50 protein-coding genes, 1 other RNA gene and 1 pseudogene (2 of these 52 only partly in view) are annotated in these 57,671 nt (G+C 67.8%); 23 read left to right on the plus strand and 29 right to left on the minus strand.

The genetic code is table 11. From position 1 onward, the window contains the following. Nucleotides 1-757, minus strand: partial view of an ATP-dependent RNA helicase HrpA gene (gene hrpA, locus EGK76_RS11910; protein WP_123832874.1) — the start only. Its footprint begins 3,158 nt before the window's first position; only the first 757 of its 3,915 coding nucleotides appear in the window; it begins with the start codon at nucleotides 755-757; its stop codon lies off the left edge, out of view. Between the two features lie 146 nt (nucleotides 758-903). On the opposite strand from hrpA, the gene EGK76_RS11915 reads away from it, so the two are divergent. Further along, entirely contained in the window at nucleotides 904-1,464 is a 561-nt protein-coding gene (locus EGK76_RS11915; RefSeq protein WP_096297304.1) for a Dps family protein, read from the plus strand. Nucleotides 1,465-1,665: 201 nt separating this feature from the next. On the opposite strand, the gene EGK76_RS11920 is transcribed toward EGK76_RS11915, so the two are convergent. From EGK76_RS11920 to EGK76_RS11970, 11 genes and pseudogenes are all read right to left on the minus strand, one after another. Continuing rightward, nucleotides 1,666-3,360, minus strand: a complete 1,695-nt coding sequence (locus tag EGK76_RS11920) for a BatD family protein (RefSeq protein WP_123832768.1) — start codon at nucleotides 3,358-3,360, stop codon at nucleotides 1,666-1,668. After that, nucleotides 3,357-5,117 (minus strand): VWA domain-containing protein, encoded by a 1,761-nt coding sequence (locus EGK76_RS11925; RefSeq protein ID WP_123832769.1) that lies wholly within the window; start codon nucleotides 5,115-5,117, stop codon nucleotides 3,357-3,359. The genes EGK76_RS11920 and EGK76_RS11925 overlap by 4 nt, the downstream gene beginning before the upstream one ends. Next, nucleotides 5,114-6,064, minus strand: a complete 951-nt coding sequence (locus EGK76_RS11930; protein ID WP_096300338.1) for a VWA domain-containing protein — start codon at nucleotides 6,062-6,064, stop codon at nucleotides 5,114-5,116. Before EGK76_RS11930 ends, EGK76_RS11925 begins: the two co-directional genes overlap by 4 nt. A 68-nt stretch (nucleotides 6,065-6,132) precedes the next feature. Further along, on the minus strand, nucleotides 6,133-6,591 hold the full coding sequence (locus tag EGK76_RS11935) for a DUF4381 family protein (RefSeq protein ID WP_123832770.1): 459 nt from the start codon (nucleotides 6,589-6,591) through the stop codon (nucleotides 6,133-6,135). 7 nt (nucleotides 6,592-6,598) lie between these two features. Then, complete coding sequence (locus tag EGK76_RS11940) at nucleotides 6,599-7,495, minus strand: DUF58 domain-containing protein (protein ID WP_123832771.1); 897 nt, start codon at nucleotides 7,493-7,495, stop codon at nucleotides 6,599-6,601. After that, a complete protein-coding gene (locus tag EGK76_RS11945; protein WP_233580287.1) occupies nucleotides 7,492-8,481 on the minus strand; it encodes an AAA family ATPase in 990 nt (329 codons plus the stop codon). The genes EGK76_RS11940 and EGK76_RS11945 overlap by 4 nt, the downstream gene beginning before the upstream one ends. 139 nt (nucleotides 8,482-8,620) lie before the next feature. Further along, nucleotides 8,621-10,564: a type IV pilus secretin PilQ gene (gene pilQ, locus EGK76_RS11950; protein ID WP_123832772.1), complete on the minus strand. Its 1,944-nt coding sequence runs from the start codon at nucleotides 10,562-10,564 to the stop codon at nucleotides 8,621-8,623. 14 nt (nucleotides 10,565-10,578) lie between these two features. Then, complete coding sequence (locus EGK76_RS11955; RefSeq protein ID WP_096297297.1) at nucleotides 10,579-11,121, minus strand: pilus assembly protein PilP; 543 nt, start codon at nucleotides 11,119-11,121, stop codon at nucleotides 10,579-10,581. Beyond that, nucleotides 11,121-11,825 (minus strand): type 4a pilus biogenesis protein PilO, encoded by a 705-nt coding sequence (gene pilO / locus EGK76_RS11960; protein WP_123832773.1) that lies wholly within the window; start codon nucleotides 11,823-11,825, stop codon nucleotides 11,121-11,123. The genes EGK76_RS11955 and pilO overlap by 1 nt, the downstream gene beginning before the upstream one ends. Before the next feature lie 107 nt (nucleotides 11,826-11,932). Beyond that, nucleotides 11,933-12,472: pseudogene (locus tag EGK76_RS11965) on the minus strand (PilN domain-containing protein); the annotation flags it as partial. Next, on the minus strand, nucleotides 12,472-13,530 hold the full coding sequence (locus tag EGK76_RS11970) for a pilus assembly protein PilM (protein WP_096297294.1): 1,059 nt from the start codon (nucleotides 13,528-13,530) through the stop codon (nucleotides 12,472-12,474). The gene EGK76_RS11970 and the pseudogene EGK76_RS11965, both read right to left, overlap by 1 nt. 199 nt (nucleotides 13,531-13,729) lie before the next feature. Here EGK76_RS11970 and EGK76_RS11975 point away from each other — a divergent pair, with 199 nt between their 5' ends. Beyond that, entirely contained in the window at nucleotides 13,730-16,279 is a 2,550-nt protein-coding gene (locus EGK76_RS11975; protein WP_123832774.1) for a penicillin-binding protein 1A, read from the plus strand. A 143-nt stretch (nucleotides 16,280-16,422) separates the two neighbouring features. Continuing rightward, entirely contained in the window at nucleotides 16,423-17,064 is a 642-nt protein-coding gene (locus EGK76_RS11980; RefSeq protein WP_123832775.1) for a hypothetical protein, read from the plus strand. Between the two features lie 40 nt (nucleotides 17,065-17,104). Here EGK76_RS11980 and EGK76_RS11985 read toward each other — a convergent pair whose 3' ends face one another. The 10 genes from EGK76_RS11985 to EGK76_RS12030 form a co-directional block, all read right to left on the minus strand. Further along, entirely contained in the window at nucleotides 17,105-17,488 is a 384-nt protein-coding gene (locus EGK76_RS11985; RefSeq protein ID WP_123832776.1) for a hypothetical protein, read from the minus strand. Between the two features lie 289 nt (nucleotides 17,489-17,777). Beyond that, on the minus strand, nucleotides 17,778-19,079 hold the full coding sequence (locus tag EGK76_RS11990; protein ID WP_096297290.1) for a citrate synthase: 1,302 nt from the start codon (nucleotides 19,077-19,079) through the stop codon (nucleotides 17,778-17,780). A 257-nt stretch (nucleotides 19,080-19,336) separates the two neighbouring features. Next, nucleotides 19,337-19,588, minus strand: a complete 252-nt coding sequence (locus tag EGK76_RS11995; protein ID WP_096297289.1) for a type B 50S ribosomal protein L31 — start codon at nucleotides 19,586-19,588, stop codon at nucleotides 19,337-19,339. 82 nt (nucleotides 19,589-19,670) lie between these two features. Next, on the minus strand, nucleotides 19,671-20,597 hold the full coding sequence (locus tag EGK76_RS12000; protein WP_123832777.1) for a nucleoside hydrolase: 927 nt from the start codon (nucleotides 20,595-20,597) through the stop codon (nucleotides 19,671-19,673). 319 nt (nucleotides 20,598-20,916) lie between these two features. Then, nucleotides 20,917-23,019, minus strand: coding sequence for an ATP-dependent DNA helicase RecG (gene recG, locus EGK76_RS12005; protein WP_096297287.1), 2,103 nt, complete (start codon nucleotides 23,017-23,019; stop codon nucleotides 20,917-20,919). A gap of 19 nt (nucleotides 23,020-23,038) precedes the next feature. Further along, nucleotides 23,039-23,422 carry a RidA family protein gene (locus tag EGK76_RS12010; protein WP_123832778.1) on the minus strand — a complete coding sequence of 128 codons (384 nt, stop codon included), beginning with the start codon at nucleotides 23,420-23,422 and terminating at the stop codon, nucleotides 23,039-23,041. A gap of 61 nt (nucleotides 23,423-23,483) precedes the next feature. Then, the gene (locus EGK76_RS12015) at nucleotides 23,484-25,655 is read right to left on the minus strand and encodes a bifunctional (p)ppGpp synthetase/guanosine-3',5'-bis(diphosphate) 3'-pyrophosphohydrolase (protein WP_123832779.1); all 2,172 of its coding nucleotides are present in this window, start codon (nucleotides 25,653-25,655) and stop codon (nucleotides 23,484-23,486) included. A gap of 144 nt (nucleotides 25,656-25,799) precedes the next feature. After that, nucleotides 25,800-26,102, minus strand: coding sequence for a DNA-directed RNA polymerase subunit omega (gene rpoZ / locus EGK76_RS12020; protein ID WP_096297284.1), 303 nt, complete (start codon nucleotides 26,100-26,102; stop codon nucleotides 25,800-25,802). A gap of 113 nt (nucleotides 26,103-26,215) precedes the next feature. After that, nucleotides 26,216-26,851, minus strand: coding sequence for a guanylate kinase (gmk, locus tag EGK76_RS12025; RefSeq protein WP_096300336.1), 636 nt, complete (start codon nucleotides 26,849-26,851; stop codon nucleotides 26,216-26,218). 110 nt (nucleotides 26,852-26,961) lie between these two features. Then, nucleotides 26,962-27,822: a YicC/YloC family endoribonuclease gene (locus EGK76_RS12030; protein ID WP_096297283.1), complete on the minus strand. Its 861-nt coding sequence runs from the start codon at nucleotides 27,820-27,822 to the stop codon at nucleotides 26,962-26,964. A gap of 108 nt (nucleotides 27,823-27,930) precedes the next feature. On the opposite strand from EGK76_RS12030, the gene rph reads away from it, so the two are divergent. The 6 genes from rph (at nucleotide 27,931) to pepQ (ending at nucleotide 34,866) form a co-directional block, all read left to right on the plus strand. Continuing rightward, nucleotides 27,931-28,659, plus strand: a complete 729-nt coding sequence (gene rph / locus EGK76_RS12035) for a ribonuclease PH (RefSeq protein ID WP_096297282.1) — start codon at nucleotides 27,931-27,933, stop codon at nucleotides 28,657-28,659. Between the two features lie 142 nt (nucleotides 28,660-28,801). Then, complete coding sequence (gene rdgB / locus EGK76_RS12040) at nucleotides 28,802-29,419, plus strand: RdgB/HAM1 family non-canonical purine NTP pyrophosphatase (protein ID WP_123832780.1); 618 nt, start codon at nucleotides 28,802-28,804, stop codon at nucleotides 29,417-29,419. 66 nt (nucleotides 29,420-29,485) lie between these two features. Further along, nucleotides 29,486-30,646: a radical SAM family heme chaperone HemW gene (hemW, locus tag EGK76_RS12045; protein ID WP_123832781.1), complete on the plus strand. Its 1,161-nt coding sequence runs from the start codon at nucleotides 29,486-29,488 to the stop codon at nucleotides 30,644-30,646. A 149-nt stretch (nucleotides 30,647-30,795) separates the two neighbouring features. Further along, the gene (locus EGK76_RS12050) at nucleotides 30,796-33,072 is read left to right on the plus strand and encodes a DUF1631 family protein (RefSeq protein ID WP_123832782.1); all 2,277 of its coding nucleotides are present in this window, start codon (nucleotides 30,796-30,798) and stop codon (nucleotides 33,070-33,072) included. After that, a complete protein-coding gene (locus EGK76_RS12055) occupies nucleotides 33,072-33,413 on the plus strand; it encodes a PilZ domain-containing protein (RefSeq protein WP_233580288.1) in 342 nt (113 codons plus the stop codon). Before EGK76_RS12050 ends, EGK76_RS12055 begins: the two co-directional genes overlap by 1 nt. A 109-nt stretch (nucleotides 33,414-33,522) precedes the next feature. Next, nucleotides 33,523-34,866, plus strand: coding sequence for a Xaa-Pro dipeptidase (pepQ, locus tag EGK76_RS12060; RefSeq protein ID WP_123832783.1), 1,344 nt, complete (start codon nucleotides 33,523-33,525; stop codon nucleotides 34,864-34,866). Nucleotides 34,867-34,981: 115 nt separating this feature from the next. Here the strand turns inward: pepQ and EGK76_RS12065 are convergent, their stop codons facing one another. Together EGK76_RS12065 and EGK76_RS12070 are read right to left on the minus strand one after the other, a co-directional pair. Next, nucleotides 34,982-36,307 (minus strand): aminopeptidase P N-terminal domain-containing protein, encoded by a 1,326-nt coding sequence (locus tag EGK76_RS12065; protein ID WP_096297277.1) that lies wholly within the window; start codon nucleotides 36,305-36,307, stop codon nucleotides 34,982-34,984. A 1-nt stretch (nucleotide 36,308) separates the two neighbouring features. After that, nucleotides 36,309-36,848: a UPF0149 family protein gene (locus EGK76_RS12070; RefSeq protein ID WP_096300332.1), complete on the minus strand. Its 540-nt coding sequence runs from the start codon at nucleotides 36,846-36,848 to the stop codon at nucleotides 36,309-36,311. 136 nt (nucleotides 36,849-36,984) lie between these two features. On the opposite strand from EGK76_RS12070, the gene EGK76_RS12075 reads away from it, so the two are divergent. The 7 genes from EGK76_RS12075 to rpiA all read left to right on the plus strand — a co-directional run bounded on the left by EGK76_RS12075 (nucleotide 36,985) and on the right by rpiA (nucleotide 41,788). Then, the gene (locus EGK76_RS12075) at nucleotides 36,985-39,186 is read left to right on the plus strand and encodes an EAL domain-containing protein (protein WP_123832784.1); all 2,202 of its coding nucleotides are present in this window, start codon (nucleotides 36,985-36,987) and stop codon (nucleotides 39,184-39,186) included. Nucleotides 39,187-39,217: 31 nt separating this feature from the next. After that, the gene (locus tag EGK76_RS12080) at nucleotides 39,218-39,439 is read left to right on the plus strand and encodes a TIGR02449 family protein (RefSeq protein WP_096297275.1); all 222 of its coding nucleotides are present in this window, start codon (nucleotides 39,218-39,220) and stop codon (nucleotides 39,437-39,439) included. Further along, on the plus strand, nucleotides 39,436-39,735 hold the full coding sequence (locus tag EGK76_RS12085; protein WP_096297274.1) for a cell division protein ZapA: 300 nt from the start codon (nucleotides 39,436-39,438) through the stop codon (nucleotides 39,733-39,735). Before EGK76_RS12080 ends, EGK76_RS12085 begins: the two co-directional genes overlap by 4 nt. Before the next feature lie 97 nt (nucleotides 39,736-39,832). Continuing rightward, nucleotides 39,833-40,017, plus strand: a non-coding RNA gene (gene ssrS / locus EGK76_RS12090) — 6S RNA. Nucleotides 40,018-40,072: 55 nt separating this feature from the next. Next, complete coding sequence (locus EGK76_RS12095) at nucleotides 40,073-40,654, plus strand: 5-formyltetrahydrofolate cyclo-ligase (protein WP_123832785.1); 582 nt, start codon at nucleotides 40,073-40,075, stop codon at nucleotides 40,652-40,654. 10 nt (nucleotides 40,655-40,664) lie between these two features. Then, entirely contained in the window at nucleotides 40,665-41,144 is a 480-nt protein-coding gene (locus EGK76_RS12100) for an EVE domain-containing protein (protein ID WP_096297272.1), read from the plus strand. Then, nucleotides 41,141-41,788 (plus strand): ribose-5-phosphate isomerase RpiA, encoded by a 648-nt coding sequence (gene rpiA / locus EGK76_RS12105; protein ID WP_096297271.1) that lies wholly within the window; start codon nucleotides 41,141-41,143, stop codon nucleotides 41,786-41,788. Before EGK76_RS12100 ends, rpiA begins: the two co-directional genes overlap by 4 nt. 554 nt (nucleotides 41,789-42,342) lie before the next feature. Here rpiA and rpoD read toward each other — a convergent pair. The 5 genes from rpoD to sucC all read right to left on the minus strand — a co-directional run bounded on the left by rpoD (nucleotide 42,343) and on the right by sucC (nucleotide 48,655). Continuing rightward, entirely contained in the window at nucleotides 42,343-44,226 is a 1,884-nt protein-coding gene (rpoD, locus tag EGK76_RS12110) for an RNA polymerase sigma factor RpoD (protein ID WP_096297270.1), read from the minus strand. 54 nt (nucleotides 44,227-44,280) lie between these two features. Beyond that, complete coding sequence (gene dtd, locus EGK76_RS12115) at nucleotides 44,281-44,718, minus strand: D-aminoacyl-tRNA deacylase (protein WP_096297269.1); 438 nt, start codon at nucleotides 44,716-44,718, stop codon at nucleotides 44,281-44,283. A gap of 2 nt (nucleotides 44,719-44,720) precedes the next feature. Beyond that, nucleotides 44,721-46,358, minus strand: a complete 1,638-nt coding sequence (locus EGK76_RS12120; RefSeq protein ID WP_096297268.1) for an NAD+ synthase — start codon at nucleotides 46,356-46,358, stop codon at nucleotides 44,721-44,723. Between the two features lie 119 nt (nucleotides 46,359-46,477). Then, entirely contained in the window at nucleotides 46,478-47,350 is an 873-nt protein-coding gene (gene sucD / locus EGK76_RS12125) for a succinate--CoA ligase subunit alpha (RefSeq protein ID WP_096297267.1), read from the minus strand. A 144-nt stretch (nucleotides 47,351-47,494) separates the two neighbouring features. Further along, nucleotides 47,495-48,655: an ADP-forming succinate--CoA ligase subunit beta gene (gene sucC / locus EGK76_RS12130; RefSeq protein WP_123832786.1), complete on the minus strand. Its 1,161-nt coding sequence runs from the start codon at nucleotides 48,653-48,655 to the stop codon at nucleotides 47,495-47,497. A 171-nt stretch (nucleotides 48,656-48,826) separates the two neighbouring features. Here sucC and EGK76_RS12135 point away from each other — a divergent pair, with 171 nt between their 5' ends. The 7 genes from EGK76_RS12135 to coaE form a co-directional block, all read left to right on the plus strand. Then, nucleotides 48,827-50,446, plus strand: coding sequence for an ATP-binding protein (locus EGK76_RS12135; RefSeq protein ID WP_233580289.1), 1,620 nt, complete (start codon nucleotides 48,827-48,829; stop codon nucleotides 50,444-50,446). 386 nt (nucleotides 50,447-50,832) lie between these two features. Continuing rightward, nucleotides 50,833-52,263 (plus strand): sigma-54 dependent transcriptional regulator, encoded by a 1,431-nt coding sequence (locus tag EGK76_RS12140; protein ID WP_123832787.1) that lies wholly within the window; start codon nucleotides 50,833-50,835, stop codon nucleotides 52,261-52,263. Between the two features lie 399 nt (nucleotides 52,264-52,662). Continuing rightward, nucleotides 52,663-53,148 carry a pilin gene (locus tag EGK76_RS12145; protein ID WP_123832788.1) on the plus strand — a complete coding sequence of 162 codons (486 nt, stop codon included), beginning with the start codon at nucleotides 52,663-52,665 and terminating at the stop codon, nucleotides 53,146-53,148. A 210-nt stretch (nucleotides 53,149-53,358) separates the two neighbouring features. Beyond that, on the plus strand, nucleotides 53,359-55,083 hold the full coding sequence (gene pilB, locus EGK76_RS12150) for a type IV-A pilus assembly ATPase PilB (protein ID WP_123832876.1): 1,725 nt from the start codon (nucleotides 53,359-53,361) through the stop codon (nucleotides 55,081-55,083). Between the two features lie 195 nt (nucleotides 55,084-55,278). Continuing rightward, a complete protein-coding gene (locus tag EGK76_RS12155; protein WP_123832789.1) occupies nucleotides 55,279-56,553 on the plus strand; it encodes a type II secretion system F family protein in 1,275 nt (424 codons plus the stop codon). A gap of 26 nt (nucleotides 56,554-56,579) precedes the next feature. Continuing rightward, nucleotides 56,580-57,443 carry an A24 family peptidase gene (locus EGK76_RS12160; protein ID WP_123832790.1) on the plus strand — a complete coding sequence of 288 codons (864 nt, stop codon included), beginning with the start codon at nucleotides 56,580-56,582 and terminating at the stop codon, nucleotides 57,441-57,443. A gap of 12 nt (nucleotides 57,444-57,455) precedes the next feature. Then, a protein-coding gene (gene coaE, locus EGK76_RS12165; RefSeq protein WP_123832791.1) for a dephospho-CoA kinase crosses the window boundary here: on the plus strand, nucleotides 57,456-57,671 show its 5' portion. 432 nt of this gene lie beyond the right edge of the window; only the first 216 of its 648 coding nucleotides appear in the window; the start codon lies at nucleotides 57,456-57,458; its stop codon lies beyond the right edge, outside the window.

Raw genomic sequence — 57,671 nt, forward strand, 5'->3', positions numbered from 1 at the left:
GCTCGCCGGTGTCGGTGCCCTCACCCTCCAGTGGCCGGTAGCGCACTTCGACCGGATAGCCGCGGCCCTCGACATCCACCACCGGCGCACCTCCGAAATGCTCGGCGAAACGCGCGGTGTCGATCGTCGCCGACGTCACGATGAGCTTGAGATCCGGACGCCGGGCCAGCAGTTGTCTGAGATAGCCCAGCAGGAAATCGATGTTGAGGCTGCGCTCGTGCGCCTCGTCGATGATCAGCGTGTCGTAGGCCGACAGCCAGCGGTCGGAGGCGATCTCCGCCAGCAGGATGCCGTCGGTCATGAACTTGATTGCGGTCGCTTCGCTGACGTTGTCGTTGAAGCGCACCTGGTAACCGACCGCGCCTCCGATCGGCACCTGCAGTTCTTCGGCGACCCGCCGCGCGACGGTGCGCGCGGCAATGCGCCGCGGCTGGGTGCAGCCGATCAGTCCGGCGGCGCCACGGCCCGCCTGCAGGCACAGCTTGGGCAGCTGGGTGGTCTTGCCGGAGCCGGTTTCGCCGGCGACGACGACCACCTGATGCTCGCGGATCAGCGCAACGATCTCCTCGGCCTTGCCCGCGATCGGCAAGGTCGGATCAACGGTGGCCTGCGGCAGTCGCGCCGAGCGCGCCTCGCGGCGCCGCACCGACTCGCGCAGGCGGCTTTCGAAGGCCTCGCGTGCCGCAGCGTCCTGCGGCGTCCGCCGCCAGCGACCCAGCAGGCCGAGCAGGCGGCCCCGGTCACGCGTGCCCGCCATCTCGATCGCGAGCTGGGCCTGCTTCAGCGCGGCGGCCACCGATGTGTCGCTGGAATGCTCGATCACGCCCCGCACCTGCCCTCAGTCACATATCCAAAACGGATCCGGCCCTATTGTGGGCGCAAACCCTCAAACAGAGTCCTGCAATGGCCAACTCGAACAAGTCCAGCAAATCCTCCGAGACCCCTGTCGCACCGGCCGTGGCATCGCCCGACGCAAAGTCGAAGGCGCCGGCCATCGATATCGGGATCAGCGACGAGGATCGCAAGGCGGTCGCCCAGCATCTGTCGGTGTTCCTCGCCGATGCCTACACGCTGTATCTCAAGACCCACAACTTCCACTGGAACGTGACGGGGCCGATGTTCAACGCCCTGCACGTGATGTTCGAAGGCCAGTACACCGAGCAGTGGAACGCGCTGGACGAGATCGCCGAGCGCATCCGCGCGCTGGGCTACAACGCGCCGGGTTCCTACGCGGAATTCATGGAGCTGTCGTCGATCAAGGAAGAGCCGGGCCTGGAGAAGTCGCCGGACTGGCGGGAAATGGTGCGCCAGCTCGTGGTCGGCAACGAGGCCGTGTGCCGCAGCGCACGCAAGGCGCTCGAAGTGGCGGACGACGCGGACGACGATCCGACCGAAGACATGCTGATCCAGCGCCTGCAGACCCACGAGAAGAACGCCTGGATGCTCCGCTCGCTGCTGCAGTAAGCCTGCACCGAGCCATCCTGGAAACGCCCGGCATTGCCGGGCGTTTCTGCATTGAAGTCCGCCCACGCGCGGTGCACCGATCGCCGTCGCACACTGCATGAGCTGCGCGCAGCGCCGCTGGCGCGCCTGGCTGGACTGCGCGGACCAAGCTGCGCGACAGGCCGAAGACTGACTGGGGCAGCGCTCTGCGGGGCAGGCGCCTCAACCTTCTGGATACAGCGGCGGCAGGCGCTCGCCGCCCCGGCTGCTGGCAGGCGGGTCGCGCCAGACCGGCCCCGCTCGGAATGCCGAGCGGAGGCCTTGGCGAGCAGCGCTCAGATCCCCTCCCGCCCAACGCGCCCGCTGCCACGCCGCTAGCGCCTCGCGTTGCGCAGGATCTTCGAGCAGTGCCGCAAGCGCGTCGAGATCGGGCGGTGGCGGCGTATGCAGGGCGCGCAGCGCCTGCTCCACGTCCGCCGGCTCGCCGGCCTGCAACAGCCGCATCAACTGGCGCACGGCGCCTGCGGGGGGGGCGCCGGAAAATGCCTCCCCGTCGCCGCCCTTCCCTGCCCGCACAGCCCCGCTGCGCGCGGGTCCTGAAAGCCGCGGTCGATACAAACGCCAGGCCAGCCACGCGGTCGCAAGCCACAGGACCGCGAACAGGGCCGCCATCGCCGGCCAGATGCCGGGGGCGGCGGACTCCCCGCCAGGTGAACGGGGCTCCAGAGACGCGGGGCCGGTACCCGGGGTGGCATCCGCGGGCGCGGCCGCGCCGGCCACCGTGAGCGTGACCGCGGGCGCCGCAGCCGTGCGGGCGACGCCGGCGCGCACATCCCACCAGTCGATGCGCGGGCCCTGGACCTTGAGCACGCCACCTGCGCGCGGCACCACGGCATAGCGCCGGGTCAACCGGACGCTGGGCCGTTCATTGTCGAACCGTTCGTCGTACTGCGGCGGCTCGGCGAACACCTGGGCGCCTGCGACCGGCGGCAGCGCGATCTCGGGCAACTGCGTGCCGACCGCACCATCGAACACCGCCTCCAGCACGAACGTGCTTGCCTCGCCGGCGCGGCCTTCGGTCGGCGCTTCCAGCCAGCGGGTCTGCACGTCATACACCGGCAGCCAGGGTTGCGGGGCGCCGGCGGGCATCGGCCGCACAGTGAGTACGCTGGGAGGACCGTTGGCGGTGAGACGGCGCGGCCCACGGTTGAACATGTCGTCGAAGAAGCCGCCGCCGACACCTTGACCCTCGAATCGGGCGCCCGGAATGGTCAGGGTGCCGCTGCGTTCCGGGACGATCTGGTAGCGGCGCTCGACCACGGAATAGCGCCGGCCGTCGATCTCGCGGGTGTACTGCACGTCGTTGCCGATGCGCTGCATCGAGGCGCCATCCGCCGCTGGCTGCTCCAGGCTGCCCGACACCAGCGGCGTCGCGTAGTGCAGGCGCACCACGTAACCGACCGACTGCTGCACATAGGGCGACTGCACGTCGATGTCGGCCTCGATGAAGGCGGGCGCGCCGTCGCGCGCGGCACTGACCGCAGCCGGGGCCACGCTCAACGACAACGGCGCAGTGCGCTCGCCACCCACCTGCAGGGCAGGAACAGTCAGTACGCCCTCGCGGCGCGGGCGCAGCGCCACGCCGAACAGCGACCGCGTGCTGCGTCGGCCATTGGTGAATTCGGCCTGGCGCCGGCTGGTGTGGCCGCTGACTTCGAAATCCTGCGAGAGCGGATCCCAGTCGGGCGCGTCGACCACACCGTCGGTCTCGATGTTGAGCGTAGTGGTCTCGCCCAGCGCGATGCGGTCGCGGTCCAGCCAGGCGCGGGTTTCGGCCTGCACGGCCGCGGGCAGACACGCCAGCAGCAGGACCAGGCCCCAACGTGGCCAGCGCTTCGTCGAGCCCGGGTCGTTCATCGATCGTCTCCGCGTGCGCGTCGCTCGTGTTCCAGCCGGAATTTCGCCCGCAGCAAACCGCCGGGATCGTCAGGAACGCGTCGCAGCCACGCGGCATTGGCCTGCTCGCGCTCGCGTTGTACGTCGTCGACCGTCGCGTCCACCGGCGGACCATCCGCCGACTCCGCCTCCGCCTGTCCATCGAGCGCACGCTGCATGCGTTCCTGCTGCGCTGCCTCCGCTTCGCGCTGCGCCTGAGCATCCGGCGGCGGTGCGGATGGCGTCGGCGATGTGCCCGGCGGTGCGGAGCCCGCTGTATCGCTCGGCTCCTGCGGGTCGGCGGGCGTCGAGTCCGAGGGATCATCCTGGTCACCGGGGTCACCCGACTGCGGCTGCGGCTGTCCCTGGCCCTGCCCGTTCTGCGGCGATGCGCGCGGATCCTGGCCCGGCCCCGGCGGGGGCGTGCGCTTGCGCGCCGCCTCGACCGCAGCGCGGTTGGCCACCGCGTCGGCCATGCCCGGTTGCGCGGCGAGCGCTTCGTCATAGGCCGCGATTGCTTCCTCGAAGCGTCCGAGGCGGGCCAGTGCATTGCCCCGGTTGTAGGCCGCGTCGGCGCCAGGCAGGCCCGTCCACTTGCGCAGTGCCTCGTCGAAATCCTGCCGCTGGTACGCCGCCGCACCGTCGCGCATGCGCGCATACGCAACCTGATCGGCCCGTTGCCAGGCCGTGGCGGCAGGGGGTTGCGCACGCGCGGGGAGCGGCAGCAACGCGGGCACCAATGCGAACGCGAGCACGCAGGCGAGCGCGCTGCCGCGACGGAAGGCGAACAGCACCAGACCGAGCAGCGGCAGGATCAGCCAATAGCCTTCGTCGCGGACGCGGCGGATGCTGGCGTCAGTGCGGGCGGAAGCACCGGCGAGATCCCCGCTCGAGGTCAGTACCCCCAGCGCCTGCAGGTCGTCGTCGTCGGCCGACAACGCGTGATAGCCGCCGCCGCCCGCCGCGGCCAGTGCCTGCAGCGTGCCGGGCTCCAGCCGCGCGTGCACCAGCGCGCCTGTCCCGTCGCGATGGGCTGCGCCCTCGATCGTCCCCAGCCCCAGTACCGAGACCCGGTAGCCCATGCGCGCGGCGATGGCCGCCTCCGCGATCGCCGCCGCATCCACGTCCCCGGTCATCAACAGGATTTCGCCGCGTTGCGCCTGCCCCTGCCGCAGGAGCCTCGCCGCGTGGGCGATCGCGCGATCGGCGCGGCTGCCGTCGGCCGGCATGATGTCGGGCGACAGGGCATCGAGGTACAGGGCGACATTGGCGGCGTCCTCGGTCAGCGGCGCCACCGTGTAGGCATCGTCCGCATAGGCGACCAGCGCGACCTGCCCGGCATCGCGCCCCGCGAGCAGGCGGGCGAGCTTGGCGCGGGCCTGCAGCAGCCGCGATGGCGGCAGGTCGCCGGCGGTGGTGGCCGTCGACAGATCGAGCGCGACCACGAGCGGCGCCATGCCCTGCTCGTGCAGCGGTACTGCGTCCTGGCGCCAGCCGGGCCCGGCCAGCGCGACCACTGCAAGCACGCCGCCCAGCAGCCAGGCGCCAAGACCCAGCAGCCCGCGCCGTTGCGCGCCCCCGTCCAGCAGGTGGGCGAGCAGGTGCGGATCCACCGCTTCGCGCCAGGCATCGGCATCGCGCTGGCGGCGCCACCAAGCCCAGGCGATCGCCGGCAACACGGCCAGGGCCCACAACCACTCGGGCCGGACGAACTGCAGGTGTTCGATAGACGGTGTCATGCGGCGTGCTCCGCGCGCCGCCGCGGACGCAGCCAGAGCGCCAGCAACAGCGCGGCGCAGGCCGCAGCGAGGGGCAGCGGGTAGCGCTCAAGCCGCGGACGCAAAGACGGCCCTGGCTGCTCGACCGGTTCCAGACGGTCGATCTCGCGGTAGATGCCCACGAGCTCATCGGTATCGCGCGCGCGGAACGCCCGCCCACCGGTGGTCTCGGCCACGCGGCGCAGGGCGGCCTCGTCGATGGCCGGCTCGCTGCCGGGCATCTGGAAACCGAACAGCCCGCCCGCCCCCGCCTCGCTGCCGAATGCGATCGTGTGCACGCGCACGCCTGCGTCGCGGGCCAGTTCGGCCGCCTTGTCCGGCGTCAGCGCCCCGGCATTGCTGACACCGTCGGTCAGCAGGATCAGCAGGCGCTGCCCGCGCGGCGTGTCCTGCAGGCGCTTGACCGCCAGACCGATCGCGTCGCCGATGGCGGTCTCGCGCCCGACCATCCCGACCACGGTGGCATCGAGCTGCTGGCGCACGCTGGCCCGGTCAAGCGTCATCGGCGTCATCGCGTAGGCGCGCTGGCCGAACACGATCAGGCCGATGCGATCGCCGGCCCGGCGCTCGAGAAAATCGGCGATGACGGCTTTGGCGGCGGTCAGACGGTCCACGGTCTGCACCCCGACGACCATGTCCTCCTCGCTCATGCTGCCCGACAGGTCGACGGCCAGCATGAGGTCGCGGGCGCTGCGCGGCGGTTGCTCGGGCGGCCCCCATTGCAGCGGTCGGGCCGCGGCCACGCACAGCAGGCACCACGCGATCCACAGCAGCCAGTTCGTCGCCGGGGTGCCGCTCGAGATGCGCGGCGTCGCCAACTGCTCGAGTCCGCGATACGGCACGCGCAGGGCGCGGCCACGGGCCCGAGCCGGCGGCAGCCATCGACGCGCAAGCCAGGGCACGGGCATCGCCAGCAGCAGCCATGGCCAGGCGAACAGCCCGGTCAGCGCCTGCAGCCAGCCTTGCCCGTCGAAGCTCACCGGCGACGCTCCATCAGCGCCAGGAAGCGCGTCCTGGCGAAGGGATATGCCGCGTCGGCCTCGAGTTCTTCGACCGACGGCCGGAACGCGCCGTCGCGCAGCACCCGACCCGGCCCCTCCGTGAATGGTGCACCAGGCAGCCCGCTATCGAGGAAGGACAACCAATCCTCGCCCTGCAGGCGGTCGGCATCGGCGCTGCTGCGACGCGCTGCGCGGCGCAGCAGGGACGACATCGCCGCGAGCCGGGCAGCGGCATCGCCCGCCTGCGCGACTTCGTCATCGAACAGACGCCGCCAGCGGCGCCGGCGCCAGGCACGCAGCAGCCGCCAGCCCAGCAGCGCCAGGCACACCGCCAGCAATGCCGCCCCCAGCCACCACCAACCTGCCGCCGGCGGCCACCAGGGCGGCGTGGCGGGCTGGTGGATATCACGGAGCACCAGATCGGGCATGGTCATCGTCGGATCACCTGGCCCCTGCGAACGCCGGCAGCCAGGCATCGCTGGCAGCATTGCTCGACAGCGATTCCACGCCGATGCCCGCCCGCCGGAGCTGCTGGACCGCCGCGTCCCGCGGTGCGTCGAAGGCATCGCGCCAGCGCGCACGCTGCGCCTCGCTGGCCAGGTCCAGATCCACGCGGCCTTCGCCCTGCATGAAGCCGAGCCGCGCCCACGGTGGTGAGCGTTCCACCGGATCGTCGAGCAACAGGACCAGCGCGTCGCAATGGGCGCCGACCGCGGCCCAGTCGCGGGCGGGCACCGCTGCGGCGCTTGCGGCGTCCGCCAGCACCAACAGCCGCGAGCCGGGGCGTAACAGGCGGCGCGCATGATCGATCGCGACGCCAAGGCCGGCATCCTCCTCCGGCATCGCCGAATACCAGCGGCTGAGCGCATGCAGCACGCGCAGCGCCCCGCGCGTGCCGCTGGCCGGCGCGACCGGCGGCTCGATGCCGGACCCGCGCAGGGCGGCGATGCGATCACCATCGGCCGCCGCCGACCACACCGCAACCGCGCCCGCGCGGGCCGCCTGGGTGGACTTGAACCGCACCCGCGTGCCGAAGTAGAGCGCCGCGGCGGTATCGGCGACGACCATCGTCAGGCGCTCGCGCTCGCGCTGGAAGGTCTTGGTGTGGGGACGGCCGGTCCGCGCGGTCACGCGCCAGTCGATGTGGCGGGCGTCATCCCCGGCCACGTAGTCGCGCGATTCCGCATATTCCATGCCCTGCCCGCGCTGTGGCGATGGCGCCAGCGCACGCGCGCCCACGCGCGCGCGACGTACGCGACTGCGTCGCGCCAGCGGCCGCAGCGCGATGAGTTCCGCAAGCGAAGGCCGGATGCCGGGCAGGGCGCCACCGGGATTCACGGCAACGGCACCCGATCGATCAGCGCCTCGACCAGCCGGTCACCATCCCAGCCCTCCGCGGTCGCCTCGTAACTTGGCAGCACCCGGTGTCGCAGCACGTCCGGTGCCATCACGCGCACATCGTCGGGGGTGACGAAATCCCGGCCGGCAAGCCATGCATTGGCCCGCGCGCAGCGCTCCAGCGCGATCGAGCCGCGCGGACTTGCCCCCCAGGCGATCCGGTCCGCCAGCGCGGTGTCGTAGCGCCCCGCATCGCGCGAGGCCAGCACGAGTTCGATGAGATAGCGCTCGACCGCAGGGGCCATATGCAGATCCAGCACCGCGCGCCGCGCCTCGAAGAGCAGGGCCAGCGGCAGCCGTTCGACCGGCGCCGCCGCATCGTCGAGCTGGGCGCGTGCCCGCGCACGGACCAGCTGAAGAATCCGCGATTCGGCATCGGCCTGCGGATACCCCACGCGGACATGCATCAGGAAGCGGTCGAGTTGGGCTTCAGGCAACGGAAACGTGCCTTCCTGCTCGATCGGGTTCTGCGTGGCCATTACCAGGAACAGCTCGGGCAGACGATAGGTCTGCCGGCCGACCGTCACCTGGCGCTCGCCCATGGCCTCGAGCAGGGCGGACTGCACCTTGGCCGGCGCACGGTTGATCTCGTCAGCCAGCAGGAGGGAGTGGAAGATCGGCCCGGCCTGAAACTCGAAGCGTCCGTCCTGCGGACGCCAGATCTCGGTGCCGGTGAGGTCGGCCGGCAGCAGGTCGGGCGTGAACTGGACCCGGGCGAACTCTGCATCGAGCCGCGCAGCCAGCGCACGGACTGCCATCGTCTTCGCCAGCCCCGGGGCGCCCTCGACCAGCAGATGGCCGTCCGCCAGCAACGCCACCAGCAAGCGGTGGACCAGCGCCGACTGCCCGATGATTTCTTCCGACAGTGCCTCACGCAGCGCGACGAAGCGCGCGTACAGGTCCACCGTGTCTGCGTCCAGGTCCATTGTCATCCTCGGTCACCGACGCAGTGCGCGTCCCGGTGCAGTTTGACCGGAAGCGACGCCCGAGGTTCAACGCCAGCCAACCGGCCGGCGGAAACGACAACGGAGCCCGCGGGCCCCGTCGCTTGACGCTCTTTATCGGTTAAGACCCGAGCGGACGCTGCGCGACCCGCATGACCTTGGGCGTGACGAAGATCAGCAGTTCGGCTTTTTCCTTGTCCCGACCCCTCGTCTTGAACAGATTCCCGAGTACCGGCAGGTCGCCCAGGAACGGAACCTTGGACAGCGAGGCCCGATCAGCGAATTCGTAGACACCACCGATGGCGACGGTCTGGCCGTCATCGATGAGCACCGCCGTGGTGACATTGCGCTTGCTGATCAGAGGCACCGAACCGATCCCCGGATAGGTGGTCTGACCGGTCACTTCGTCCTTCTTGATGTCCATCGCCAGGAAGACACGCCCGTCATTGGTGATCGTCGGCGTGACCCTGAGCTCCAGCAGGACATCCTTGAACTCGACAGTCGGGACCGAATTGCTCTGCCCGCCGGTGATGGTCAGATAGCCGACCTCCTGCCCCTGGCTGATGACAGCCTCGCGCTGGTTGCTCGTCACGATTCTCGGGTTCGAGATCACCTCGCCGCGCTGCTCCTGCTGCAAGGCCTGGAGTTCCAGCTCCCAGTTGATCGTGTTGCCGAGAATAGTGAAGGCGACAGCTGCGGGATTGAGATCCCGGATTCCGAAATTGACGTTCCGCCTCGCCACATCATCCTTCCAGGTCGGGATGGGGTTGGGGTTTTCGGGCGTAGGAATGCGGCTGTTGTTGTAGTCGGCGTTGGTTTCCAGAGACCCCGAGGAGATCACCCGGTCCTTCGCACCGAACACACCGAAACGCGCCCCGAGATCCCGTGCGAACGAATCGTTGGCGATCACGATGCGCGCCTCGATCACCACCTGGTCCACGGGCTTGTCGAGCATGTTCACCAACCGCTTGACCTCCGACACCCGGTTCGGGATATCGATGACCAGCAGCGTGTTCGTACGACGATCGAAACTGATGCTGCCGCGCGAGGACAGGAAACCGCGCTGCTGCGAGGCACCGCCACCAGCGCCACCACCGGTCGAACCGCTTTTGCTCTCATCAGTCAACAGCTTCGCGATGTCTTCCGCATTGCCATAGCTGATCGGGATGTACTCCGTCGTCATCTCGGCGCGCTCTTCGATCGCCAGGCGCGCGTCTTCCTTGGCCTGCTCGAACGAGGCGATCTCGCTCTGCGGCGCGACCCATACCACGTTGCCGCTGCGGCGCTTGTCCAGCGACTTGGCCTGCAACACGATATCCAGCGCCTGGTCCCACGGCACGTTCTGCAGCCGCAGGGTCACGCTGCCGGTCACACTGTCGCTGGCGACGATATTGAGATTCGACTCGTCTGCGATCAGCTGCAGCACGGTGCGTACCGGCACGTCCTGGAAGTTGAATGTCACCGGTGCGCCACTGTAGGCGCGCACGTCGGACACGGTGGCCGTGGCCGACTGGCCCATCGTCGCCGCAGTCGTGGCTGCACCGACCGCGCGGTCGCTGCCGGCCGCGCGCGGAATGATCTCGACGATGTAGTCGCGGCCACTCTGATACGCCATCGGCTCGAAGTCGCCACGCGCGCTCAGCACCACCTGGGCGCCCTCGGCTCCCTGACGGGTGTCGATCCGCTGCACGGGCGTTGCGAAGTCGGTCACATTGAGCGGCCGCTGCAGCGCCGACGGCAGGGATGCGCCGCCCAGGTTGATCACCACGCTGCCACCTTGGGTCCGCAGATCAGGCGCGGCTCCATCTCCATCGAAGCGCAGCACCAGCTTGCCCGAACCGCCATCGCCGCGGCGGAAGTCGAGGTCGGTCACCGAGACCGCACCCGTCGGCTGCACGGCCGATGCGCCGGCCTGCAACAGGGGCAGCATCGAAACGTGGGTCGGAACCTGCGCCGCGTGTGCGCCGCTGAACGCCGCCATCAATCCTATGGCAAGACCGAGTGCGCCGGCACGCGTCGAGTTCGTCCGGCCCGCCTGCAGGCTCCCCGCTTTGCTCACGGTCATGTTGCTTCCCCTCATCATTGTTCGTTCAGCGCGAGCGAAGCCGGGCGCTCGAGCCAGCCGCCGGCGCCATCGGGCACCAGCTCGACGAGCTCGATGCGATTTTCGTTGACCGAGGTGACCCGGCCATCGTTCTGTCCCAGGTAGTTGCCGGGGGTGATGCGATAGGTGACCTTGTCGGGCGCCAGCACCAGGCCGACGATCCGCCCCCCTGTACCGATCGTGCCAACCATCGACATGCTGTCGAGCGGGAACTGCTCGGTCACTTCCTTGCGCCGGTTCGAATCCGGGCGCGGCCCGCTGCCGCCGCCGTCGTCGGTAAACGCGTTGCTGAAAGGATCGCGAATGCCCTGCGCCGAATACTCGAAGGTCTCGAACTGCTGCATCACCGGCAACGGGTCGAGCGCGGGCGCGGGACGCTGCTTGACCTCTTCGACCCAGACTTCGAGGTTGGGCGCATCGCCTGGCTGACTGCTGATGCCGCGGCCGCAGCCCGTCGCTGCAAGAACCAGGACGAACACCGACAAACCACGCGCGAATGCGGGAGTTGCGATCGCCATCACAGCATGCCTCCAGTCGCCGTTCCCGCAGCCGTCTCGCCTGCCGCTCCGGCCTGCGATTGAATGCTCGGATCTTCCTCGTCCAGATACCGGTAGGTCTTCACTGTGCCGGAGAGCTCCAGACTCGAGTTCGGCCCGATCGCGGCCAGACCACCCGCCCCGCCAGCCGTGCCCGCGCGTGGCTTCAGGGAGATGTCGTGCATCGTCATGATCACCACGCGCGGCAGCGAGGCGACGCCGCTGACGAATGCGCCGAACTGGTGATAGCTGCCCACCATGCGCAACGCAATCGGCTGCTCGGCGTAGAACTCACGCGGTGCTTCCTCGCCCGGCTTGAAGAGGTCGTTCTGGATGCCGGTGGCGATGGCGGTCTGCGAGATGTCGACGATCAGGTCGGGCATCTCGGTCTTGCTCGGCAGCTGGCGGAGCATCTGCTGCAGTTGCTGCTCCATCTGTGCAAGTTGCTGCTTGAGCGGCTCGAGGTTGGCGGCCTTGGCCTGTTCCCGCTCGAAATCCGCACGCAGCCCTGATTCCTGCGCTTCGAGGCTCGCCAGCTCGTCGCCCTTCTCGCGGGTCACCACGTACCACAGCAGAAAGAAGATCAGCATGCCGACCAGCACACACGCGCCGATCTTGTACTCGCGGGGCCACGAACCACTGTTGTTGAAGTCGAGCTCGCGCAGCGACATCTTCTTCCTGCTCACGAGGCGGCTCCTTCGGCGGCGGGCGCAGCGACCGGCTGGGCATCGGATGCGGCGTTGCCCGAAGCGTCCGGTTCGAGACCCTCGACAGCCGCGGCTTCCTTGGCGGCCGGCGTGGACAGCTTCACGTTCAAGGTGAACGCGTACGGCAGGCCCGGAACGCCGTCACGCGCTTCGATCACCGACAGCTGCGGGCTGGTCATCCAGCCGGAGCTTTCGAGCGAGCGCATGTAGGTACTCACGCGCGCGTTTGATTGCGAGCGGCCCTCGAGCGTCAGGATCTCGCCCTCCTGCTTGAGCGAAGTCAGCAGCACCCCATCGGGAATGGTGCGGACCAGCTGGTCGAACAGGTGGACCATCTGCGAGCGCTTGCCCTGCAACTCCTCGATCACGCTCTTTCGCGCCAGCAGGCGCGCGCGCTGCGACTCGAGCGTGTCGATCTCCGCGTTCTGCTTCTTGACCTCGGCGATCTCCTGCTGCAGGAACGCGTTGCGTTCGTTCTGCCCGTCGATCTGCGCGTTGTAATACATGTTCACGAGGAACCACAGCGCGACGCCGGTCGCCGCGGCGAGGCCCACCATCACGCCGAATTCTTTCTGCCGCTGCTTGCGCCGTTCGACGCGCCACGGGAGGAGATTGATCCTGGACATCAGTCGAAGCTCCTCAGGGCCAGGCCGCAGGCGATCATCAGTGCCGGCGCGTCCTGGGCGAGCGCATGCGCCTGCACCCGCGGGCCGAGCGTCATCTGCGCGAGCGGATTGGCCAGCACGGTCTGCACGCCCAGTTGCTCCTCGACCATGTCGGCCACGCCCGGAATGGACGCGCAGCCGCCGGCCAGGACCACCTGATCGACCCGGTTGAAGTCGCTGCCGGCGTAGAAGAACTGCAGCAGACGGCTCACCTGCTGGACCATCGCCTCCTTGAACGGCTCGAGCACTTCGACTTCGTAGCTCTCGGGCAGCCCCCCCTGACGCTTGGCGAGGCCGGCTTCCTCGTAGCTGAGGCCGTAACGGCGCATCACCTCGTCGGTGAGCTGCTTGCCGCCGAATACCTGCTCGCGAGAGTAGAGGCTGCGTCCGTTCCGAAGCACGTTGAGCGTGGTCATCGTCGCGCCCACATCGACCAGCGCAACCACGCCATCGGCCGGCATGCTGAGCGTGCCGGCAAGCATCGCGAAGGCGTTCTCGACCGCGAAGGCCTCGACATCGATGACCTTGGCCGTCAGGCCACCCAGCTCGAGCGCCGACGCACGCAGCTCGACGTTCTCCGAGCGCGACGCGGCCAGCAGCACCTGGACCATCTCCGCATTGCCCGGCATCGCACCGAGCACTTCGAAGTCGAGGTTCACTTCCTCGATCGGGTACGGAATGTAGTTGACCGCCTCGAGCTCGACCTGCGATTCCATGTCGTCCTCGTCGAGGTCGGCCGGCATCGGGATCGTCTTGGTGATCACTGCCGAACCCGACACCGCGGCTGCGGCATGCTTGGCCTTGGTGCCCGAACGCGACACCGCGCGCCGGATCGCCTCACCCACCGCTTCGACCTCGACGATGTTCTTCTCGACCACCGCATTGGGCGGCAAAGGCTCGACCGCGTAATGCTCGACGCGATAACGATTGCCCTGCCGCGACAGCTGCAACAGCTTGACGGCAGTCGAGCTGATGTCGACGCCGATGACCGGCACCTGGCTTTTTGTGATGAGCCCCACGGTATTTCCCCTTTGCCACGGGCGCTTAGCCACGCCTCGTGTCCCGGCGCATTAAATAGCGGACTTTGCTTGTATTGGCAACATGAACTTTGATTGACCATGCGGATTCCCAGACGGCGCTCTCGCTTTCTGACCGCTCGCCAGTCCGCGCGCCAGGCTCGCCGCCGCCCCCCGGCCGCCTCCCCTATACTGCGCCGCCATGAGCCCAGCCCCTTCCAAGCCGCAGACCCCCCGCCCTTCCCGGCTCCGCCGCCTGATGCGCTGGACCCTGATCGCGATCGCCGCCATCGGTCTGCTCGCCGCAATCACCGGCGGCATTCTCTACGCGGCCGTCGCGTCCAAGCTGCCGGACGTGGAAGCCCTGCGCGACATCGAGATGCAGGAGCCGCTCTATGTCTATGCCAGGGACGGACGTCTCATCGCCCTGTTCGGCGAGACGCGTCGTTACCCGGTCAAGATCGAGGAAGTGCCCGAGCGGTTGAAGCAGGCCTTCCTGGCGACGGAGGACGCGCGCTTCTACGAGCATGGCGGTATCGACTATCGCGGTGTCGGACGCGCGCTGTGGCTCTTGGCGACGACGAACGACCGCCGCGTACCCGGCGGTTCGACCATCACCCAGCAGGTTGCGCGGCAGTTTTTCCTGAGCTCGGACTACAGCTTCACCCGCAAGTTCGCCGAGATGCTGCTGGCCCGGAAGATGGAGCAGAACCTCAGCAAGGACGAGATCTTCGAGCTCTACCTCAACAAGAGCTTCTTCGGCAATCGCGCCTACGGGGTGGCGGCGGCGGCGGAGTTCTATTACGGCAAGTCACTGGACGAGCTCTCCCTCGACGAGATGGCCTCGCTGGCGGCGATTCCGAAGTTCCCCTCCAGCGGCAACCCGCTCAGCAATCCGGAACGCGCGAAGGAGCGCCGCGATGTCTACGTGCTCGCACGGATGCAGGAGCTGGGCTTCATCAGTCCCCAGGAGGCAGCAGCGGCGCGTGCGGTCGAGATGCACGCAAGCCCGCACGAGCGTCCGATCGAGGTCTATGCGCCCTATGTGGCGGAGATGGTGCGGCTGGAGATGATCGCGCGCTATGGCGGCGACGTCCTGACCCGTGGCTACCACGTCACTACGACGATCGATCCGACGATGCAGGCCGCTGCCGAGCTCGCGGTGCGCAACGGGCTGTCGACCTACGACCGGCGCCACGGCTGGGTCAAGCCCACTGAAACCTTCGACTTGGCCGAGGGCGAGGATGCCGCGACCACGGCGCGGCGGCTGCGCGGTATTCCACCGCAGGGCGGCATGCTGCCGGCGATCGTCGTGCGCAGTGGCAACGCGAGCGCCGATGTGGTGCTCGCGGACGGGCAGTCCATCACCCTTGATGCGGCAGCCAGCCGCTGGACGGGCAAGAATCCTGCTGCGCTGCTTGCGCGTGGCGACCTGACCCGCGTACGCCGCATCGAGACGCAGGCCAAGCCGGCGGCGAACGCGTCAGCCGATACGTCGGCGCCGCCCAAGATCACCTGGCAGCTGGAACAGTTGCCGCGCGCGCAGGCGACGCTGGTCTCGATGGAGCCAGACGACGGCGCCCTGCGTGCGCTGACCGGCGGCTTCAGCTTCGCGGGCAGCAACTTCAATCGCGCGACGCAATCGCGCCGCCAGCCCGGCTCCAGCTTCAAGCCTTTCATCTTCGCCGCGTCGTTCGAGAAGGGTTTCAACCCCGCGTCGATCGTGCTCGACGCTCCGGTGCTGTTCCGGATGCGTCGAGGCCAGGACTGGCGCCCGCAGAACTCCGACGGCAAGTTCGCCGGTCCGATGCGGCTGCGCGAGGCACTCGTACAGTCGCGCAACCTTGTGGCTGTGCGCCTGCTCGATGCCATCGGCGTCGACTACGCGCGCAGGTACATCAGCCATTTCGGCTTCGAGGAATCGCAGCTGCCGCCGAACCTGTCGATCGCCCTGGGCACACCCTCGCTGACCCCACTCGACGTGACCCGCGCCTATTCGGTGTTCTCCAATGGCGGGTTCCGCGTCACGCCATGGTTCATCGACGAGGTCCGCGATCGCGAAGGCACGCTGGTCTTCAAGGAGAATCCGGCCCGGGCCTGCCGCGGTTGCGGGGCCGGGGGCACACCGGGTCAGCCTGCGGCGCCGCGCCATGTCGTGGATGGGTTCAATCTGGGGCCGGCAGCCGAGCCACGGCAGGTAACCGCCGCCCCGGCGGCAGCGGCGGCCGCGCCCGAGCCGCGCGAAGACGGCGCCGCGCCGGTCATTGCACCGCGCGCGATCGACGAGCGGGTTGCCTACCAGCTGGTCTCGATGATGCGCGACGTCGTAAAACGCGGCACCGGCACCGCCGCGCGGGTACTCGAGCGCGACGACGTCGGCGGCAAGACCGGCTCGACCAACGACCATCGCGATGCCTGGTTCTCGGGGTTCGGCGGCAACCTCGTCACGTCGGTCTGGGTCGGCCGCGACGACAACCGCTCGCTCGGCTTCCGCGAGTACGGCGGACGCGCAGCGCTGCCGATCTGGATCGACTTCATGCGTGTCGCACTCGAGGGCGTACCCGAAGCATCCAACGAGCCGCCCGAGGGCATGGTCCGCGTCTCGGTGACGGCCGGTGGCCGCTTGCTGCCGACCACATCCGAGGGCGGCATCATCGAATACGTGAAGGTCGAGGATCTCGATCGCATGGAATCGGAGATCGACCTGCGGATTGACGAGACGCCCGCAGAGGAAGCGTTCGACATCTTCTGATCGTCCCCGACATGCCGCTGTCATCGTTGACGATCTGCGTGTTTTCACACCGCACACCGCACTACGGCGGGCGCGCGGCGGCGTCTTGACCGGGTACCGGGGAAGCGTAGAGTCGACGGCCGGGGATCAACGGAGAGGCGAGCATGCACCGCGCGCGCCAGCACTCGGATAGCCGCAACCGTGAACGCCGCAATCGCCTCGCGCAGGAGGCGGCCCGGCTGATGGCGGAAGGCGGAATCCACGATATCCATCAGGCAAAGCTCAAGGCAGCGGATCGCCTGGGTATCCATGACGAGGTGGCGCTGCCGCGCAACGGCGAGATCGAAGTCGCGCTGCGTGAATACCAGCGGCTGTTCAGCGGGACGCGGCAGATCGACGCCCTGCGCGTACGGCGTGAAGCGGCCGAACGCGCGATGGCATTCCTTGCAGCGTTTTCCCCACGCCTGGTCGGTCCAGTGCTCGAGGGCACGGCCGACGCGCATTCGGCGGTGACGCTGCATGTGCACACCGACGACCCCGGGGCGCTCGTCCGCTTCATCGAGGAGCACGGCATTCCGGCGGAAGATCGGATGCGGCGGGTACGGCTGGATCGCCAACGGACGGTGGACGTCGATGTCTGGCTGTTCGCGGCTGAAGACCTGACGTTCGATCTGACCGTCCTGCCCGAAGCCAGTCTTCGGCAAGCCCCTCTGATGTCGGGCGACGACCGCCCCATGCGGCGTATGTCGCACCCCCAGCTCCGCAAGCTGCTGACCCAGGAGTACGGGGCACCGGAAGCGCGATAGGCGCGCTACCGGCCAACGGAGCCACTCCCGGACGGCGCGATTATTCGGCGACGATCCGCGCGCTGTCGCCACTGCCGAAGACGCGCGCACGCGCCCCGACCCTCAGGCCGCTGGCATCGGCAGCGCGGATCGCGGATTCGCTCCCGTCGTCGAAGCGCAGCATCACCATGAAAACGGTGGCCATTGCGCCGCCCGCTGCGGGCGTGGCTGCACCTTCCACAACGTCGCGAGTCACGCCACTGGCGACCTCGTAGGCTTCGTAGGAGTACTCGCCGGTGACCCGGGAGGCTGCGCGGCCCGCCATGCGTCCCAGCGCACGACCGATCGCACCGCCGCCGCGCGACGGCTCGCTGCGCTGCTGGCCGGCAGTCACCGGAACCTGCATGGTGCTGATTCCCGTGACCGTTCCACTGCGGAAAGACATTTCCTGTGCTCCAGTGGCGAAAGCGGCCAGCGCAATGCCGCAGCCAATCACTACCGCCCAGATCTGTTGCATCTTCATCGTCGCCCCCTCGCGTCGGATTGAAACCCTGCCCGGTCGATCCGGAACAACCACCGGATCACTCGACCAGTCTCACGAAGAGGCGCGGCGCAGAGAATCGGAAAACAACGGTGCGAGCCGTCAGCCGCCGCCTCCGGGCGCGATAGCACGAACATGAAAAAGGCGACCCATGGGCCGCCTTCTTCGTACTCCATCGATGACGGTGCGTGGATCAGCGCGCGCCGGCATCCTTGTAGTCACGCACGTCATAACCGGTATAGATCTGGCGCGGACGACCGATCTTGGCTTCCGGATCGACCTGCTGCTCGAGCCAATGCGCCACCCAGCCAGCGGTGCGGCCGATCGCGAACATCACGGTGAACATCTCGGTCGGGATGTTCAGCGCCTTGTAGATGATGCCGCTGTAGAAGTCGACGTTCGGATACAGCTTGCGCTCGACGAAGTAATCGTCCTTCAGCGCCGCCTCTTCGAGCTTCATCGCCACGTCCAGCAACGGGTCGTTGATGCCCAGTTCGCCGAGCACCTTGTGGGTCATCTCGCGGATGATCTTCGCGCGCGGATCGAAGTTCTTGTAGACGCGGTGACCGAAGCCCATCAGGCGGAACGGGTCATTCTTGTCCTTGGCGCGCAACACCGCCTTCTCGACGTTGTCGGCGGTGCCGATCTCGGCGAGCTGCTTGAGTACCGCCTCGTTGGCACCGCCATGTGCCGGGCCCCACAGCGCAGCGATGCCGGCGGCGACCGATGCATACGGATTCGCGCCGGTGGAGCCGACGAGACGCACGGTCGAGGTCGACGCGTTCTGCTCGTGGTCGGCGTGCAGGATGAAGAGCAGGTCCATCGCCTTGGCAACGACCGGATTGAGCTCCAGCGGCTCGCTCGGCATCTCGAACATCATGTGCAGGAAGCGATCGACGTAGCCGAGGCTGTTGCGCGGGTAGCGGATCGGCTGGCCGATCGAATACCGGTACGCGGCAGCGGCCAGCGTCGGAACCTTGGCGATCAGGCGGATCGCGGCGAGGCGGCGCTGTTCGGGATCCTGCAGATCCAAAGTGTCGTGGTAGAACGCCGACATCGAAGCGACCGAGGCGGCAAGCATCGCCATCGGGTGCGCGTCGTGGCGGAAACCCTGCAGGAAGCTCTTGAGCGACTCGTGCATCATCGTGTGATGCGTGACCTCGTGCTCGAACTTGGCGAACTCGTCGGCGTTCGGCAGTTCCCCGGCCTGCAGCAGGTAGGCGACTTCGAGGAAGCTCGACTTCTCGGCCAGCTGGTCGATCGGGTAACCGCGATACAGCAGCACACCCTCGTCGCCGTCGATGTAGGTGATCGCCGACTTGCAGCTGGCGGTAGCGGTGAAGCCGGAATCGTAGGTGAAGCAGCCGGTTTCCTTGGGCAGCTTCGAGATGTCGATGCACGGATTGCCGAGCGTGCCGTGGAGGACGGGCAGGGTCACCGTCTTGCCGGCGGCATCGAGCTTGACCTGGTCAAGCTTGGAATTGGATTCAGACACTCTGAAGGCTCCTCATTTCTACGGGCGGCAATGCCGTCCGGCCTGGCGGGCGCGGCGTGTGCCGCAACGCGTCAATTATCGCATAGCGTTTCCGCAGGCGCCGACCGCACGCGTGGGCGGACGACGAACACGGCAAAGCCCACCGCGTGCACACACGGTGGGGCTGATGACCTGCAAAACAGACGGCCGCCCGGAGGCGGCCGCTGGTGTCGCTGGACAATGCCCTCGCCTTGGCGAGCGCATCGCTCCGCACGCAATTACTTGGCGTAACGCTTGCGGAACTTGTCGACGCGACCGCTGATGTCCATGATCTTGTTCTGGCCGGTGTAGAACGGATGCGTGGCCGAAGAGACTTCGATCTTGATCAGCGGGTATTCATTGCCGTCTTCCCACTGGATCTTTTCCTTCGCCGTGGCGGCGAGGGTCGAGCGGGTCAGGAACTTGAAGCCATCGGACGTGACGTCCTGGAAGACGACTTCGCGGTAATCGGGGTGGATGTCGGCCTTCATTGGCGGGGACCAGTTTGCGCAAGGAAAGAGCGGCATTGTACCGGCACCCCGGCATCTGCTGCAAGTCGGGTATCGGACGCGGTCACCGCGAGAGGACCCGACGGACGCGCGCATGGAAGCGAGCGATGTCGTAGCCCATCAGGATCCGTGCGCTGCCCTCCCGGCGCTGCCAGTCGACCATCGTCATGCCGCGGCGCGGTCCGTGTTCTAGCACGACTTCGAGCGGGCGTTCCTGCATCTCCAGTGCGCCTTCAGGCTCGAGGAGCCAGGCCATCGTCAACGCGTCGGCCGAATGCCAGTCGTCGCCGCGGCGGTCCGCGGACCACTCGCGGGTCTTGCGCGAGATCTCCTCGTAGAACCCTCCGATCGGACCACCGCCGCTCATCCACTCCACCACCGCGTCATGCGGCAGGCCGTGGGCGACCGTCGCCTCCCAGTCGCAGAGGTCGAACCGAGGAAACGCATCGAACACGATCGCTGCCGCCTCCGGATCGAAGTAGGCATTGAACTCCGCGGACGGGGTGATATTGCCTTGGCCGGTGACTGCGCCGGACATGGCGACGAAACGCGACACGCGCGAAGGAAGCGTTGGATCGAGCTTGAGCGCCAGCGCGATGTTGGTCAGCGGGCCGAGCGCCGCCAGCACCAGGCGCCCGGCGTGCTCGTGGGACAGGCGCAGGATCGCCAGCGCTGCATGCTCGGGCTCCGCTGCGCGCAGCGCTGGCGCATACCCCACGTCACCGAAGCCGTCTTCGCCATGCACATACGCCGCATCCGGCGCCGCATGCAGCAGAGGCGATGCACTCCCCGCGAACACGGGTACATCGCCACGCCCGGCCACCTCGCAGAGCTTGAGCGCGTTGCCGACCGTGTGACGCAGGCCCACATTGCCGGCGGCGATCGTCAGGCCGACCACGTCGTGGCGGTCATCGTCGAATGCCAGAAGCAAGGCGAGGGCGTCGTCCACGCCGGGATCGGTATCGATCAGCAGGGGAATCTTGTCGGTCATTCCACATTATGGCGCGTGCCGGCGATCGCGATGAACCAGCGGCCCGCATGCGGGCACCGCGCGTCTGCCCCGCCTACCGCTTGCGCCGTCATTCCGCGTCACGCGCTTGCGGCTCTCCCATCCCCGGCGCCAGAGCGCCAGACGTTGGCCCCGGACATATCCGTCGGATTGACTGTTGTCGTCGCGCCGAGCTGCACATCGCCGAGCGCTTCTGCCGAAAGCGTCTTGATGCTCCGACGGGGCCCACCGCGATTCCCCTCTCGGTCAGTCCTTGTGCGAACAGCCGCAGGACTTCCGCTTCATGAACAGATGCGTGCGTTCAGGCCGCTGCGTACCGCGCAGCGCTGCCGATCCAGCGCTGGACGATGCGCTCCACAAGATCGGGACGCGAGTCGAGCAGGACGTCGCCGATCCGGTGGATTGCCGGCAGCAGATCCGCGTCCCGCGCAAGATCGGCCAGGCGGAACTCGGCCAGTCCGGTCTGGCGCGTGCCCAGCAGCTCGCCGGGGCCGCGCAGCGCGAGATCCTTCTCGGCGATCTCGAACCCGTCGGCGGTACGGCGCATGGTGTCGAGGCGCTCGCGCGCCATCCGCGACAGCGGCGACTGGTACAGCAGCACGCAGCTCGACGCGGCCGTACCCCGCCCCACCCGCCCCCGCAACTGGTGCAACTGCGCCAGGCCAAGGCGCTCGGCATTCTCGATCACCATCAGCGATGCATTGGGCACGTCGACGCCCACTTCGATCACTGTCGTCGCGACCAGCAGATCGATCCCGGCATCCTTGAAGGCGCGCATGGCCTCCTGCTTGTCGGCGGCTTTCATCCGGCCATGCACAAGCCCGATACGCAGACCGGGCAACGCCGCGACAAGCTGCTCGAACGTCGTCTGCGCGGCCTGCGCGACCACCTCGTCCGAATCGTCGATCAGCGTGCAGACCCAGTAGGCCTGCCGCCCCTGCGCGCAGGCATGGCGGATCCGTTCGATCAGTTCCGGCCGACGCTCGGCGCTGAGCACGACGGTCTGCACCGGCGTGCGCCCCGGCGGCAGCTCATCGATCGCCGAGACATCCAGATCCGCATAGGCGGACATCGCCAGCGTGCGCGGGATCGGGGTGGCGGTCATCACCAGCTGGTGCGGCACGTGGGTACCATCGGCGCCCTTGTCGCGCAGCGCCAGACGCTGGTGGACGCCGAAGCGGTGCTGCTCGTCGACGATCGCCAGGGCGAGGTCGCGGAAGGCGACATTCGCCTGCATCAGTGCATGGGTCCCGACGACCAGCTGCGCTGCACCGGAGGCGATCTCGCCCAGCACCCGGGTACGGGCGCGGCCGGTGACCTTGCCGGCGAGCCAGGCGACACTGATGCCGAGGGGCTCGAACCACGCCCGCAGGTTCTGCGCATGCTGCTCGGCCAGCAGTTCGGTCGGCGCCATCAGTGCGGCCTGCCGCCCGCCATCGATCGCCGCCGCCGCCGCCAACGCCGCGACCACCGTCTTGCCGCTGCCGACATCACCCTGCACCAGCCGCAACATCGGTCTGCGCGCGGCGAGATCCTTGAGCACGTCGCGGTAGACGCGGGCCTGCGCGCCGGTCAGCGCGAACGGCAATGCCGCCTGCAGGGCGCTGGCAAGCGGGCCCGGCCGCAGCGGGTGGGCACGGTGCGCCTGCAGCGCGATCCGCTGGCGGCGCAGGCTCAGGTGATGGGCGAGCATTTCCTCGAGCACGAGGCGACGCTGCGCCGGGTGACAGCCCGATGCCAGCAGGCCGATGTCGGCATCGCACGGGGGCCGATGCACATAGAGCAGCGCCTCGCGCAGCGTAGGCACCTCGAGCGATTCGAGGATGGCGCCAGGCAGCAGTTCAAGTGCAGGGCCCTGCGGCAGACGGTCCAGCGCCTGCCCCACCAGGCGGCGCAGCACCTGCGGGCCGACCCCCTCGATCAGCGGGTATACCGGATCGAGGCGATCGTCGAGCACCGTCGGCGCCTCGCGATCCAGCAGCCGATAACTGGGATGGACGATCTCCAGCCCATGCTGCCCGGGTCGCGGCGTGCCGAAACAACGCAGGCGCGTGCCCACCGCGAGTTGCGCCACCTGCGCGGCGCGGAAGTGGAAGAAACGCAGCACCAGGCTCCCACCCGATCCATCGTCGATCGCGACGCGCAGCAGCGGACGCCGCCGGAAGCCCTTCTCCACCGCTTCGACGACACCCTCGACCTGCGCCGGCACACCGCTGCGCAGGTGCCCGATCGGCGTGATCCGGGTGCGGTCCTCGTACTGCCGCGGCAGGTGCAGCCACAGATCTCCGACCGTGGCGAAGCCACGCGCGGCCAGCTTTTCGGCGACTTTCGGGCCGACCCCGGACAGGGCCGACAGCGGCGTCAGACCGGCATCGGCCAATGCCGGGAGCGGCGTCCTCGTCATGCCGGGCCGTGCACGGATCTCAGCCGAGCACCATCACCGCGTCGACCTCGAAGCGCGCGCCCTTGGGCAGCGCAGGCACCTCGATGGTGGAACGCGCGGGGAACGGCGCCTCGAAGTACTCCGCCATCACCGCATTGACCTGGGCGAACTCGCCCAGATCGGTGACGTACAGACCGACGCGGACGATGTCGTCCAGACTGCCGCCCGCGGCCTGCGCCACGGCCTTCAGGTTGTCGAACGCCCGGCGCGCCTGCACGGTGATGTCGCCGGCGACGATCTCACCGCTGACCGGATCCAGCGGGATCTGGCCGGAGAAATACACGGTGTCGCCGGCGCGCACGGCCTGCGAATACGGGCCGATCGCGGCGGGCGCGTCCGGCGTGGAAACGGGCGTACGGGGCATGGGCAACTCCGTGGGCGGGAAGCGGGCATTCTAGCCGGCCGACCCGCCGCGCACGCGCAGCTCACATGCGTTGCACGCCGTGCACGACCGGCAGTCGACGGATGCGACGGATCACGTCGGCCAGATGCTTGCGGTTCTTGACCTCGATCGAGAAGCGGATTGCGGCCACCGTGGTGTCCCGTTCGAGATATTCCACGCCGTCGATGTTGGACTGCACGCGTGCGATGGCAGCGGCCACCTGCGCCAGCACGCCGGGGTGGTTCTCCACCTCGATGCGCAACGCCACGTTGTAGTCGCCGACGACCTCCCGGTCCCAGTCGATGTTGACCCAGCGCTCGGGCGACTTGCGGAACTCGGCCACGTTCGGGCAGTCCATCCGGTGCACGACGATGCCGCGGCCGGTGGTGTGGTAGCCCATGATGCTGTCGCCGGGGATCGGGGTGCAGCAGTTGGCGAACGTGATCACGCCACGTTCGTCGCCGCGGATGCGGATGGTCTCGCCCGCACGCGCCAATCGTTCGTTGGGAACACCGCCCTCGTGCTGCGCCAGTGCCAGCGCCACCTGCGCGGGCATCCGGTTGCCCAGCGCGATATCGGCCATCAGTTCTTCGAGACGCGGATAGCGGGCTTCCACGAGATAGGCGTCCAACCGTTCCTGCGGCAGCCGGTCGAGCGAGGTGCCCAGCTCTTCCAGCGCACGGTCGATCATGCGATGCCCCAGCTGCACGGCGTCCTCATGCTGCAGGTGCTTGAGCTGCGCGCGGATCGCGGTTCGCGCCTTGCCGGTGGCCACGAACTCGAGCCACTGCGGCCGCGGCATCGAGGATTTCGCCGTGACGATCTCGATGCGCTGCCCGCTGACCAGCTGCGTGCGCAGCGGCACCAGCTTTCCGTCCACGCGCGCAGCCACCGCCCGGTTGCCGATGTCGGTATGCACCGCATAGGCGAAGTCGAGCGCGGTGGAGTTGCGCGGCAGCGACATGATGTCGCCCTTGGGCGTGAACAGGTAGACCTCGTCGGGGAACAGGTCGACCTTGACGTTCTCCAGGAACTCCAGCGACGAACCGGTCTGTCGCTGCGACTCCAGCAGCCCCGCGATCCACGAATGCGCGCGCGACTGCGCGCTGTTGGGGCCGTCTCCGCCGTGCTTGTAGGCCCAGTGCGCGGCGATGCCGCGCTCGGCGATGAGGTCCATTTCCTCGGTGCGGATCTGCACTTCGATCGGTGCCCCATACGGACCGAAGAGCACGGTGTGCAGCGACTGGTAACCGTTGGCCTTGGGAATCGCGATGAAGTCGCGGAAGCGGCCGTCCAGCGGCTTGAACACCGAATGCGCGACGCCGAGCGCGTGATAGCAGTCCGCGGCGGTGCCGACGATGATCCGGTAGCCGAACACGTCCATGACCTGGGTGAAGGTTTTCCCTTCACTCTGCATCTTGTTGTAGATGCTCCATGGCGACTTGATCCGCCCGACCAGCCGGTACTGCAGGCCGGCAGCGGTGAGCCGCTGCGCGAGCTGCGCCTCGATGCTCGCCAGCGCCTCGCGCCGCACCAGCGGCTGGTTGCGGATGCGTTTCTCCAGCACCGCGTGGCGGATCGGATACAGCGCATGGAAGCCGAGATCCTGCAGCTCTGCCTTGATCTTGTTCATGCCCAGGCGCTGGGCGATCGGTGCGTAGATGTCGAGGGTCTCGCGGGCGATACGCTCACGCGCCGGCCCCGGCTGCGCGCCAAGGGTCCGCATGTTGTGCAGACGGTCGGCGAGCTTGATGAGGATCACGCGCAGGTCGCGCGCCATCGCCAGCATCATCTTGCGGAGACTCTCCGCATCCGCCTCCTGGCGGCTGCCGAAGTTGAGCTTGTCGAGCTTGGTGACCCCTTCGACCAGTTCGGCGACGGTTTCCCCGAACTCCGACGCCAGCGCCTCGCGCGTCAGCGGCGTGTCTTCGATCGTGTCGTGCAGGATCGCCGCGACCAGGGTCTCGATGTCGACCTTCTGCTCGGCCAGCACCACCGCCACCGCCACCGGATGGGTGATGTAGGGCTCACCGGACTTGCGCATCTGGCCGGCATGGGCGGCCGCGCCCACCGACCAGGCGCGCCGCAGCTGCTGGCGCTGATCTTCAGGCAGGTAAAGCGTCGCCCGCTCGAGTACCTGCATGTACTCGGGTATCGCGTCGTCGGCGGACACGTGGGTCGATTCTGGAACGGGAGCGGGCGCGAGGGGCGTCATCCCCGAAGCCTACGGGCATGGTCGTCGATTTGGAACCACGACGCGTCATCGCGCATGCGCCTGCGAAAACGCAACGACCCCGCCGGAGCGGGGTCGTGGGTAGAGCCGACAATGCGCGCGCCCGAAAGCGTGCGCAGCGGACGATCAGATGTCGTCGCCCTTGGCCATGTCCTCGTCCGCGACGACTTCGGCCGCTGCCCATTCCAGGGCCTCGCGCTCCTTGCGCTCGCGCTCGGACTTGTCGACCGCTTCGATGAAGGACTGATCGATGCGGCGCGCGGCGATCTCGCGCAGCGCCAGCACGGTCGGCTTGTCGTCGTTCTCGCTGTTGTCGAGCTGCGGCTCGACGCCATTGGCCAGCTGGCGCGCGCGACGGGCGGCCATCATGACCAGCTCGAAACGGTTGTCGACAACTTCCAGGCAATCCTCAACGGTGATGCGGGCCATGCGGGCTCCCGGCGACCTGACGGCCGCGCGAATTCAGAAAATAGGGCCGAGCATCGTACTGCCACGGGCGCTTGCGCGCAAGCAGCCACTATACGAATCAATCGCTTACGGACTCAGGCGGCGTCGGTGCCGGCCGGTTCCTGCAACAGCCGCGCGATCAGAGCGGCATGGCGCTCGGCCTGACGTTCACGACGCAGCCGGCTGGCACGGAAGATCGCGCACATCTCGGACACCGCAGTGTCGAAATCCTCGTTGACCACGACATAGTCGAACTCGTCGTAGTGCGACATCTCTTCCTGCGCCGCAGCCAAGCGCTGCGCCATCACCGCCTCGCTGTCCTGGCCGCGCTTGCGCATGCGCTGGTCGAGGGCATCGCGCGAGGGCGGCAGGATGAAGATGCTCACCGCCTCGGGGACCTTCTCGCGGACCTGGCGCGCACCCTGCCAGTCGATTTCCAGCAGCACGTCCTTGCCGGCAGCGAGCTGCGGTTCCACCGACTGGCGCGCCGTGCCTTTCCAGTCGCCGTGCACCTTGGCGTACTCGAAGAACTCGCCAGCCTCGATCATCTGCTGGAACACGTCCTTGCCGACGAAGTGGTAGTGCTCGGCGTGGCGCTCACCGGGGCGGGCGAGGCGCGAGGTGAACGAGACCGACAGGGCGATGTCGGCATCGCGCGACAGGCATGCGTTGACGATGCTCGACTTTCCCGCGCCGGACGGCGCGGCGACGATGAACAGCGTGCCGCGCATCGGCGGGGTGTCCATGGAATGGTGGGATTCGGGGGCCACGCCCGTCTCCGGCGCTCGGGAGGCTGCGCATCGTACCGCTTTACGTGGCCCGCCGCCGCGCGGCCCGCCGCCTACTCGATGTTCTGGACCTGCTCGCGGATCTGGTCGATCAGCACCTTCAGCTCGATGGCTGCCTGCGACGTACGCCGATCGACCGATTTCGACCCGAGCGTGTTGGCCTCGCGATTGAATTCCTGCAGCAGGAAATCCAGCCGGCGGCCCACCGGTTCGCGCTGGGTCAGCACCCGGCGGATCTCGACCACGTGGCTGTCGAGGCGATCGAGCTCTTCATCGACATCGAGCTTCTGCAGCCAGAGCACCAGCTCCTGCTCCATGCGCCCGGGCTCGACCGGATGCGGCAGATCGTCGAGGCGCGCCTGCAGCTTGGCGCGCTGGCCTTCGCGGATCTGCGGCATCAGCGTGCGCACCTCGGCGGCGATGGCCGCCACGCCGTCCACGCGTTCGAGGATGGCGGTGACGAGCTTGCCGCCTTCCCGCTCGCGCGCCTCGACGAAATCGGCGAGCACCTCGTCGAGCAGCGCCAGCACCTCGACCTGAAGGGCGGCCGGATCCACGCCGCGCGACTGCAGTACGCCGGGGAACTGCAGCAGATCGGTCAGGCCCGCGCGCAGCTCCGGAAAGCCGTCCCGCAGCTCCTGGGCCAGGCCCTGCAGCTGTGTCAGCAGCGCCCGGTTGAGCTGCAACTCGCCGCCGCCCTCGGCAGCCCGCAGGCGCAGGCCGACATCCACCTTGCCCCGCGACACCTTGGCCGCGACGCGCTCGCGCAGCGCCGGTTCCACGCCGCGCATCTCTTCGGGTATCCGGGTGCCTAGCTCGAGGAAACGGTGGTTCACCGCGCGCACCTCGCATGCCAGCGTGCCCCACTCGGTGCTGCGTTCGCGGGCGGCGAAAGCGGTCATGCTGCGGATCATCGGCGGGTTCACTGCGGAAATCGGCGCACGAGTATGCCATCGCCGGTCGGGGCGGCTGCAGGGGGCGCTGCTAGACTCCCCGCCCGCTTCCCCCTTGCAGATCCCGCCATGTCCGATCCCATCCGTCCCAGCGGCCGTACACCCGGCCAGCTGCGCAACGTGTCCTTCCAGCGCGGGTTCACCCGCCATGCGGAGGGTTCGGTGCTCGTGACCTTCGGCGATACCCGCGTGCTGTGCACGGCCAGCGTGGAGAACCGCGTGCCGGGCTTCCTGCGCGGCAAGGGCGAGGGCTGGGTGACGGCGGAGTACGGCATGCTGCCGCGCGCCACCAATACCCGTAACGACCGTGAGGCCACACGCGGCAAGCAGAGTGGCCGCACGCTCGAGATCCAGCGGCTGATCGGCCGCAGCCTGCGCGCCTGCGTGGACCGGCGCGCGCTCGGCGAACGCACGATCACCCTCGACTGCGACGTCCTGCAGGCCGACGGCGGCACCCGCACTGCCGCGATCACCGGCGCCTATGTCGCCCTGGTCGACGCGGTCGCCAAGCTGCGTGGCCGTGGTGAGATCAGCCGCGATCCCGTGCACGGCGCGATCGCCGCGGTCTCGGTCGGCATCTACAAGGGCGTACCGGTGCTGGATCTCGACTATGCCGAGGACAGCGACTGCGACACCGACATGAACGTCGTGATGAACGACGGCGGCGGCTTCATCGAGGTGCAGGGCACCGCGGAGGGCCACGCTTTCCGGCGCTCGGAGATGGACGCGATGATGCAGCTTGCCGAAACCGGGGTCGCCGAGCTCGTGGCCCTGCAGCGCGCGGCGCTCGCGGGATGAAGCGGCACGACCGGGCGGACATGGCGGCCCCCGGCAGCGCGGCGATCGACCGCGCCGGGCGTTCGCTCCGCGCGGCGGATGGCCTGGCGGGCGCCTTGCGCGATGTTCATGGCGGGCGGAGCCGGCTGCCGGTGCCGAGGCCATGAACACCCTCGTCCTGGCGAGCGGCAACGCCGGCAAGCTCATGGAGCTGCGGGCGATGCTCGACGATCTCGGTCTGGTGATCGTGCCCCAGCGCGAGCTTGGGGTCGACGACGTGCCCGAGACCGCCACCACCTTCGTCGAGAACGCATTGATCAAGGCGCGCCATGCCTGCAGGCTCACCGGCCTGCCGGCGCTTGCCGACGATTCCGGCCTGATCGTCGATGCCCTCGGTGGTGCGCCGGGCCTCTACAGCGCGCGCTATGCGGGGATCCCGACCGACGATGCCGCAAACAACGCCAAGCTGCTGCAGGCACTCGAAGGCGTGGAGCCCGAGCGACGGACCGCGCGCTTCCATGCGGTCATCGTGCTGCTGCGACACGCCGACGACCCGCAGCCGCTGATCGCCGAGGGGAGCTGGGAGGGCCGGATCCTCGACACGCCACGCGGGCACTTCGGCTTCGGCTACAACCCCGTTTTCCTGGATCCGCCTTCCGGCCTGACCGCGGCGGAGATGGCGCCCGAGCAGAAGAACCGCATCAGTCATCGCGCGCTGGCGCTGCGGGCGCTGCGCGATCGCCTGGCGGCCTCGACGCCGCTCGCGCAGGCCACACGCTGAAGCAGGGCGGACCGCCCGGCGCCCCCGAGCCTTGCGCACGCCGCCCACCGCCCTGACCTTGCCCTGATGCTGATTCCGCCGCCCCTGTCGCTGTACGTGCACCTGCCCTGGTGCGTACGCAAATGTCCGTACTGCGATTTCAATTCGCACGAGTTCGGCGGCGGCACGCCCCCGTTCGATGCCTATGTCGACGCCCTGCTCGCGGATCTCGACCAGGACTTGCCGCTGGTCTGGGGCCGCACCGTGCACAGCGTGTTCTTCGGCGGTGGCACGCCGAGCCTGTTTCCCGCCGATGCGATCGAACGCATCCTGCAGGGGGCCGCGGCGCGGCTGCGCTTTGCGCCGCAGGCCGAGATCACCCTGGAAACCAACCCCGGCACCACCGAGCACGGCCGTTTCGAAGACTACCGGCGCGCGGGCGTGAACCGGCTGAGCTTCGGCATCCAGACCTTCGACGACGCCTGTCTGGCGCGTCTCGGGCGCATCCACGACGGGGCGCAGGCGGCCGCGGCGATCGAACTTGCGCGCCAGGCCGGCTTCGACAACTTCAATCTCGATCTGATGTATGCCCTGCCGGGCCAGACCCTGGCGATGGCGGCAGCGGATGTCACCCGCGCGATCGAGTTCGCGCCGACCCACATCTCCCATTACCAGCTCACCCTCGAACCCAATACGGTGTTCGCGGCGCGCCCCCCGACCGGCATTCCCGACGACGATCTCGCCTGGGACATGCAGGAGCAGTGCCAGGCCCTGCTGGCCGAGGCCGGGTACGCGCAGTACGAGGTCTCCGCCTATGCGCGCCCGGGGCGTCGCTGCGCGCACAATCTCAACTACTGGCGATTCGGCGATTACCTCGGGATCGGCGCTGGCGCGCACGGCAAGCTGACCCTCGGCAGCGAGCAGAGCATCCTGCGGCGCTGGAAGAGCAAGCATCCCGCAGCGTGGCTGGCGGGCGCCGGAACGCCTTCGGGGATCGGCGGCGACGAGTCCATCGAGCCCGCCCGCCGCCCGTTCGAGTTCATGCTCAACGCGCTGCGGCTGGTGGATGGCTTCACGCTCGCGGAGTTCGAGGCGACCACCGGGCTGCCGCCGACGGTGATTGACGGACCGCTTGAAACCGCCACACGCAACGGCTGGCTGCAGCGCTCCGACGACGGGCGGATCGTGCCGACCGAGCTTGGCCGACGCTTCACCAACGACGTCGTGTCGCTCTTTCTCGACGACTGACGCGGCGCGCGGGCCGCTCGACCAGCGACGCGTCGCAGCAGTCGGGCGCCGCACCTCTGCACCTCCCTCCAGGCCTCTTTCAAAACGTGACGCTGGTCGCGCTCGCACGCGCATGTTAAAGAAAGCGCTCGACCGCCCCGGCAATCGGAATGCCCGCACTCCTCAAGTCCACGTCCCCGCCCCGCTCGATCGCCTCGGCGGGCCTGCCGCCACGCGTGCGGCGCACGCTGGAGCGCGCATTGGCGCTGGTCTCCAGCGAGCTCGATCCCGGCCTGTCCAACCTGGTGTCGGAGTTCGAGCAGGAGCTGTTCCGGCTTGCCGACCAGGCGCGCAACCCGGGGATCGAGTCGGGCTACATGGCGACGTTGCGCGCGTTCCGCGCCAACCGGGCCGATCTGGTGCCGCGCTTCCTGCTGGCGCTGGAAGCCTCGTTGGCGGCACTGCGCACGCCCGCCCCGCCGCTGCCGCCCGCGCTCGCGGAGACGCCGTCATTCGGCGCACTGAGCCTGGTCGAGGATGCGGTCATGGACGAGGGCACGGTGCTGCGGGAGATCGCGAGTCGCCAGGAGGGACGCGCCAATCTGTCGCTTCACCTGCTCGGCCAGCGCTTCGGCGTGCTCGCGGCCACGCCCGCTTTCGATGCGGAGCGGCTGCCGCTGGGTCCGCAATGCCTGTGCCGGGCAATTTCGACCGCGGCCTGCGCGGTGGAGATCGAGCACGATGCACGCCTGCTGCTCTACCGCATCTTCGACCGGGTGGTCCTGGCCGGCTATGCGCGGGTGCTCGAGCAACTCGACGCACAGCTCGCCGCGGACGGCATCCTGCCCGCGCTGACCTTCGTGCCGGTACGCGCGCGCGCAGAGCCGATCGAGGCGAAGGATGACGCCCGCGCAGCCCGCGCCGAGACCATCGCCAGACAACGCAAACCGGTCGACGACGCACAACGCCCGTACACCGGTTGGGGCGAGCCGGCGGATGCCGGCGAGAGCGAGCGTGCCGAGGACATCACGGCCCACGAAGCTGCATATGCGCGCCTCCAGGAGTTGATGTCCGGACGGCGCGAGCTGCTGCGAAAGTTCCAGCCGCGCGGTGAGACGCCGCTGCCGCGGCGACAGCTGGCCACCAGCGAAGTCGCCGATGCGCTGCGCCAGTTCCAGCAGGCGCCGCCCGGCGGCCGCGCCGCCCGCAGCCTGGTCGAGATCAAGCGCTCGTTGCTCGCGCAGGCGCGGCAACGCACCGGCGAAGGCGCGAACCTCGCGCCACAGGACGAGGATGCTTTCGAGCTGCTCGGCATGATCTACGGGCACATCGAACAGGAGATCCGCGCCGAGGCTCCGGCGGCGCCGCTGGTCCGCGAACTGCAGATTCCCCTGCTGCGCGCCGCGCTGCAGGACCATTCGTTCTTCACCCGCCAGCGCCACCCGGCGCGGCAACTGCTCAACACCGTGGCCGAGAGCGCGGCCGCATGGCATGAAGACACCGCATTCGATCCCCGCGTGCAGGCGGCGTTGCGCGCGGCTGTCGCCCACGTGGTCGGCAACTACGAGGGAGACGTCGCGGTGTTCGCCGAAAGCAATGCGCAGGTGCGCGCGCAGTTGCAGGTGCAGGCACGGACGGCGGAACTGCAGGAGCGGCGCCACATCGAAGCTGCGCGCGGCCGCGAGAAGCTCGCTGCGGCACGGTTGCGGGCCGAGGAGCTGATGCGCGGAATCGTCGGCGAGCGACGCCTGCCCCGGTTCTCCCGCGCACTGCTCGACCAGGCCTGGGCGGACGTGCTGACGCTGACCCTGCTGCGCCATGGGGAGTCGTCCGAGGAAGCCGGACGGCAACTCGACACCACGCGTCGCATCGTCGAGGCCGCGCTGGAAGCCACGCCAGAGCCCCGCATCGATCTGCAGCGCGATGTCGAATCCTCACTCGGACAGGTCGGCTACCACGGCGAGGAAGCGACGGTGATCGCCCAGCGCCTGACCAGCCACCGCAGCGACGAGGACGATGCCGCCTCACGTACCGAGCTGGCGATGAAACTCAAGGCGCGCGCGCGCCTGGGCGAGGAGGCGGGCGCCGTCCGGCACGAAAAGCCACCTGCGCGCACGCCAGACGAGCAGGCGCAGTACGACCATCTGCGCACCTTGCCGTTCGGCACATGGATCGAATTCACCACCAACCAGCAGGGCGACCTCGTGCGTCGGCGCATGTCCTGGTTCAGCCCGATGACCGATCACGTGCTGTTCGTGAACCAGCGCGGGCAGCGCTGCGGCGAACAGTCGCTAGACGCAGTGGCCAGGCTGATGGCTTCCGGCAACGCCCGCGTGGTGACTGCGAACCGCGGCCGCCTCGTGGACCGCGCATGGCAGGCCGCGATCGGCGCACTGCGCAGCTTTGCGGGCCGCGGCGAGCAGGACATGTCGGAGGCAACCGCGTGATGCAGGAATTCCGCCGCGCCCGCCGCCGCAAGGCGCCCGACATGATCCTGGTCACCGACGCGATGACCGGCCGCGTGGTGGGACGGGTGGGCAACCTCTCGGAAACCGGCATGCTGCTGATCGCCAGCGAGCGTTTCGTCGATGACGCGCTCTACCAGCTGTCCTTCACTCTGCCCGATGCGCCGGACGCGCCGGTGGAGATCGGCGCGCATCTGCTCTGGCTCGACGACGCGACGCTGGCAGGCGCAAGCTGGGCGGGTTTCCGTTTCATCGCGGCGACACCTTCGCTGGCGCACCGGCTGCAGGGCTGGGTCAACGCGCCGGGGAGCCATTACGCCTGATCGCGCCTTTGCTGTTTGGCGTGCGAGGCCGCGAGCCGCCGCCCGGCAGCGCCGATACCGATCCGGCAGAATGGGCTGATCCACTCGCTGCCCCAGGATCGCGATGTCCATGCCTGCCCCGTCCACTGCCCGTCTCTACGCCGATCATCTTGCGACGCTGCAGGCCCGCGCCGCGACCGCGCTTGAGCGGGCCGGCTTCGATCACCTGGTCATTCCCAGTGGCACCCAGCACTTCCAGGTGTTCGACGATCGCGATTACCCGTACGCGGTCAATCCGCAGTTCAAGGGCTGGGTGCCGCTGACGCGCAACCCGGGCAGTTGGCTGGTGATCACGCCGGGCCATCGACCCAGACTGATCTACCTGCAGCCGCGCGACTACTGGCACGTGGTACCGGAAGCGCCGTCGGGATACTGGGTCGAACATTTCGATATCGTCGTGATCCGCAAGCCTGAAGAGGCGCAACAGCATCTGCCCAGGAACGCCGCGAAATGCGCAATCCTCGGCGAGTCGCAGAGCGCGCTGGGCCATTACGGCGCGTACCGGCCCAACAATCCGCAGACGGTGGTCGACCATCTCGACTACCACCGCGCGTTCAAGACGCCATACGAGATCGCGATGCTGCGCGCGGCCAACCGGCGCGCGGTACGCGCGCATGCGGCCGCCGAACGCGCGTTCCGCGCAGGCGCCAGCGAGTTCGGCATCCATCTCGCCTACTGCCAGGCCGCCGGACAGGACGCCAACGAGCTGCCCTACGGCAACATCGTCGCGCTCAACGAGCACGCCGCGGTGCTGCACTACACCGAACTCGGTCGACGTGCGCCCGATCCGCTGCGCAGCTTCCTGATCGATGCGGGCGCGGCCCACGCGGGCTATGCGGCCGACATCACCCGGACTTACGCCGCCGATACCGGCAGCGAGTTCCAGGCGATGATCGATGCAGTCGAGCGTGCGCAACGGGCGATGTGCGACCAGGTCCGCGCCGGCGCCGACTACCGTCAGCTCCATCTCGACGCGCACCTCGCACTGGCAGGCGTGCTGCGCGACTTCGGCGTTCTGCGCATCTCGCCGGAGGAAGCGCTCGAAACCGGGGTGAGCGCGGTGTTCTTCCCGCATGGTCTCGGTCATGGCATCGGCCTGCAGGTACACGACGTCGCCGGCTTCGCAGCAACGGAGACCGGCGGCACGATCCCCAAGCCGACCGGCCATCCGTATCTGCGCCTGACCCGGAGCCTCGCGCCGGGCATGGTCGTGACCATCGAGCCGGGGGTGTACTTCATCGACATGCTGCTCGAAGACCTGCGTGACGCAGGCAAGGGCGATGCGGTCGACTGGGACCGTATCGCGGCGTTCCGGCCTTACGGCGGTATCCGCATCGAGGACGACATGGTCTGCACCGACGATGCGCCGGAAAACCTCACGCGCGATGCATGGGCGGAGCTCGACGCCGCCTGACTCCGGCAGGCGGCCCGGCCCGTGGCATCGTGCGCCATCGACCTGCGCAGGCGGGCCCTGCCTTCCGAACCGATGCTTGCGAGGGCGCCGGTCACGATGTTCGAACGCGCACGCGCTACTTGCGCGCCATGAAGTCCTCGATCTCGTCGGCAGTGCGCGCCAGTCCCGACGTCAGCACTTCGTGCCCGGTCCTGGTGACCAGTACGTCGTCTTCGGTACGGATGCCGATGCCGCGCCATTTCGCGTCCACGCTCGTGTCGTCGACCGGAATATAGAGACCGGGTTCGATGGTGTAGACCATGCCCGGTTCGAGCAGGCGTGATTCGCCTTCGATGCGGTAGTCGCCCACGTCGTGGACGTCCAGGCCGAGCCAGTGACCGGTCTTGTGCCGGTAGTAGCGCTTGTAGCTGCCGTCGGCGATGCGCTTGTCCAGCTTTCCCTTGAGCAGACCGAGCCGCAGCAGGCCATCGGTCAGCGCCTCGACCGCGGCGTTGTGCCCGGCCTCGTAGGCGACGCCCGGACGGGCCTGCGCCAATGCCGCCTGCTGCGCGGATTCGACCACCTCGTGCAGCGCGCGCTGCGCGGGCGTGAAGCGGCCGTTGACCGGAAACGTGCGGGTGATGTCGGCGGCGTAGCCGCGGTATTCGGCACCCGCGTCGACCAGTACCAGATCGCCATCGCGGGCCTGGGCGTTGTTGGCGCGGTAGTGCAGCACGCAGGCATTGGCGCCGGCGCCGACGATGCTCTCGTACGCTGGCTGGGCATCGTTGCGCCGGAACACATATTCGAGCTCCGCCTGCAGCGCGTACTCGTGGATGCCGGGGCGCGCGGCGCGCATCACCGCGGCGTGCGCCTCGACACTGATCTTGGCCGCGCGGCGCATGAGCTTGAGCTCATCGGCGCCCTTGAACAGCCGCATCTCGTCGAGCAGATGGCCCAGCTCGAGGAACTCGTGCGGCGGCTGCGCGCCAACCCGCACCTGCGCGCGCACGCGATTGAGCCAGCCGATCAGCTGCAGGTCGAATTCGGTGTCGCGGCCGAAGTGGTAGTAGACGCGCGTGCGCCCCTCCAGCAGGCCCGGCAGGATCTCGTCGAGATCCTCGATCGGGTATGCATCGTCCATACCAAGCGTTTCGACCGCGCCTTCGGGGCCGACCCGTGGCCCGTCCCAGCCTTCGCGTTCCGGATCGCGCTCGCGGCAGAACAGCAGCGCCTCGCCATGCTTGCGACCGGGCACCAGAACCAGCACCGCGTCGGGTTCGGCGAAGCCGGTCAGGTACCACAGATCGGAATCGGGCCGATAGGCGTGATGGGTGTCGCGACTGCGCACCCGCTCCGGCGCACTGGGCAGGATCAGGATCGCGTCGTTGCCGGCCAGGCGCATCAGCTGGCGCCTGCGCTTGAGGTAACTGGCTGCGGTGATGCCGGTCGGCGACGCCATGTCAGTTCAGCTGCTTGCGGTGCCGCGGCCCCAGCGCTGCATCGCCGTGCAGAAGTAGCACCGCCACGCGCACGAACTCCTCGAGCTCGGCCAGGGCGTCTTCCTCGCCGGCATCGTCTTCATCTTCGGCATCGGGCTGCGCGGCGGCGAGCCGCGCCAGGTCCGACAGCGCCTCCCTGCCTTCATCGGACAGCGACGAACGCTCGCCGGTGGCGAGCCCGAAGCCGCCGAGAAAGCCGCGACACCAGTCGAACAGGGCGGCGCTGCGTACCGACAAGGGCTCACCATCGTCGGGCATCAGCAGCGCGAACGCGAAATCATGGTCCTCGAGCTGGAGCGCGGTGGCCACACGCATGCGATCGAGCGCACTGCCAGCGGCCGGCGCGGGCAGGTCGGGATCGGCCAGGACCGGCGCCAGCCAGGCTGCGACATTTTCACCGCCACCCGCCAGCCAGCCGCTGAGGCCGCCATGGAGTTCGCTGCCCGGGATGGCCAGTTGCAGGTGACGGATTTCCGCGTCGATTTCAGCGAGGCTGGGCAGGGTCTCGGACACGGGGGACGCTCACGTACGGGGGAGCTCCAGTGTACCAACGGGCCTTCGCTGCCGGCCTGCGTGCTTGTTGCCGCGCTGCGGCCTGCCTACACTCGAAAAGCCGATCCCGGCACGGAGCGCGCGCGTGATCGAACCCAGCCAACTGCTCGTGCCCGGCGCCGCGGTGCTGATCGCGCTGGCGCTGGCGCTGACGGTCGTCTGGCTCTACCGCCGACGCGGTATTGCGGACGCGCTCGACGACCGCCACGACCGTCTCAAGCTCGCCCTGTGGGCGACCGGCGAACGCTATTGGGATTACGACGTCGAAAGCCGCCAGCTGCGTCGTCTGCTCGACGACGCGCCCGGCGGCGATAGACAGATGCGCGAGGACACCGTCGCGGTGGAGGCGCTGGTCCATCCCGACGACATGGCGCCCGCGCGCGACATGCTCCAGCGCTATCTCGACGGCGCATCCAACCGCTACGAAGTGCAACTGCGCGTGCTCGGCGACGATGGCCGATGGATGTGGGTGCGGGTACGCGGCCGCGCGGTCGCGCGCGATGCGAGCGGCCAGGTCCTGCGCATCGCCGGCACCGCCCTCGACGTGAGCGCCACCCGCGAGGCGGAACGCGAGCGCCGGATCGCCGCCACGGTCCTGCGCAGCATGGCCGAGGCCGTCGCGGTGCTTGATGCGGATTTCCACTATGTCTCGGTGAACCCGGCCTTCCTGCGCATGACCGGCTACGCCGAGCGGGAAATCCTCGGACGCACGGCATCGCTGCTCGGCAGTGCCCAGAACGACAGTGCGCTCTACCGCCAGATCCGCAACCACGCCAGGCAGCAGATCCAGTGGAGCGGAGAGCTGTGGCTCCGCCGCAAGGACGGCGACGAGACCCTGACCGCACTCGAACTGCGCACCGTACGCGGCCCCGACGACCACAGCATGCTGCACGTATGCGTCTTCAACGACATCACCAGGCAGAAGCGCACCGAACAGGAACTGCGCTATCTCGCCAACTTCGACACCCTGACCGATCTACCCAACCGTGCATTGCTGTCGGAGCGTTTGTCACGGGCCATCGTGCGGGCGCATCGCCAGGACTCCCGGGTGGGGCTGCTGCTCCTCGATCTCGACCGCTTCAAGGAGGTCAACGATTCCTTCGGCCATTCGGCCGGCGACCGGATCCTGCGCGCCGCCGCCCTCCGCCTGCAGCGGACGGTCGGCAACCAGCACACCGTGGCGCGTCTCGGCGGCGACGAGTTCACCATCGTCATCGAAGACCTGGCCGACCCGCTCGACACCGAGCGCGTCGCGCGCGAGATCATCAACGCGTTCCAGGCCCCGCTGCTGCTCGACGACCGCCGCGAGGTGTCGATCTCGTCGTCGATCGGCATCGCCATTTATCCCGACCACGCCCAGGTGCCGACTGAACTGCTGAAGCGGGCCGACACCGCGATGTACCAGGCCAAGGCCGCGGGGCGTTGCACCTTCATCCGGTATGACGACCACATGGACGTGGCGGCGCGCCAGCGTGCCGTGGTGTCAGGCGCGTTACGCAGGGCGCTCGATCGCGGCGAACTGCGACTGGTCTTCCAGCCACGCATGGCGCTGTCGCCGCCCAGGATCACCGGGGTCGAGGCATTGCTCCGATGGTCGAGCCCCGAACATAGAGATATCGCGCCATCCGACTTCATTCCGATCGCGGAGGAGAACGGAATGATCCTGGAGATCGGCGAGTGGGTGTTGCGCGAGGCCTGCATGATGCTGCAGCGCTGGCGCCAGCACGGTCTCGACGACATGGCCGTATCGGTGAACGTATCGGTGCTGCAGCTGCTGCGCGGCGATTTCACCGACGTGGTCGCGCGCGTGCTCGACGACGTCGGCATTCCAGCGCACCTGCTGGAACTGGAACTGACCGAAAGCGTGCTCATGGCCAATGCGGAACAGAGCGCCGCGCAACTGCACGCGTTCCGCGCGCTCGGCGTCTCCCTGGCCATCGATGATTTCGGCACGGGGTATTCGTCGCTGGCGTATCTCAAACGCCTGCCCATCACCACGCTCAAGATCGACAAGGTCTTCATCGACGGGCTGCCCCACGACGCGGAGGATTCCGCGATCACCCCGACCATCGTGGCGATGGGCCATTCGCTCGGACTGCGCGTCGTCGCCGAGGGCGTGGAGACCCGCGCACAGATGCGCTTCCTGGCCGAGCGTGGCTGCGACGAAATCCAGGGTTTCTGGATCTCACCGCCGCTTGAGGCGGCGCAATGCCTGGCGTTCGTGCGCAACTGGCGTCCCGCAAGCATGCAACTGCCACATCGAGCGCCACTGGTGACCTCGCCTTGACCGGCCCCCGCCCCCTGCCTATGGTGCGAAGATGAACCAGCCCGACGTGGTCGCCGAGCTCCAGAGACTGACGTCGCGCGTCGACGCACTGATCGAGCGCGTCCGCACCCTCAGCGACGAGAACCGCAGTCTGCGCCAGCAGCAGGAACAGATCGTCGGCGAGCGGGCGCAGCTGGTGTCGAAGAACGAACAGGCGCGGTCCCGCGTCGAGGCGATGATCGCCCGGCTCAAATCCCTGGAGCAGCACACATGAGCCCCAACGAGGCCGTGAGCGTCCGTGTGCTGGATCGCGAGTACACCGTCGGTGTGGCGCCGGGCGAGCGGGACAGCCTGATGGCCGCGGCGCGGCTGCTCGACCAGCGCATGCGCGAGATCCGCGGTGCCAACCGGATGACCGGGGTGGACCGGATCGCGATCCTCGCCGCGCTCAATCTTGCGCACGAGCTGCAGATGCTCGGCGACGGCCAGCGACAGGGCTCCAATGCGATGGAAGAGGCAGTCGCCGCCCTGCATCGCAAACTCGATGCCTTCGACGCCGAACAGCGCTGACCGATCTTCGCGTTGCGCGCACGCAACTGAATCCCGCCCGCGGCGAGGACCGACGAACGGCCCACGCGCGCCGCGGCAGTTGGCTATACTGCGCATGCGTTCTCTGCCGTGTGCGACAGCGAGCAAAACATTCGCCTTGTCCCTTAACAACGACACCGGGGATGTCAGGAAACCGGGAGTGCATATCCGCCCGCGAGCGGAAAGCCCGAAGGAATCCCAGCGTTCCCACTTGAACCCAGGGTTCAAGGTCGTTTCGCAAGCATCGACATCGGCGGAGAACGCCTTTTTTCTGCCCTCCCGCCGCGTCGCCGGCACCTCCGACGACGAGCCCGGCCGCATGACCGACCGCCCCGCCCTTCGCCGACGTCTGCGCGACCAGCGCCGCGCCCTGGCAGCGCCTGCGCGTATCGCGGCGGCCGAGCGCCTGGCCGGCCACCTCCTCGAGATGCCCGAATTGCCTCGCACCGGCTATGTCGCCGGTTACTGGGCGAGCGATGGCGAGATCGGACTGCATGTCTTCCAGATGCGCCTGCCCGGCGGGCTGCGCTACTGCCTGCCGGTGCTGCACGGCGACATGCTGCGCTTCGCCCCCTGGCGCGCGGGCGACCCGTTGGTCACCAACCGCTACGGCATTCCCGAGCCCGACGTGGAACCGTCCTCGGCCCTCGATGCGCGCGACATGTCGGTCGTCATCACCCCGCTGGTGGGCTTCGATGCGCGCGGGCACCGCCTGGGCATGGGCGGCGGCTGGTACGACCGCAGCTTCGCATTCCGCCTCGAACGGGGCGCGCCACCGCTGCTGGTGGGCGCAGGCTTCGCGCAGCAGCAGCTTGATGCCCTGGACGCAGCCGAATGGGACGTCCCGCTGGATGCGGTGGCGACAGAGTCCGGCATCCTGCGCCCGCCCCCTTCCCCGTGACTGGCACCCCATGAGTACCCGCAAGCGTTACTGGCTGATGAAGTCCGAGCCCGAGGACTTTTCCATCGATGACCTGGCCCGGGTCGGCACCGAGCCCTGGACCGGTGTGCGCAACTACCAGGCGCGCAATTTCATGCGCGACGGCATGCGGGTGGGCGACGAGATCCTGTTCTACCATTCGAACACCGACGTCCCTGGCATATACGGCATCGCTCGGGTCGCGAGCACCGCCTATCCGGATCCCAGCCAGTTCGACAGATCGTCGAAGTACTTCGACGAGAAGGCCACCGAAGAGACGCCGCGCTGGTTTCTCGTCGATGTGGGCTACCTGCGCACCCTGGCCGCACCGATCCCGCTTGCGGAAATCCGCGAGCATGCGGCCGAGCTGGGTGAAGAGTTCGCACTGATCCGCAAGGGCGCGCGGCTGTCGGTGCTGCCGGTCACATCCGCGCAGTGGAAACTGCTGTTGTCCCTGGAGAAGAAGCAATGAGCGAAGGCAAGCGGCTGGCCGCCGAGAAGGCGATCGAGTACGTCGAGGACGGCATGATCGTCGGGGTCGGCACCGGCTCCACCGTCGCCTATTTCATCGACGCCCTCGCCCGGATCAGGCACCGCATCGAAGGTGCGGTGTCGAGCTCCGACCAGAGCACCGAGCGCCTGCGCGGCCATGGCATCGAGGTATTCGACCTCAACGCCACCGGCCCGCTGGCACTGTACGTGGACGGCGCCGACGAATGCGATCCGCAGCGACATCTGATCAAGGGCGGCGGCGCGGCGCTGACCCGCGAGAAGATCATCGCCGAGGCTTCGGCGCAGTTCGTCTGCATCATCGATCCGGCAAAACAGGTACCGGTGCTCGGCGCCTTCCCGCTGCCGATCGAGGTGATCCCGATGGCGCGCAGCCTCGTCGCCCGCACGATCCTGGAAACCACGGGCGGGCAGCCGGTCTGGCGCGAGGGCGTCACGACCGACAACGGCAACTGGGTGCTCGACATCCACGGCCTGTCGATCACCGACCCGGTGGGACTGGAGGCAAAGCTCAACCAGATTCCGGGCGTGGTCAGCGTGGGGCTGTTCGCGCGGCGCAAGGCGGACGTGGTGATCGTGGGGACGGCGACACCGACGGTGTTCTGACGGCGTCAGGTGTTTCCAGGGTGATGTTGATCGGAAGGAACGACATCACCGCGAAGAACCCATGCCCAGCGCCGTCCACCAGGGGCGCTGGATCCATGCAGTGCGTCGTGCGGGGATCGCGTTGCCCGCCAGCACCGCGTCAGGGCGAAGACCGCCGCCAGAGCACGCACGAGGAACGGCTATCGCTCAGTGTCGGCAAATACCTCCAGCCCCGTGATCGCGCCCGGCCAGCACAAGCAGCGCGATCGCGGCATCGCGATCACCCCGGCCGCCAGCCCATGGCGCGGAATTTAAGGCCATGACGATCGTGCTTCCGACCAGGATGCCGACGATGCCTGCCGGCAAAAGCTGCCGATGTAACCGAACACCGGCACCTGACCGCGAGCCGGCGCCGGATCGGACGCTGGCGCCGCGCAGGGCTCGGGGCTCGGGGCTAAGGGCTCAGGGGCCAAGCGTCGTCCGTTCGGCGTGTTCGCGACAGCTCACCCACCTGGGGACGCCCATGAAAAAGCCCGCCTTCCGGCGGGCCTTTTCCTGTGACGTGCCGCCTCGACTCATTCGACGTCGAGGAAGCTCCGCAGCTGCTCACTGCGCGAGGGATGGCGCAGCTTGCGCAGCGCCTTGGCCTCGATCTGGCGGATACGCTCGCGGGTGACGTCGAACTGCTTGCCGACTTCCTCGAGGGTGTGGTCGGTGTTCATGTCGATGCCGAAGCGCATCCGCAGCACCTTGGCCTCCCGCGGGGTAAGGCCGGCGAGCACGTCGCGGACCGTCTCCATCAGGTTGGTGTTGGTGGTCGCGTCGATCGGGGACTCCACGTTGGTGTCCTCGATGAAGTCGCCCAGGTGCGAGTCCTCGTCGTCGCCGATCGGCGTCTCCATGGAGATCGGCTCCTTGGCGATCTTCATGACCTTGCGGATCTTGTCCTCGGGCATGTCCATTTCCTTGGCCAGTTCTTCCGGCGTGGCCTCGCGGCCGTACTGCTGGAGCATCTGGCGGGAAATGCGGTTGAGCTTGTTGATCGTCTCGATCATGTGCACGGGGATGCGGATCGTGCGCGCCTGGTCGGCGATCGAGCGCGTGATCGCCTGGCGGATCCACCACGTGGCATAGGTCGAGAACTTGAAGCCGCGGCGGTGCTCGAACTTGTCGACCGCCTTCATCAGGCCGATGTTGCCTTCCTGGATGAGATCGAGGAACTGCAGGCCGCGGTTGGTGTACTTCTTGGCGATCGAGATCACGAGGCGCAGGTTGGCCTCGACCATCTCCTTCTTCGCACGGCGGGCTTTGGTCTCGCCATAGGCCATCGCACGGCTGATCTCCTTGAGATCCCCCAGGGTCACGCCCATCGCCTTCTCGATCGCGATGGTGGCTTCCTGCTCGGCGACGATCTGGTCGCGCACGTCCTTCAGGCCCGACGACCACTTCTGCTTGCGCTTGATCATCTCGTCCGCCCAGCCCGTATTGGTCTGGTTGCCGTCCCAGGCGCGGATGAAATCCTTGCGCGGCATCTTGGCGACGCGGGTCGACAGGTCGAGGATGCGGCGCTCGTGATCCTTGAGCTCGGAGACCACCTCGCGCAGCTTGCGGACCAGCAGATCGGTCAGCGGCAACGGCAGCTTGAAGGTCATGAAGACGTCGGCCATCTCGCCACGCAGCTTGACCACCGGCTTGGCGGTGGCGCCGCTCTTGGCGTAGGCCTTCTGGAACTGCTTGAACAGCTCTCCCATCGCCTCCATGCGCCGCGCGACCTCGGCCGGGTCAGGTCCGGTCGGGCCGGCGCTCTCTTCCTCGTCGGACGCATCCTCTGCGTCGTCATCGTCGCTGTCGCTGTCGTCCTCGGCCTCCACGACGGGGGCCGGCGCATTGCCCGCGGCAGCCTCCTCTTCGGCGGCCAGTTCCTCGAGCAGCTGGTCGTTGAAGCCCGCGACCACTTCCGCGAGGCGCTTCTTGCCGTTCTTGTGCAGCTCGTATTCCTCGAGCAGCAGCTGGACCGACCACGGGAAGCTGGCCACCGAGGCCATCATCTGGTTGAGGCCTTCCTCGATACGCTTGGCGATCGCGATCTCGCCCTCGCGGGTCAGCAGCTCGACCGTACCCATCTCGCGCATGTACATGCGCACCGGGTCGGTGGTGCGACCACCCTCGGTATCGAGCGAGGTCAGCGCGGCGGCGGCTTCTTCGGCCGCGGTCTCGTCGACCTCGCGGTTGCCGCTGGACTCGCCGGCGAGCAACAGCGTTTCCGCATCGGGCGCCACTTCATGGACATCAATGCCCATGCCGTTGATCATGCCGATGATGTCTTCGATCTGCTCCGGATCGACCATGTCGTCGGGCAGGTGATCGTTGACCTCCGCATATGTCAGATAGCCCTGCTCCAGACCCTTGCTGATCAGGATCTTGATGTCGGACTGCTGGGCGGGACGTTCATTCGCCATGTGGCGCACCGTTGTCAAAGTGAACCCGTAATTATACCACCAGCGGGGCCGGGTTCATGCCCTCAGCAGGAAGGTGACCGGGCCATCGTTGACCAGGCTGACCATCATATGGGCACCGAATCGGCCGGTTTCCACCCCCGGATGTCGGGCCCGGCAGCTCGCGACTAGCCGATCGAACGCCTGTTCAGCTTCGTCGGGCGGAGCCGCGGTGCTGAAGCCGGGCCGGTTGCCCGACCGGGTATCGGCGGCGAGCGTGAACTGGCTCACAAGCAGCAGCCCGCCTCCGGTCTCGGTCAGCGAGCAGTTCATCCGGCCCGCGGCGTCGGGGAATACCCGGTAGCCCAGCAGGCGCTCGGTCATCCGCGCCACCTGCGCCTGCCCGTCTCCGGGCTCGACGCCGACCAGGGCCAGCAGGCCGGGCCCGATCCGGCCGATGACGACGCCGTCGACGCGCACCTCCGCCTGGCTGACCCGCTGGATCAGGGACAGCATGCTCAGCCGATGTAACGGTTGCTGATCGGGTAGCGGCGCTCGCGACCGAACGCACGGCGCGAGATCTTCGGCCCCGGCGCGGCCTGGTGGCGCTTCCATTCGCTGATGCGCACCAGGTGCAGAACGCGGTCGACGACGAGCGCATCGAAGCCTGCGGCGACGATCTCGTCCCGCGACTGCTCCAGATCGACGAAGCGGCGCAGGATGGCATCGAGCACGTCGTAGGGCGGCAGAGAATCCTGGTCGAGCTGGCCGGCGCGCAGTTCCGCCGACGGTGGACGGTCGATCACCCCGGGCGGAATCACCGGCGCCCCACCGACGGTATTGCGCCACTTCGCCAGCCCGAACACCTCGGTCTTGTAGAGATCCTTGATCGGCGCGTAGCCACCGCACATGTCGCCATAGATGGTGGCGTAGCCGACCGCGTACTCGCTCTTGTTGCCGGTGGTCAGCAGCAGGCCGCCGTGCTTGTTCGACAGCGCCATCAGGATCGCGCCGCGCGTGCGCGACTGCAGGTTCTCCTCGGTGACGTCGCCCTCCTTGCCCTCGAACGCTTCCGAAAGCGCGTCGAGGAAGCCCTGGAACGGCTGCTCGATCGGGATGGTGAGCATGCGAACGCCCAGGGCCTCGCACTGCTCGGCGGCGAGATCGTTGCTGAGCCCGGCCGTGAAGCGCGAGGGCAGGCGTACCGCGGTGACGTTCTCCGCGCCCAGCGCGTCGACCGCCATCGCCAGTACCACCGAGGAGTCGATGCCGCCCGACAGGCCCACCCAGGCCTTGCCGAAGCCGTTCTTGCCCAGGTAGTCACGGGTGCCACGCACCACGGCGCGCCAGGCCAGCGCATCGATGCTCTCGTCGCCGTCATCGACCCATACCACCGGCGTGAACGCGCGCCGCTCGGGATCGAAATCCACCACCAGCCAGTGGTCGTCGAACGCGACCGCGGCCGGATGCACGGTGCCGTCCGCATCGGCGACCACCGACGCGCCATCGAACACCAGCGCGTCCTGTCCGCCCACCACGTTGACATAGGCCAGGGCCACGCCGCTTTCGCGCGTCCGCTCGGCCAGCAGGGCATCGCGCTGGCGATGCTTGCCGCGGTCATAGGGCGATGCATTCGGCACCACTGCGACCGCCGCCCCGGCCGCCGCCGTCGCGGCCAGCGGCTCGGCGAACCACAGGTCCTCGCAGATCACCACGCCCACCGGCACGCCGTCGACTTCGAACACGCAGGGTTCGCCATCCGGGTCGACATGGAAATAACGACGCTCGTCGAAGACGTTGTAGTTGGGCAGCTCGCGCTTGCGGTAGGTGCGCTCGAGCTTGCCGCCGCGCAGCACGCTGGCCGAGTTGTAGAGCACGCTGCCCGCGGACTCCGGCCAGCCGACCACGGCGACGATGCCGTGCACGTCCTTGGCGATCTGCATCAGCGCCGCTTCGCAGTCGATCAGGAATGACGGCCGCATCAGCAGGTCTTCGGGCGGGTAGCCGCTGATCGCCAGCTCCGGGAACACGACGACCTGCGCGCCGAATTCGTCGCGCGCCTGCGCGATCATCTCCGCGATGCGCTCGGCATTGCGGCCGACGTCTCCAACCGGGAAATCGAACTGGGCGAGCGCGATGCGCAACGGGTCGGTCATGGGAAGGCGGCAGTGGGCGGGGCCTTTCATCATAGCGAGATGCCGACGGCCTGCCGAAGCCGCCGGACATGAAAAAGGCCGCCCGAAGGCGGCCTTTCCCAGTGCATCGGTAGCTGCGCTTACTTGACCAGCGCGGCGATCGCTTCGCCCAGGTCGCCCGGCGAACGGACGGTCTTGACCCCGGCCGCTTCCATCGCCTTGAACTTGCCTTCGGCCGTGCCCGAACCGCCCGAGGCGATCGCGCCCGCGTGGCCCATGCGCTTGCCCGGAGGCGCCGACGCGCCGGCGATGAAGCCCACGACCGGCTTCTTGACGTGCGCCTTGATGTACTCGGCGCCCGCTTCCTCGGCGTCGCCGCCGATCTCGCCGACCATGATGATGCCCAGCGTCTGCGGATCTTCGTTGAACAGCTTCAGGCAGTCGACGAAGTTCAGGCCGTTGATCGGGTCGCCGCCGATGCCGATGACGGTCGACTGGCCCAGGCCCGCCGCGGTCGTCTGCTTGACCGCTTCATAGGTCAGCGTGCCCGAGCGCGACACGATGCCGATCTTGCCCGGCATGTGGATGTGGCCCGGCATGATGCCGATCTTGCACTCGCCGGGGGTGATCACGCCGGGGCAGTTCGGACCGACCAGGGTCACGTCCGGGTGCGACTTGAGCACGTTCTTGACGCGCAGCATGTCGAGCACCGGGATGCCCTCGGTGATGCAGACGATGACCTTGATGCCGGCCGCAGCCGCTTCGAGGATCGCGTCGGCCGCGAACGGCGGCGGCACGTAGATCACCGAGGCATCGGCGCCGGTGGCTTCGACCGCTTCGCGCACGGTGTTGAACACCGGCAGGTTGATGTGGGTGGTGCCGCCCTTGCCGGGCGTGACGCCGCCGACGACCTGGGTGCCGTATTCCACCATCTGGGTGGCGTGGAAGGTGCCCTGCTGGCCGGTGAAGCCCTGCACGATCACCTTGGTGTTCTTGTTGATCAAAACGGACATGAGATTTTCCTGTTGAGCCCCTCTCCCGACGGGAGAGGGGTTGGGGCGAGGGCCGGCGCTCACGAGCGTTCCAGGACCCTCATCCGCCCTTCGGGCACCTTCTCCCGGAGGGAGAAGGGAAAGAGCAGCGGGATTGCAACGGAATCAGGCGGCAGCCGCGACAGCCTTCTTGGCGCCGTCGTTGATGTCGTCGGCCGGTGTGATCGCCAGGCCCGACTCGGCCAGCAGCTTCTTGCCCGCTTCGACGTTCGTGCCTTCCAGGCGCACGATCACCGGCACCTTGACGTCCACTTCCTTGACCGCGGCAATGATGCCCTCGGCGATCATGTCGCAGCGGACGATGCCGCCGAAGATGTTGACGAAGATCGCCTTGACCTTGTCCGAGGACAGGATCAGCTTGAAGGCCTCGGTCACGCGCTCCTTGGTCGCGCCGCCGCCCACGTCGAGGAAGTTCGCCGGCGAACCGCCGTTGAGTGCGATCACGTCCATCGTCGCCATCGCCAGGCCTGCGCCGTTGACCATGCAGCCGATGTTGCCGTCCATGGTCACGTAGTTGAGGTCGTACTCGCTGGCGCGAACCTCGGCCTCGTCTTCCTGCGAGGTGTCGCGCATCGCAGCCAGATCCTTGTGACGGAAGGTCGCGTTGTCGTCGCTGTTGACCTTGCCGTCCAGCGCGTAGAGGTCGCCGTTGTCGAGGATGGCCAGCGGGTTGAGTTCGACCAGCGCCAGGTCCTTCTCGTTGAACAGGGTGTAGAGGCCAGCCATGATCTTGGCGAGCTGGTTGGCCTGCTTGGCGGTCAGGCCGATCTTGAAGCCGATGTCACGGCCCTGGTAGGGCTGGAAGCCTTCGACGAAGTCGACGTTGAGCGTCTCGATCTTCTCCGGGGTCTCGGCAGCCACCTGCTCGATGTCCACGCCGCCCTCGCTGGAGACGATGTAGGTGATCGACTGCGTGCCGCGATCGACCAGCACCGACAGATACAGTTCCTTGGCGATCTCGCCGGCCTCGGTGACCAGCACCAGGTTCACCGGCAGGGCGACGCCCGCCGACTGGTAGGTCGCCATGTTGGTGCCGAGCATGCCGGCCGCGGCCGCCTTCACGTCGTCGGTGGTCTTGCAGAACTTCACGCCGCCGGCCTTGCCTCGGCCACCCGCATGGATCTGGGCCTTGACCATCCAGGGGCCGTTGCCCAGGGAGTTCGCTGCTTCGACTGCTTCATCGGCCGTGGACGCGACGCGTCCGGCCGGCACGGGGATGCCGTAATCGGCAAACAACTGCTTCGCCTGGTATTCGTGGAAGTTCATGTGGAGTCCGTACGGAAAGGAAAGACACCATCGACGGGCGGCGCGGGACGCGCGGACAGACCGACGGGGTCCGCTATTCTCGCTCATGCGCGCTCGGCGGGCAAAACGCCCGGCCCGAGCGGCATCGGGTGGCCGCCTATACTCCGGCGTCCGGTCCAGAGGGAACGCGCCGTGCCCCTGCTCGCAGCTTCCACGCCCACCCCGTCTCTGCAGCAACGCGAGCTGGCGCTGTTCTCGCTCTACCGCGTGTTCGAATCGGCCCTGCTCGCCCTGCTGGTGTTCAGCCCTTGGGGCGAAATGCTGGGCAAGGTCGTCGACATGCCGATCGCGGTTTCGGTCGGCGTGGGTTACGTGGTGGCCTCGATCGGCCTGCTGTTGCATGCGCGGCGGCCCCTGGTCGATTACCAGGCCCACGCGACGGTGGGGGTGGGCGTCGACATCGCGGTCGCCACCCTCATCACCCACGCCGCGCCGGAAGTCGCGCCCGGCATCGCGATGCTGCTGTTGTTCAATATCGGCGCCGCGTCGCTGTTCCTGGACTTCCGCACCAGCCTGCTTGTCGCTGCGGCAGCCACCCTGGCCCTCGGGGCCGAACGCATCGTCGGCCTGTTCGGAACCGGCACCTTCGACCGTCCGTTCGCGGAAATGCTGATGTTCGGGCTCGGCTTCTTCGCCGCCGCATCCCTGAGCCGCCTGCTGGGCATGCAGGTACGCGAGAGCCGGGCCCTGGCCGATCGCCACGGCGCCCAGGCGGCGAACCTGGCCGAAATCAACGAGCTGATCATCCGCCGCATGCAGACGGGCGTGCTGCTGGTCGACGGCTCGGGCCATGTCCGCCTGGCCAACGAAGCGGCAATCCTGCTGATCGGCGATGCCGGGGCGCCCGGCGAGGACGGTCGGAGGGGCCGCACGCTGTCGGAACTGGCGCCGCCCTTGGCGATGCGCCTGGCGCAGTGGCTGCGCACCGGCAACATCGACAGCGCACCGCTGACCCTGCGCGAACACGCGGACGTGATGCCGCGCTTCGTGCGGCTGCTGGCCGAAAGCGACAACACCCTGGTGTTCCTCGACGACACCTCGCTGGTCTCGCGCCGCGCCGAATCGCTGACCCTGGCCACGATGGGCCGGTTCTCCGCCAGTCTCGCCCACGAGATCCGCAACCCGCTCGCGGCCATCAGCTATGCCACCCAGTTGCTGGAAGAGTCCGAGGAAATCGGAGAGGCGGACCGGCGCCTGCTGCGGATCATCCACCAGCAATGCGTGCGCACGAACGGCATCGTTGAAAGCGTGCTGGGCCTGGCCCGCCGCGAACGCGCACGGCCGGAACACGTCGACCTCGTCAGCGCCGCGCACGCCTTCGTCCAGGACTACCGGCTGATCGTCAGCGCCGACAACGCCGAGCTGAAGATCAGCTGCGACCAGCCGACGCTGCGCGCCATCATCGACCCGCGCCACCTGCACCAGATCCTCAGTGCGCTGGTCAACAATGCCGTGCGCTATGGCCGCATGCCCGGCGGCGAGCTGGCACGCATCACCCTGCGGATCGAACAGGCCGGGGAATGCCCGACCCTCAGCGTGCTCGACCGCGGCCCGGGCATTCCCGACGCCGTGGCCGCGCAGCTGTTCCGCCCCTTCTTCACCACCTCCGAAAGCGGCACCGGCCTCGGTCTCTACATCGCCCATGAACTCTGCCGTGCCAACGAGGCGCATCTGGAATACGTGGCCGTGCCGGGCGGCGGCGGATGTTTCCGCATCACCCTGGCAGCGCGTCCGGGCCTGCTGCGGCACTGAGCCTGCGATATGCCGGTGACCCGCATATCGAGGCCAGCAGGCCGGCCCGCTGCGCGGCGGGACGGATACCGGTCCTTGCCGATTGGCGCGTCGCATCCACCGCGGCTTCGCAGCTACGCCATGCGGCGCCGCGCGAGAGGTACGCATGCCGTCGCGCGCCACGCCAGGCCGGCCGGAGTCGTTCGACGGACACGACCGAAATCGCCACCGCGAGCCGCCGCGTGCGCCCGCGACCTCACGGCGAAGGTGCCTTCAGGCCCGCAACAATTGCGGTTTGACGGGACGCCCCGCACCACCGCCGCAGCCCGCGCTCCCGGGCGGCCTCGTCGCTTTTGGCAAAAGCTGTCAATATGCGTCACATCAAACAGCCGTTTAGATGAGAGCGAATGAGTGAACATCGCAGCGTCCTGATCGTCGATGACGAACAGGACATCCGTGAACTGCTGGTCCTTACCCTCGGTCGCATGGGTCTGCGTACCGAAACCGCACCGACGCTCTCATGCGCCCGTGAACTGCTGGCCTCGGGCCCCTTCGACCTGTGCCTGACCGACATGCGCCTGCCCGATGGCTCGGGCCTGGACCTCATCGGCGAGATCGCGACGCGCTACCCCGGCATGCCGGTGGCGATGATTACCGCCTACGGGAATGTCGAGGCGGCGGTCGAGGCGCTGAAGGCCGGCGCGTTCGACTTCGTCAGCAAGCCGGTCGACATCCACGTGCTGCGCGGCCTGGTCCGCCAGGCGCTGGAGCTGGGCGAGCGTGCCAAGCGTGAGACCGAAGCGCACAGCAGTCGCCTGCTCGGCACGTCCGATGCCATGGTCACGTTGCGCAACACCATCGCGAAAGTGGCCCGCAGCCAGGCGCCGGTCTTCATCAATGGCGAGTCCGGCACGGGCAAGGAACTGGTTGCCCGCACCATCCACGCCCAGGGCGCCCGCGCCAGTGGCCCCTTCATCCCGGTCAACTGCGGCGCGATCCCGACCGAGCTGATGGAGAGCGAGTTCTTCGGCCACCGCAAGGGCAGCTTCACCGGCGCGAACAGCGACAAGCCCGGCCTGTTCCAGGCCGCCGATGGCGGCACGTTGTTCCTCGACGAAGTGGCCGAGCTGCCGCTGGCCATGCAGGTCAAGTTGCTGCGCGCCATCCAGGAGAAGTGCATCCGCCCGGTCGGCGCGCCGGCCGAGGTGCAGGTGGACGTGCGCATCCTCTCGGCCACGCACAAGGATCTGGCGCAGCTGGTCAACGACGGCCGCTTCCGCCACGACCTCTACTACCGGGTCAACGTCATCGGCCTGCACGTGCCGCCGCTGCGCGAGCGCACCGGCGACCTGCCGCTGCTCTCGGACGCCATCCTGCGCCGACTGGCCCAAGCCATGCACCGCGCGCCGCCCGCCCTGACCGACGATGCCGTCGCCGCGCTGGAGGCCTACCGCTTCCCCGGCAACGTGCGCGAACTGGAGAACATTCTCGAACGCGCCCTGGCCATGGCCGACGGCGATCGCATCACCGCAGCCGACCTGCACCTGCCCGCGTCGAGAAACCTCCAGCAGACCGCCCAGCCACAGCGGAGCTCACCCTTCATCACCGGCGCCCACCAGGCCCTGCCGGCCGGCGCCACCCCGCCCCGCGACCCACGCACGCTCAGCCCCTACGACACCGCCAGCTCCGCCCTGCCCTCCTTCATCGAGGACATCGAGCGCGCCGCGATCCAGCAGGCGCTGCAGGAAAACCGCTACAACAAGACCAAGACCGCAGCGGCGCTGGGCATTACGTTCCGGGCATTGCGCTACAAGCTGAAGAAGCTGGGGATCGACTGATTCCTTCGCCGGCGCGCCTGGCCATACCGCCCCCGCTACTGTTCACAGGCCCGCAAGACGCCCATCGACAAGCGCTCGTCGATACCGCGCCCACAGTGGACCACGCGCTCAAGAAGAAATGCTGCGTGGGGCGAGACTGCTCCCGTGGGCGCCATCAGCAGAACGGAGTCCTCAACGTCGGCATGACCTGTAGCGTCACATGCCGACGCAAAGTGCCAAGATGCGCTTCCGCCCCTGCAAAGCACGTGACGCGGCGCACATTCGCCTACCGTTCTGTCGCCAGAAAGTTGGCACGCCTCATGCGTTACCCCTATCGCACGTGCAAGTCGCACGGCAGCCCACGGATCGGCACCAGCCGGCCACCAGGCACGTGACACCACCACTCCTAGGGGATACACCATGAAGAAGATGCAGAAGGGCTTCACCCTCATCGAACTGATGATCGTCGTCGCGATCATCGCCATCCTGGCCGCGATTGCGCTGCCGGCTTACCAGGACTACACCATCCGCTCGCAGGCTGCCGAAGGTATGTCGCTGGCCGCCGCGGCGAAGACCGCGATCGCGGAGACCTATGTCAACCGTGGAGAATGGCCGACCGATCGCGAAGAAGCCGGGTTGTCTGCGGACGCGACCGACACGACCGGCCAGTTCGTGGAGTCTGTAGCAGTGACTGGCGGCGAGATCATCGTGACCTACGGCGAGAACGCTAATACCAAGATTCAGGGCAAAACCCTGGTATTCACCCCGTACGAAACGGCTGACGGCGGCGTCGCGTGGCAGTGCAGCTCGGTCTCCAACGGCCCCGTGCCGGCTGGCACCGTTTCGACCGGCCCGACCGCTGGCACGCTCGAAGCCAAGTATGCTCCGGCACAGTGCAGGGCTTAATTCGTAGCTGAGTTTTAAGTTTCGCGAAAAGCCCCGGCATGCCGGGGCTTTTCTTTTTACTGCACTTATAAAAGAGTGCGCTTAGAACAGAGCACGCCCCCACGCCTCTCCGGCTTGCATCTAAAAATGCACCCCTGCTCAGTTGGCACTAACTTAAGCACCGCGGCGAAACCTTGCAGTAAAGTGATGCCAGCCCACCGGAAACCGCATATGAACGCCGTTGCGACCCAGAATCTCGTCGGTATCACCGGCATAGCCCGCCGCCTTGTTCTTGATGGGGCTTTGGACGAAGCCGCCGCGCGCGAGGCTTTGGAGAAGGCGACCGCCGCCCGCAAGCAGATCGCGGCCTATCTTCGTGAGCACAAGCTGGTGACCGCTGCCCAGATGGCGGCGGCCCAGTCGGTCGAGTTCGGCATGCCGATCCTCGATCCGGCGGCGATGGACAGTCAATCCAGCGCCGTGAAGCTTGTGAGTGAAGAACTGCTGCAGAAGCACCTGGTGCTGCCGCTGTTCAAGCGCGGCCCACGGCTGTTCGTCGGAATCGCGGATCCAACCAATGCCCACGCGCTGGACGAGGTGAAGTTCCACACCAATCTGACAGTCGAGCCCATCCTCGTCGACGAGGACAGCATCCGCCGCACGCTGGAGATGTGGCTGCAGTCCTCCGACAGCTTCGGTGACGATCTCGAGGATGGCGACGGGCTGGACAGCCTGGACGTTGGCACGGACGACGATGCGGGCAAGATGGACAACGCCGTCGACGGCAAGGACGACACGCCGATCGTCAAATTCGTCAACAAGGTGCTGGTGGACGCGATCAAGCGCGGGGCCTCCGACATCCACTTCGAGCCCTACGAGACCGACTACCGGGTGCGTCTGCGCGTCGACGGCATCCTCAAGCAGGTCGCCAAGATGCCGGTCAAGCTCAACGGCCGTATCACCGCGCGCCTGAAGGTCATGGCGCAGCTCGACATTGCCGAGAAGCGCGTGCCGCAGGACGGGCGCATCAAGCTCAACCTGTCCAAGACCAAGCAGATCGACTTCCGCGTCAGCACCCTGCCCACGCTGTTCGGCGAGAAGGTGGTGCTGCGAATTCTCGATGCCAGCGCGGCGAAGCTGGGCATCGACAAGCTGGGCTACGAGCCCGACCAGCAGAAGCTGTTCCTAGACGCCATCCACAAGCCCTACGGCATGGTGCTGGTGACCGGGCCGACCGGCTCGGGCAAGACGGTGTCGCTGTATACCGCGCTCGGCATCCTCAACGACGAGACCCGCAACATCTCGACCGCCGAGGATCCGGTGGAAATCCGCCTGCCCGGTGTGAACCAGGTGCAGCAGAACAACAAACGCGGCATGACCTTCGCTGCGGCGCTGCGCTCGTTTCTGCGCCAGGATCCGGACATCATCATGGTCGGCGAAATCCGCGACCTGGAAACAGCCGAGATCGCGATCAAGGCCGCCCAGACCGGCCACATGGTGCTCTCCACGCTGCATACGAACGATGCGCCGCAGACCATCGCACGTCTGATGAACATGGGGATCGCGCCTTACAACATCACCAGCTCGGTGACCCTGGTCATCGCCCAGCGCCTGGCACGCCGGCTCTGCGGCAAGTGCAAGCGCCGGGTCGACCTGCCCGAGCACGCGCTGCTGGCGGAAGGATTCAACGAAGACCAGGTGCGCAGCGGCATCGAGCTGTACGAGCCTGTGGGCTGCGACGAATGCACGAACGGCTACAAGGGCCGTGTGGGCGTGTACCAGGTCATGCCGATGAGCGAGCAGATCCAGGAAATCATTCTGCAGGGCGGAAACGCGATCCAGATTGCCGAGGTCGCCGAACGGGCGGGGGTGAACGACCTGCGCAAGTCGGCGCTCGAGAAGGCCCGACAGGGGCTCACCAGCCTCTCGGAGATCAATCGCGTCACCAAGGACTGATGCCCGGCGAAGCGGACGGCCTCTGCCTGCGCCGGCAGAGGCCGGAAGACGGCTACGGACCTGCGAGGATGGGGCGAAACCAGCCTGGAGCGGACGCCCGTAGCATTTCTCGGATCGAGCTGACACTTTTCCATGCGACCCGCTAACATGCGACGAATCCGGCTGGGGAAGGCCGGTTCCTGGGGAAACGTCCGCATGTCCATGAGCCGCACTGCTGCACGGAAGACCGTTGCCAAGAGCCCCGCCCAACCGGTCCGGGCGGGCGTCACGCTGGACACCTTTGTCTGGGAGGGCACCGACAAGCGCGGTGTCAAGATGAAAGGCGAGCAGCAGGCCAAGAACGCCAATATGCTGCGCGCCGAGCTGCGGCGGCAGGGCATCCAACCCGGAGCGATCAAGGCGAAGGGAAAGCCGCTCTTCGGTGCCGCGGGCGCGAAGATCACCGCGAAGGACATCTCGGTCTTCAGTCGGCAGTTCGCCACGATGATCAAGTCCGGTGTGCCGGTGGTACAGGCGCTCGAGATTGTGGGCAACGGTAACAAGAACCCGCGGATGGCAAAGCTGCTGAACACGATGCGGCTGGATATCGAGGGCGGCTCGTCAATCAACGAGGCGCTGTCGAAGCACCCGGTGCAGTTCGACGAGCTTTATCAGAACCTGGTGCGGGCAGGCGAGTCGGCGGGTGTGCTGGAAACCGTGCTCGATACGATCGCGACGTACAAGGAGAACACCGAAAAGCTCAAGGGCAAGATCAAGAAGGCGCTGTTCTATCCGATCGCGGTGATCGCGGTTGCGATCATCGTCAGCGCGATCCTGCTGATCTTCGTCGTGCCCCAGTTCGAAGCTGTCTTCAAGGACTTTGGTGCTGAACTTCCCGCCTTTACCCAGATGATCGTGTCGGCAAGTCGCTTCATGGTCTCTTACTGGTGGATCGTGCTGCTGATACTGGCTGGCAGCATTGCGGGCTTCCTGTTCCTCTATAAGCGCTCGGTTCCTTTGCAGCACGGGGTCGACCGGATGCTGCTCAAGATTCCGGTCATCGGGCAGCTGCTGCACAATGCCGCCATCGCGCGCTTTGCCCGCACGCTGGCCACCACGTTCAAGGCCGGCGTGCCTCTGGTCGAAGCACTGGATATCGTTTCCGGCGCTACGGGCAACACCGTCTACGAGAAAGCCGTGGTACGCATGCGCGACGATGTGTCTGTGGGCTATCAGGTCAATATGGCGATGAAGCAGGTCAACCTGTTTCCGCACATGGTGGTGCAGATGACCGCGATCGGCGAAGAGGCCGGCGCGCTCGACACCATGCTGTTCAAGGTGGCCGAGTTCTACGAAGAAGAAGTCAACAACGCGGTCGATGCGCTCAGCAGCCTGCTCGAGCCGATGATCATGGTATTCATTGGCGGCCTCGTCGGTGGCATGGTGATCGGCATGTACCTGCCGATCTTCAAGCTGGCCGCAGTCGTCTGATGATGGTTTTCCCGGTGAACTCGTAAGTGGCATTCCTCGACCAGAACCCCGCGCTAGGCTTCCCGCTCGCCGCAGGCTTCGGCCTGCTGGTGGGCAGCTTCCTCAATGTCGTGATCCTGCGCCTGCCGCGGCGCATGGAGTGGCAATGGAAGCGTGATTCGCGCGAGATCCTCGGGGAACCGGAGCTCTATGATCCGCCGCCGCCAGGGATCGTGGTCGAGCGGTCGCATTGCCCGCATTGCGGGCACCAGCTGTCGTGGTACGAGAACATCCCGGTCCTGAGCTGGCTGGCGCTGCGTGGCAAGTGTCGCAGCTGCAAGACGCCGATTTCGATCCAATACCCAGCGGTCGAGCTGCTGACGATGCTGCTGTTCGTGGCCTGCGTGTGGCAGTTCGGCTTCGGCTGGCAGGGCTTCGGCGCGCTGGTGCTGACCAGCTTCCTGATCGCGCTGTCGGGCATCGACATCCGCACCCAGCTGCTGCCCGACTCGCTGACGCTGCCATTGATGTGGCTGGGGTTGATCGCCAGTCTCGACAACCTCTACATGCCGGCCAAACCCGCGCTGCTCGGGGCCGTGGTGGGCTATGTGAGCCTGTGGACGGTCTGGTGGCTGTTCAAGCAGGCCACCGGCAAGGAAGGCATGGGCCACGGCGACTTCAAGCTGCTGGCCGCGCTCGGCGCATGGTGCGGTTTGAGCGGGCTGCTGCCGATCATCCTGCTGTCGGCCGTGGCTGGCGCGGTCATCGGGTCGATCATGCTCGCGGTGCAGGGCCGTGACCGCGCCACGCCGATCCCGTTCGGGCCCTATCTGGCCATCGCCGGCTGGGTGACCTTCATGTGGGGGCACGACCTGATCGGCGCCTACTCGCGCTTCGCTGGACTCGGCTGACCGCCCGCTGCAATGAGCGCGCTGATCATCGGCCTGACCGGCGGCATCGCCTCGGGCAAGACGGCGGCCACCCAGGCCTTCCAGAATCGTGGCGCGTTCGTAGCCGATGCCGACGTGGCCGCTCGGCTCGCGGTTGCGCCCGGCAGCACGGGACTTGCGGAGGTCGTCGAAGCCTTCGGCGCCGGGGCGCTTGCCGACGATGGGAGCCTGGATCGCGCCGCGATGCGG

Source organism: Luteimonas sp. 100069, assembly GCF_003813845.1.
Classification (GTDB): Bacteria; Pseudomonadota; Gammaproteobacteria; order Xanthomonadales; family Xanthomonadaceae; genus Luteimonas; species Luteimonas chenhongjianii.

Coding starts and splice junctions, on each gene's coding strand:
- EGK76_RS11915 (WP_096297304.1), top strand. CDS start 904: ATGGCCAACTCGAACAAGTCCAGCAAATCCTCCGAGACCCCTGTCGCA.
- EGK76_RS11920 (WP_123832768.1), bottom strand. CDS start 3,360: ATGAACGACCCGGGCTCGACGAAGCGCTGGCCACGTTGGGGCCTGGTC.
- EGK76_RS11925 (WP_123832769.1), bottom strand. CDS start 5,117: ATGACACCGTCTATCGAACACCTGCAGTTCGTCCGGCCCGAGTGGTTG.
- EGK76_RS11930 (WP_096300338.1), bottom strand. CDS start 6,064: ATGCCCGTGCCCTGGCTTGCGCGTCGATGGCTGCCGCCGGCTCGGGCC.
- EGK76_RS11935 (WP_123832770.1), bottom strand. CDS start 6,591: ATGACCATGCCCGATCTGGTGCTCCGTGATATCCACCAGCCCGCCACG.
- EGK76_RS11945 (WP_233580287.1), bottom strand. CDS start 8,481: ATGGACCTGGACGCAGACACGGTGGACCTGTACGCGCGCTTCGTCGCG.
- pilQ (WP_123832772.1), bottom strand. CDS start 10,564: ATGACCGTGAGCAAAGCGGGGAGCCTGCAGGCGGGCCGGACGAACTCG.
- EGK76_RS11955 (WP_096297297.1), bottom strand. CDS start 11,121: ATGGCGATCGCAACTCCCGCATTCGCGCGTGGTTTGTCGGTGTTCGTC.
- EGK76_RS11975 (WP_123832774.1), top strand. CDS start 13,730: ATGAGCCCAGCCCCTTCCAAGCCGCAGACCCCCCGCCCTTCCCGGCTC.
- EGK76_RS11980 (WP_123832775.1), top strand. CDS start 16,423: ATGCACCGCGCGCGCCAGCACTCGGATAGCCGCAACCGTGAACGCCGC.
- EGK76_RS11985 (WP_123832776.1), bottom strand. CDS start 17,488: ATGTCTTTCCGCAGTGGAACGGTCACGGGAATCAGCACCATGCAGGTT.
- EGK76_RS11995 (WP_096297289.1), bottom strand. CDS start 19,588: ATGAAGGCCGACATCCACCCCGATTACCGCGAAGTCGTCTTCCAGGAC.
- EGK76_RS12000 (WP_123832777.1), bottom strand. CDS start 20,597: ATGACCGACAAGATTCCCCTGCTGATCGATACCGATCCCGGCGTGGAC.
- recG (WP_096297287.1), bottom strand. CDS start 23,019: ATGACGAGGACGCCGCTCCCGGCATTGGCCGATGCCGGTCTGACGCCG.
- EGK76_RS12010 (WP_123832778.1), bottom strand. CDS start 23,422: ATGCCCCGTACGCCCGTTTCCACGCCGGACGCGCCCGCCGCGATCGGC.
- EGK76_RS12015 (WP_123832779.1), bottom strand. CDS start 25,655: ATGACGCCCCTCGCGCCCGCTCCCGTTCCAGAATCGACCCACGTGTCC.
- rpoZ (WP_096297284.1), bottom strand. CDS start 26,102: ATGGCCCGCATCACCGTTGAGGATTGCCTGGAAGTTGTCGACAACCGT.
- gmk (WP_096300336.1), bottom strand. CDS start 26,851: ATGCGCGGCACGCTGTTCATCGTCGCCGCGCCGTCCGGCGCGGGAAAG.
- EGK76_RS12030 (WP_096297283.1), bottom strand. CDS start 27,822: ATGATCCGCAGCATGACCGCTTTCGCCGCCCGCGAACGCAGCACCGAG.
- rph (WP_096297282.1), top strand. CDS start 27,931: ATGTCCGATCCCATCCGTCCCAGCGGCCGTACACCCGGCCAGCTGCGC.
- rdgB (WP_123832780.1), top strand. CDS start 28,802: ATGAACACCCTCGTCCTGGCGAGCGGCAACGCCGGCAAGCTCATGGAG.
- hemW (WP_123832781.1), top strand. CDS start 29,486: ATGCTGATTCCGCCGCCCCTGTCGCTGTACGTGCACCTGCCCTGGTGC.
- EGK76_RS12050 (WP_123832782.1), top strand. CDS start 30,796: ATGCCCGCACTCCTCAAGTCCACGTCCCCGCCCCGCTCGATCGCCTCG.
- EGK76_RS12055 (WP_233580288.1), top strand. CDS start 33,072: ATGCAGGAATTCCGCCGCGCCCGCCGCCGCAAGGCGCCCGACATGATC.
- pepQ (WP_123832783.1), top strand. CDS start 33,523: ATGCCTGCCCCGTCCACTGCCCGTCTCTACGCCGATCATCTTGCGACG.
- EGK76_RS12065 (WP_096297277.1), bottom strand. CDS start 36,307: ATGGCGTCGCCGACCGGCATCACCGCAGCCAGTTACCTCAAGCGCAGG.
- EGK76_RS12080 (WP_096297275.1), top strand. CDS start 39,218: ATGAACCAGCCCGACGTGGTCGCCGAGCTCCAGAGACTGACGTCGCGC.
- EGK76_RS12085 (WP_096297274.1), top strand. CDS start 39,436: ATGAGCCCCAACGAGGCCGTGAGCGTCCGTGTGCTGGATCGCGAGTAC.
- EGK76_RS12095 (WP_123832785.1), top strand. CDS start 40,073: ATGACCGACCGCCCCGCCCTTCGCCGACGTCTGCGCGACCAGCGCCGC.
- EGK76_RS12100 (WP_096297272.1), top strand. CDS start 40,665: ATGAGTACCCGCAAGCGTTACTGGCTGATGAAGTCCGAGCCCGAGGAC.
- rpiA (WP_096297271.1), top strand. CDS start 41,141: ATGAGCGAAGGCAAGCGGCTGGCCGCCGAGAAGGCGATCGAGTACGTC.
- rpoD (WP_096297270.1), bottom strand. CDS start 44,226: ATGGCGAATGAACGTCCCGCCCAGCAGTCCGACATCAAGATCCTGATC.
- dtd (WP_096297269.1), bottom strand. CDS start 44,718: ATGCTGTCCCTGATCCAGCGGGTCAGCCAGGCGGAGGTGCGCGTCGAC.
- EGK76_RS12120 (WP_096297268.1), bottom strand. CDS start 46,358: ATGACCGACCCGTTGCGCATCGCGCTCGCCCAGTTCGATTTCCCGGTT.
- sucD (WP_096297267.1), bottom strand. CDS start 47,350: ATGTCCGTTTTGATCAACAAGAACACCAAGGTGATCGTGCAGGGCTTC.
- sucC (WP_123832786.1), bottom strand. CDS start 48,655: ATGAACTTCCACGAATACCAGGCGAAGCAGTTGTTTGCCGATTACGGC.
- EGK76_RS12140 (WP_123832787.1), top strand. CDS start 50,833: ATGAGTGAACATCGCAGCGTCCTGATCGTCGATGACGAACAGGACATC.
- EGK76_RS12145 (WP_123832788.1), top strand. CDS start 52,663: ATGAAGAAGATGCAGAAGGGCTTCACCCTCATCGAACTGATGATCGTC.
- pilB (WP_123832876.1), top strand. CDS start 53,359: ATGAACGCCGTTGCGACCCAGAATCTCGTCGGTATCACCGGCATAGCC.
- EGK76_RS12155 (WP_123832789.1), top strand. CDS start 55,279: ATGTCCATGAGCCGCACTGCTGCACGGAAGACCGTTGCCAAGAGCCCC.